Source organism: Streptococcus sanguinis (assembly GCF_003943655.1).
GTDB classification, from domain to species: domain Bacteria; phylum Bacillota; class Bacilli; order Lactobacillales; family Streptococcaceae; genus Streptococcus; species Streptococcus sanguinis_F.
This window is the reverse complement of sequence record NZ_RJMM01000020.1, coordinates 1-44,762: the sequence shown is the minus strand read 5'-3', so window position 1 is coordinate 44,762 and position 44,762 is coordinate 1. Positions and strand designations below refer to the sequence as shown.

Genomic DNA, 44,762 nt, shown 5'->3' with positions numbered 1-44,762 from the left:
CTTCATATACTTTTGTTGCTAACCATGTAGTTTTAGATAGAAAAACGCTTAGCACAGGATAATATATTAGGGATAATGTTTTAATATTGCCTAACTTAAATTTTTTTACAAAAATCCCCTAGAACTTACAATTCTAAGGGAGTATTCTTTATCCTGTTACTTCCAGAGTCTGTTCCAGTTTGGTTTTCTTATTAGGACTGGATAGGCGGCGCTTGCTGTCTCGGATGGTGTTGAGATCCTTGAGGAGTTTGGCAAAGTGGGCTTTCTCTGGGTAGGCTTCTGCGGAGGCTGCGGTATAGCGCATAAAGAGGTCATAAGTGCGGGAGATTTCCGTGCGCAGCTGCTTGGTCTTACCGACTTCTTTGCTGGACTTGGCTGCACGCGCTAAGGCTTCGGCCTTATCATAGTCTTCCTGAGCAGTCGTCACTGCGCTAATCACCGGTGAGAGTCCCAGCGTAGTTACTGCCGCACTGTAGGGCTCTTCCTTGAGGGTTTTGAGGAGGCTCTTGATCTCAGCAGTGGCGACATCGTTATTATGCTTGGTGATATCCTTGTACTTGGTTAGGACTGGAGCCAATGTCTCATGGGCTTCTTTGAACTTTGCTTCCTTTATCTTGGCAAATCCCCTATGCAGGGTAAAAAGTCCGACCAGAGCGCTGTCCCGCTCCTTATCTACTTCTGCTAGACTCGTGGTTTGTTTCTTTTCCACGCTGGCTAGCTGTTTCTGGAACTCTTCTAGCTTGCTCGCAAAGGGCTCCAAGTGCGTACCATACATATCTTCGTTCTTATTGGCCTTGACAAAGTCCATGATGATTTGACGAGAATCCGTCATCAAACTTTCAAACTCACGGTGAGTAAAGTTGCTATAGGTCAGGGGACGAATGGTGTAGTTAGTAGTCATAATAAAACTTCTCCAATAATTTGATGAACTAAGTATAGCACGTGGCAATAAATCTTTTGCAAGACTGCCCTGAAATGTCATTTTTTATCCCTGAAATAACACTTTTTCAAAATCAAAGACATAAAATATTCCCACCCGATGATTTCTTTAACTTCGGATGGGGATTATTTCTCTTTAAAAATGTATTATCAGAGCATTTCACGTTTAGAATACTTTGAAATTTTAACAAACGCTAGTATTCGAACCTTAGAAAACCTTTAAATTATACCAAAATACATCACTCGATAGATAGAAAGCACGGATTTTTTAGCAAACTGGACTATTCGAAACCTAGATTATCTAAATATTTTAGTAAATACTCGTATTCGGCCTTTAGATTGATTGGATATTTAGCCAGAGTTTACTCTTCGAAGTTTTGATAATTACCTTTCAGTTTTATCTTCCCACTCTCAAGGGCTCGATACTTTCTTCAATCAGTTTGGTGTAATTTCCAATTCTTGGGTCTTCTTCATCTAATTCCTCTATCTTAGTATTTCGTTGGATATTGGTCTCATTTTACACCTCTTATTATAGCAGAGCAGCACCTTGTTTTATAGTTTCTTCTGGTGGTAGAGATAAAAATCCCCAGCTCTTTTCAAACTGGGGATAGCTTTATATTTTTAATTCATATACTTCCTGCCAGCCAGCTGGTCCTAATATCCGCTGGGGCTGTTTGCTAAAACCAGTCTCTCGGTAGAGGTAGGAAGCGACTTGATTTCTCTCATTGACGCCTAGTATAATACTTTTATACATGGGCAAATGCTCTCTTATGAAATCAGGCAAGAGCTTCAGCGTCTGACTACCGTATCCTCGCATCCGAAAGCCTTCATCCGTTGAAAAGCTACGAAGGAGCAGGCTCTCTGGCTGACCGCCATAAGTAAACTTCTTTTCTCCAGCATCCAAGATCAGAAAGGTTACGATTTGATGTTCTACAAGGCCCAAGATAGCATAGCGATTTTCTAAGTCAGCAACAGCCTGACTAGGATGATTGGTAAATCTCAAGTCGGTTAAATGGTAAGACTGCAAGGCTTCTCTATCTGAACTTCGATAGAATCGGATTTTCATCTAAAAATCCATCCCATCCGGATTTGGTGCGCCACCGGCCAAACCGCTGACATTTTTGAGCACTTCCAAGTCAGCAGCATCTAGCTCAATGCCAAAGCAGTCCAAATTGCTGGCAATCCGTCTCGGAGTGACCGACTTAGGCAGGGGCAGGAAGCCTTCCTGCAAGCTCCAAGCTAGAGCGACTTGGGCAATAGTCTTGCTATACTTATCTGCCACAGCCTGTACGGCTGGATTTTGGAAGAGCTCACCTTGACCAAATGGTCCCCAAGCTTCCAGTAAAATCTCATGCTCACGACAGAAGTTCACCGCTTCTGTCTGATAGACACCTGGAGCCAGGCGGATTTGATTGACAGCAGGAGTCATGCGCGCTGTTTCAAGCAAAGCTTCTAAGTGATGAGGCAGGAAATTGCTGACGCCAATCGCTCGAATCTTACCGAGATTATAAAGATCTTCCATAGCCCGCCAGACTTCGGCATTGCGCTTTTTCCAAGCATCGTTTTCCCTCAGGGGTTTGGGATTCGGCCAGTGGATGAGGTAGAGGTCCAGATAGTCCAGTCCCAACCGCTCCATTGAGGCCGCAAAGGCCTCTTGAGCCTCCTCATAAGTATGAATGTCATTCCAAAGCTTGGTCGTGATGAAGAGCTCCTCCCGCGGAATTCCGCTGTCCTTGATTGCCCGTCCGACACTCTCTTCGTTCTTATAGATAGCTGCCGTATCAATATGCCGATAGCCTGCCTTGAGAGCGGCTAATGTTGCTTGATAGGCTTCTTCGCCATCCTGAGCCTTCCAAGTACCGAAGCCCAGCACCGGAATGCCTACACCATTGTTCAAAAGATATTCTCTCATCTCACGTCTCCTTTACAAATTCCTTCTACTGCCTTCAGCAAGGCAGCTACTACAGTGATTACAAGAGCAGAACTGCTCATTTCTTTTCCTTTTTCTTCAGTATTGGTTTGGGTTTGAAGATATTTTCCTTGGTCGGCTCCATACCTTTACTGAAAAAGCTATAGATAATGAAAGCAACTCCTGCGACAAGGATCAAGATTCGTCCAAAGATCAGTCCCGCCAGCAGCAATACAAGTCCCATTATCAAAAATTTCGCATCAATTCGTTTCATAGCCTACTCCTGTTTACATTATAGTCTCATTATATCACGCCTAAGAAAGCAATTCAAATCTAGGCGAAGACTATCAAGGCGTCTGCCAACCAAAAAGAACAGGTTTCCCTGCTCTTTCTGAAAAATATAAGGAGACTAATTTAAAATACCTGCGGTTCTCATACATGGAATCGTTCTTGACCATCAAGATAAGTAGCTACCAGCTCTAAATCTTTATCTAAAACGATAAAGTCAGCATCGTAGCCTTCCTTGATCTGTCCGCAGACATCATCAATATGGACGGATTTTGCCGGAATCAGGCTAGCCATCATAACCGCCTGATGAGGATTGGCAATGCCCCATTTGACCACATTTTTCAATCCGTCCTTGAGCTTGAGAATGGAGCCCGCTAGATTGCCCGTTGACTTAAGCCGAGCAGTTCCTTCCGCCACAACCACTGGAAATTCTCCCAGCATGTAGTCACCATCTTCAAGACCTCCTGCGGTCATACAGTCAGTAATGAGGGCAATATTTTCATGTCCCTTCTGCTTAAGCAAGATGTCACAGGCCTTAGGGTCAACATGGTGGCCGTCACAAATCAGTTCCGCATAGGTGTGGGGCAGCTCGTACATGGCACCAACCATGCCCAGCTCCCGGTGGGTCAAGCCCCGCATACCATTGTATGCATGCACCCAGACACTGGCACCTGCTTCGACCGCAGTTTTGGCTTCATCATAGGTTGCGTTAGAATGCCCCAGAGCAACGGTCACGCCTTCATCAGTCAGCGTACGGACAAATTCCTCCACACCATCACGCTCTGGCGCGAGAGCTATCTTATTGAGCAAGCCATTTGCGGCCTTTTGCCAAGCACGAAACTCATCCATGCTAGGATCTTTCATATAGGCAGGATTTTGAGCGCCTTTATACTTTTCGGTGAAATAAGGCCCTTCAAAATAGAGACCGCGAATCTTGGCTCCGCTAGCTTCTTGATAGCGAGCACCGATATTTTCAGTAACCGCTAAGAGCCGCTCATAGGATGAAGTCAGGGTTGTTGGTAAAAAGCTGGTCACACCGGTAGTCAAGAGACCCTCACTCATGGTATGAAGAGTTCCTTCAATGTTATTGTCCATCACATCAACACCGCCAAAGCCGTGAATATGAGTGTCCACTAGACCTGGTGCAATCGAGTAGCCACTGTAGTCTATTACTTCTGCATCCTGCGGAACAGACTGCACCAGCTTGCCAAACTTGCCGTCAATCAGCTCTAAATAACCGCCCTGACGAATTCCCTGAGGATAGAAAAATTGATCTGCTTTGATATATGTAGGCATAAGACTGCCTCCCTCTTTCTTGACTTCTGTATTCTCTGCCATTCAAAGCGGAATTCTGTGATAGAGCTAGCATCTTTCTATAGCTACTTTCTAACCCCCGCTTTTGAATCTCTGAGTTTTTTTGACTATATTATAACTCTTTCTTTTTTATTTGTAAATGGTATATACCCATTTTTGCGAAAAATTATTATATTAATCTCATGAAAAAGAAAACCCAGCCATGACAGCTGAGTTTCTGCTTTACTTTTTATCTAAATCGCGCAGCATCTGGTCGATTTTATTGCCATACTCGATGGATTCGTCCTTGACAAAGGTCAAATCTGGAATCTTGTACATCTTCAGATTGTGACCCAGCTCTCGCTTGATGGTACCGGTCGCTTTTTCCAGACCAGTCTGAGCTTTTTGATTATCAGAGGCTAGATTGCTCATAATCGTGTAGTAGACCTTGGCCATAGATAGGTCGCCCAGCATTTGGACATCGGTAATGGTTACTCCCTGCACCCGCGGGTCACGAACTTTCTTCTGCAAGATTTCATTGACTTCGCGCTTGATTTCCATGCCGACACGGTCTGTACGAAAATTGTTTGCCATGAGATTTCCTTTCTAATTTTTCTCTTCTGCAATATAAGCTAGGCCTAGCCTAGCTTATATTTTAGTTTTAGTGAATAAAATTTCATCTAAACTCTTTGTGAAAAAGATGTGGAATTAGAAGTATCAACTTCCACCAAAAATGATTTCACTGCGAGTTTTTAACGGACTTCTTATTTTATTTCTTAATTTCTTCCATGATGTAGGCTTCAATCGTGTCATCTACTTGGATGTCATTGTAGCCATCAATCATGAGTCCACCTTCGCGGCCGTTAGTAACTTCCTTAACATCATCCTTGAAGTGTTTGAGGCTGGCAAGCTCACCATCGTAAATCACGACGCCGTCACGGATAACACGAACCTTGGAATCACGGGTAACCTTACCGTTGATAACCATAAATCCACCGATAGTACCAACCTTGGAAACCTTGAAGGTCTCGCGGATAAGAGCTTCCCCGATGATTTTTTCTTCGTATTCTGGGTCCAGCATCCCCTTCATGGCATCTTCCATTTCCTCGATAACCTTGTAGATAATGCTGTGGAGACGGATTTCGACATCATCAGCTTCTGCCTGCTGGCGAGCTTGAGATGTAGGACGAACGTTAAATCCGATGATGAAGGCATTTGAAGCTTCCGCCAGTGTCACGTCAGATTCATTGATAGCGCCAACCGCTGAGTGAACAATGGTAATCTTAACGCCTTCCACTTCAATTTTTTGCAGGGAAGCAGACAGGGCTTCTACAGAACCTTGCACATCAGCCTTGATGATAACATTGACAGACTTAACTTCACCAGCTTTGAGGGTATCAAAGAGATTTTCCAGACTAACGCGATGAGTAGCTTGACGCTGCTTGAGAAGAGCACGTTTGGCACGTTCTTCACCAGCTGCACGCGCAGCTTTTTCATCTTCATAAACCGCAAAGTGGTCACCAGCCATCGGAGTTTCATTGAGACCAGTGATAGAAACCGGTGTAGATGGTCCTGCCACCTTAACACGACGGCCCAAGTCATTGGTCATAGCCCGAACCCGACCGAAGGTATTTCCAACAACGATTGGATCCTGCACATTCAGAGTTCCCTGCTGAACAAGCAAGGTTGCAACTGCACCTTTTCCTTTATCCAAACGGGCTTCGATAACTGTACCAATCGCTCGAACAGTCGGATCTGCCTTGAGTTCTTGGATTTCTGCCACCAAGAGGACTGTTTCCAACAAGCTGTCAATATTTTGATTGAATTTCGCTGAGATTTCAACAAATTCAGAATCTCCGCCCCAAGCTGTTGACATGACACCGTGCTCAGCCAATTCACCAATCACGCGCTCAGGATTCGCTCCTGGCTTATCGATCTTGTTGATGGCTACGATGATTGGGACATCAGCGGCTTTGGAATGGTTGATAGCTTCAATCGTTTGCGGCATAACACCGTCATCAGCCGCTACGACCAAGATAGTGATATCCGTAACAGAGGCACCACGGGCCCGCATAGAAGTAAAGGCCGCGTGTCCAGGCGTATCCAAGAAAGTAATCTTCTTGCCACTTTCCTCAATCTGGTAAGCACCGATGTGCTGAGTGATACCACCTGCTTCACCTGTTGCTACACGAGAGTTACGCAGGGTATCCAAGAGGGTTGTTTTACCATGGTCAACGTGTCCCATGATGGTGACAACTGGCGGACGCTCTACCAAGGCATCTTGGTTGATATAACCTTCTTCTACGAAGAAGCGCTCAATGTCAGCTGTGTCAACTTCCACCTTCTTCTTAGCTTCGATACCGTAGTCCACCATGAGGAGCTCGATAGTATCGCCGTCAAGAGATTGGTTTTGCGTGGCCATTACGCCCATCATAAAGAGTTTCTTGACAATTTCAGCTGGCTCGCGCTTGATCCGTTTTGCAATTTCTGCAACGGTCATTCCGTCTGTATATTCAAATTCAGTTGGCAACTCATGGAACTTACGTTCTGTAACAGGTTTTGGTGCCTGGTTATTGTTGCCCTTTCCTTTTTTATTTTTCTTGTTTTTATTCCAATTACTATTTCTTTGATTTCTCACTTGATTTTGACTGCTTCGATTCTTTTGTTGTTTTCTTGGACCTTCTTCTTCGCGATCAAAATCATCGCGCTTCTTATCTGGTCGAGCTTGCTTCTTACGACGCGTATCCACAGCGGCTGGCGCTGGGCTTGGATTCGCTGCTGGAGCAGACGGAGCTGGTGCAGGCTGAACTGTTGCACTTGCTTCTGCCTTAGGCTGCTCCTTGCGGCGGTTTTGCCGTTCCATAACTTCTTTTGCTTCCTGTGCTTGCTTAAAGCGTTCTTCGCTTGAGCGAGCGTATTCAGCATTCTGCTCTGCTTTCAAAGCTGCTGCCCGAGCCTTAAAGTCAATCTTCGGTCCTTGAGGCTGTTGGCGGTTTTGACCATTAAATCCTTGATGACTCTGACCATTGCGGCGGCCATCTTGACCACGATTATCGCGACGGTCATTTGGACGATTGCCCCTATCTCGGTCGTTGAGGTTTCCGCGATTCTTATTTCGATTATCGCGGTCCTCACGCTTGCCTTGCTCTTTGTTTTGTGGTTTGCGGTTGCCTTGCTGCTTACGACGTTCTGCCTCTTCTTTGGCTCTCGCTTCACGCTCTGCCTTAAAGTTCCGGCTTTGCGGGCGCTTGACTGGTGCTGCCGTTTCTGCTTTCGCTTCTAGCTTAGCAGCTGCTTTTGCTTCTGTCTGTTCTGCCTTGACTGGCGCAGCCTCTTTGGCAGGAGTTTTTTGCGATGAAGGCTGAGCTGCTGCAGGATTTTCTGCAGGAGCTTGAGGTGCGGCTGCTTTCTTGAAGCTGGATTTGATTCGCTCACCAGCGTCAGCTTCTACGCTGGATGAATGACTTTTGACATCCAATCCCAGCTCCTTAGCACGAGCCACTACCTCCTTGCTTTCTTTTCCCAGTTCTTTGGCGATTTCATACAATCTTATTTTAGACAAATCTTGTCCTCCTCTTCTATTACATAAGAGACCTCATTTTCTTTGTAAAACCAGCATCTGTCACGGCGAGCACTTTTCTGGCCTTGCCAATGGCAGAGCTTAATTCCAGTGTTGAAAACACGGTTGATACTTCTACTTGGTAGTAACGACTTTTATCAGTGATTTTCTTGCTGAGATTAGGAGCTGCATCCTGAGCTAAAAAGACCAGATCTGCTTTTCCCTCCTGTATAGCTTTGACGGTCAGCTCTTCACCAGAAATGATGCGGCCAGCCCGCTGAGCCAGTCCCAGCATATTTGCAAGTTTCTCTTTATTCAAGACCCAACTCTCTTCTTTTGACCTTATGATCGACATAAGCGATTAACTCATCATAGAAAGCCTCATCCACTTCCATATTAAAGCTGCGGTTAAAGACCCGCTTCTTCTTGGCTTGAAGAGCTTCCTGATTATCCAGCTTGATATAGGCTCCACGGCCGTTGGCCTTGCCTGTCGGATCGATAAAGACTTGACCTTCCTTGTTCTTGACAATCCGCAATAAATCGCGCTTGTCAATCACTTCGTTGGACACCACTGATTTTCTTAAAGGGATTTTTCTTGTTTTTGCCATTCCAGCCCCCTTAATCTAGTTCTTCAGCTTCGCTTTCTAAACCAGCTGTTTCCAGTACAGTTTCCTCTGCAGCTGCGTCAAATTCTGTTGCTTCTGTTGCTGAAAATTCTGTCTCTAGAACATCTGCATCCGCAAGAATTTCTTCTGCTTCCTGAGCAAATCCGCCCAGTTCATTGGCTGCTTCCATTTCTTCAAACTCAGTGGCAGACTTGATATCAATTCTAAAGCCTGTCAAATGAGCTGCTAAGCGTACATTCTGTCCGCGACGGCCGATAGCCAGAGAAAGCTTGCTGTCCGGTACGACAACCAAGGCCCGCTTGTTATCTTCTTCGTTAAAGATAACTTGGTCAACCTCTGCAGGAGCAATAGCGTTGTAGATAAATTCAGCTGGATCTGCTACCCACTCGATGACGTCGATATTTTCTTCAGTCGGCACCATACGGCCGCTCTTTGGATCGTATTTGGCAGGATGGAACTTGCTCGTAATTTTCTTGATATTGGCTCCACCGCGTCCGACGATTGTTCCAATGGCATCCACATTAGGGTTGTGGCTGCGAACCGCTACCTTGGTCCGATCGCCTGCTTCCCGTGACACGCTCATGATTTCCACAGTTCCGTCATAGACTTCAGGGATTTCCTGCTCCATCAAGCGCTTGATCATTTCTGGATGGCTGCGGCTGACAAAGACATTGACACCGCGAGGGTTATCTTCTACCTTGTAGACAAAGACTTCGATGCGGTCATGAGAGGCAAAGACCTCACCAGGAATCTGATCTTGCTTCGATAATTGTGCTTCAATGCTACCAAGATTGACATAGATAAAGCGATTGTCAAAGCGCTCCACCGTCCCGCTCATGATTTCATTTTCATGCTCTTTATAGGTGTTGTAGGTGATTGCTCGGGTCTGCTTGCGCATCTTTTCCATGATGGTTTGCTTGGCAGACTGAGCAGCGACCCGGCCAAATTCAGCTGGCGCTTCTTCAAACTTGATCTTATCTCCCAATTCATAGGCTGAACTGATAGCCAAGGCATCTTTAAGACTGATTTCCAAACGGCTGTCAAAGACCTCGTCCACGACTTCGCGAACAGTATAGACACGGAAATCTCCTGACTTTTCGTCAAACTCAATGGCTGCGCTGTCTGCCTGACCATAGCGACGACGATAGGCAGAGCGGAGTGACTCGGTCACTGCGTCAATGATATCTTCTTTCTTGATTCCTTTGTCTTCTTCCAAAATGCGGAAGGCCTCTAGCATTTCTTTACTCATTTTCATGTGACTTTTGCCGAAACAAAAGTGTTCCTTTCTTTTCTATATTGCTTCTGCGGCTAAAACTTAACGGCTAATCTGGCTTTGGAAACCAGACTGTAGGGAATTTCGACTTCTTTTCTGCGAGTCTTGTCCAGATATTCCATGTGCAGAACATCCTCTTCAAAACTCAGCAAGGTGCCTTCAAAGACTTTCTGCTTGTCAACAGCCTTATAGAGACTGACATGGATATAACTGCCGACTGCATCGGCTAGCTGTTCCTTGGTCTTGAGCGGACGCTCCAAGCCTGGACTGGTCACTTCCAGAAAATACTGTTCCGGGAAGGGATCTGGTTTGATTTGATCCAAGAGCGGACTGATAATATCCGTCAAATCCGCTGTATCATTGACTGTAATGCCCTCAGGCTTATCTACAAAGACACTGAGAACGTAGTCCCCGCCCATCTTTCCGTACTCAATATCGACTAATTCATAGGGGGCCAAAATGGCTGGTTCAATAACCTCCCTCACCAATTCAACAATCGTTGCGATATGACGACACCTCCTCACAGATAAGAGGCGAAGATACTTCCTCGCCTCTCTTTCCTTATTCATTACTAGTATTATAGCACGACAAGTCCCAGAATGCAAGGGAAATATGCTGTACAAGCTTTTAAAGACGGAATCCCACTTAAAACGATCTTATTTTTAAGCAAAATTCTTTCCTAATAATAAAGTCTTCAAGGAGTATTTCCTCGAAGACTCTTTCTTATTCAAACGCTGCTTCCACCCGGTAGATGACTTGTCCTTTGTTAGCAAATTTCTGCTCATACTCAGTCAGGACATTATCCTCGAAGTCGCTGGCATGCAAATCTAACCAGACGCCCTTTAACTTCATACCATACTGTGAAAAGCTTACTAGGCTATACTCAAAAAGACCACGATTGTCCGTTTTGAAGTGGATTTCTCCATTTTCTGGCAGAATCTGCTGATAGGTCGCCAGAAAGGACTGATAGGTCAGACGGCGCTTTTCATGGCGTTTCTTGGGCCAAGGATCCGAGAAGTTCAGATAGAGGCGGTCAATCTCGCCATCTTCAAAATAATCAGTCAGATCCGAACCGTCCACCCAGAGAAGCTTGATATTGGGCACATCCGTTGCCAGCACCTTGTCCAAGGCATAGCTGAGGACCGATTTTTGAATATCAATCCCAATGTAGTTGATATCCGGATTGGCCTTGGCCATACCGGACACAAAAGCTCCTTTGCCGCTGCCAACCTCTACATGAATGGGGTGATCATTGCCAAAAATCTCCTGCCATCTGCCCTTGGCGTCTGCCGGATTCAAAATAACATACTGGGGATGCGCCTCCAGCAGTTCCGTCGCTCCCTTACGATTCCTTACTCTCATTGTCCTCTTCCGTATTTAGAACGGAAGTTTCGTAATGCGTAAATCTCCCGGTTCACATTTTCTAAATCATTGTTTTCATAGTATTTGGCAATCTGCATCAGATAAGAATACTGACCAAACCAGTATAGCTTATTGAAAACAGTCTGATTATACTTATAGCCATAGGCGCTCAGCCACTCTTGCCAACCTGAATCAGGCACATAATGGCTCAAAATATGAGCCACATCCATCATCCTGTCTGTCAGGCGCACAGAATCCCAATCCACTAAGTAAATAAGCCCGCTGTCGGTCTCTACCCAGTTGCTGTGGCGCACATCTCCGTGAACAATAGTCGCATAATCCTCACGAAAGGCCGGCACTGTCTGGCGCAGGTCGCGGATAACTGATTGCAGATATTGATTATTCCTCAAAGCAAGCGGCACTTGATTGAGCCAAGCATTCAGCAAATCAGTTGGCGTTTCCAGTGTATAGCCCAACTTGGTCAGCTGAGTCATCAATGGGCGCGAGCGATGCAGCCGTGTCAAAATATTGATTACTTGCTTTTTGGACATATCATTTGGGGTCAGAATAGTGCCTGAAAGCCATTCCTGCCCGCTCATTACGTTTCCGTCCGGCATCCGGCGGCTCCACAAAAGCTGCGGTGCGATTTGTTCTCGAGCTAAGCCTGCTAAGATAGGGGTTGTATTCATCTTGACGAAAACTCGCTCCCCGTCCGGATAAGTCCCCATATAGGCCTTTCCGCTCTTACCAGCTATCGGTGTCAGGGTCAGCTCGTTATCAACCAAGTCCATATTTCCCCTCCGTAAAAAGTTTCTTTATCATTTTACTAATTTTACCTCTTTTAGTCAACCAATCTCCGTAACTTAAACGGCAGATAGAACAGATAGAGTAGGGCAGTCGCTCCCAGCATGGCCAGCACTGCTGTCTTGTCTTGAAGAAATAGCAAAGCAGTCATCACTTCACCCAAAAGGACACTGCTGCCAATAGATGCGATAATTTGTCTTGCTCCCTTCAGCTTTTCCCCTCTTTCTATCGGAAAAAGCTGGGTCAAAAATTGATAGTCAAAAGCTTCATACAAAGCCGTCAGCTGGAAGAGCAAGAGGTAATTGAACAAGACCGCAAAAGCTGCAGCAATCCAAGCTTGACTGACAAAAACCAAGGCCAAAAGAGCCAAAAAGAGCAGTCTTAAGGTCAGAGCAAAGAAGTCTCCATTTCGCAAGTAAGAGCGCAAAAAGAGATTCTGCCAGGTCTTGCTATGCTGCTTGCCCACAAGTCTGGTCAAACCATCCAGATAGGCCCGGCGCTTGACACTGTTTGAAATGCCTTTAACATTGGTAAAGAGAGCAAAGAAGCGCAGAATCGTCTGTTTTCGGGCTGCTTCATAAGCCACCAGAGCCTGCCAATCTAGGCCATTTTCAGTAAAGAACTTCTTGGCCTTAGCCTGAAACAAAAACCATTTCAAGGCTAGCATAAGGAGGCAGTAGAACCCGAAACCCCAAACAGGCAATCCCAGAGCCAGAAAAAGCGGAGCTAACAGTAGCAATAGCCCAGTCTGTAAGACTGCGTACAAGAGATAGGAACTCAGAATCTGAACCTTGATAAAAGCCCTGACTTCTGCTTCTCTGACCAAGAGAAAGAGTGCATCCGGCTTTTCCAGATAGGTCGCAATCCGTCCAAAAGGCAAGATAAAGACCGATAGAATAACCAGACTAGCAATAATAGGTAGGTGATTGGTCGGAAAATGCCGCAAAAGCTGACTGTACTGAACACCTAAAAATCCCATAAAAATCAGCAGAAAGAGCACGAAATGATCATTAAAAACATAACGCAGGTATTTCAAACATTGCTGACGAAAATCCTGCTTTCGTTTGGCAAATAATTCTTTCATAGCGCCGCCTCTTCTGTCAGGGCTAGATAGATGTCATTCAGACTAGCATCCGGCATTTGAAATTGAGCACGCAACTCAGTCAAGCTGCCCTTGGCCCGTACTTGGCCCTTGTGCAAGATTACAAAACTATCACACATCTTCTCGGCAGAGTCCAGGACATGGGTGCTCATCAGTATCGACTTGCCCTTCTTCTTTTCCTCATCTAAGAGTTGGATAAGGTCTGCAATAGCTACCGGATCCAAACCCAGAAAAGGCTCATCTACGATAAAAAGGCTGGGATCAACTACAAAAGCGCAGATAATCATCACTTTTTGCTTCATCCCTTTTGAAAAGTGAACAGGGAACCAATCCAGTTTTTCCTTAAGTCGGAACATTTCCAATAGCTTATCCACGCGCTTAAAAGCTGTTTCCTGCTCAATATCGTAAGCCATAGCTACCGTCTCAATGTGCTCGCGCAGGGTTAATTCTTCGTAGAGACTGGGAGTTTCTGGAATAAAACCGATCTTCTTGCGGTAACCGCTGGGGTTGGTCCGCAGCTCCAGTCCATCAATTTGAATCTGCCCCTTATAAGGCGTCAGAAGACCAATAATCTCATTGATAGTCGTGGACTTACCCGCGCCGTTGAGACCAATCAGACCAACCAGCTGGCCATTGCCCACTTCAAAGCTGACATCCTTTAAAACCGGGATATTAACATAGCCGCCCGTAAGCTCTTTGATTTCTAACATATTTTCTCCGAATTCTGGTATAATGGTTCTTATATTATAACAAAATCTAGTGAATAGAGGTACCATTTATGGCTGATTGTATTTTTTGTAAAATTATTGCCGGAGAAATCCCTTCTTCTAAAGTCTATGAAGACGAGAAAGTCCTTGCTTTTCTGGATATTTCCCAGGTAACACCAGGTCATACCCTGGTTGTCCCTAAAGAGCATTTCCGAAATGTGCTGGATATGGATGCAGACAGCACCAGTCAGCTCTTCGCTCGCGTACCTGGCATTGCTCGAAAGGTGATGAAAGCCACAGGTGCAGCTGGTATGAATATCATCAACAACAACGAAGAAATTGCTGGACAGACTGTCTTTCATACCCACGTGCATTTGGCACCGCGCTACAGTGATGCAGATGACCTTAAGATTACTTTCGCAGCCCACGAACCAGACTTTCTAGCTCTGGCCGAATTAGCTGAGAAGATTGCGCAAGCTTAAGGAGGGAATATGAAACTGTCAAATATTTTCCTATTTATTGGTGCTGCAGTAGCCAGCTACAAGCTAGTTGAAAACCGTCAAAAAATCCAAGAAGAAATCATTGAAACAACAGATAGCCTAGACAAAGTAAAGGACAGTCTAGCCAGTATTCAACGAAATATTGCCATCATTCAAGAGCAAAAAGAGCAAGTCAAAGACATGGCTCAAGATCTTACTTATAAATATAAAGTCCTTGAAAACCAAGCTCAGGTGCAGATCCAGCAAATCAAAGACATCTGGGAAAAGTACGAGTCTTGATAGAGAAAAGGTGTATGATAGGGGAACAATAATTCCAATCAGCCACTGCGTCAAGAGCTTTCCGTCATAACCAAAAGAGACCAAGACATTTTGTCCCGGCCTCTTTTTATATTTAACTTTTTACTCTGTAGTCGCATTGACCACTGGCTGACTTTGTGGGGCGCTGACACTGACATCTGCCGCTGGGGCGGAGGAAGCTGCTGGAGCAACTGGAGTCGTATTCGTAGTTCCAACTGTTGTATCTGTCGACGGATAAGAGTAATTCTCATAACCATTATTATAAGTAGGCTGACTATAAGAATTCTGGTAATTGCTATAGCTTTCTGTGCTACTAGCTGTACTACTGCTATTGCTGCTTCTTAGACTGTTGCCACCCATAATATCTTCATAGAGAACAGCATTGGTCTTCAGACTCTTAACTGTGTCCAAGCCCAGAGACTTGCGGATTAGATTCTGCATGCTCAGCAGATGCTCTGACGTCACCAGCTGATAGCTTCCACCATCAGGCAAGGTCGCATCTTCTCCACGCAGCTGCTCAGACTTAATGTTCTTAAAGGCATCCTGATAGCCTAGCAGTTGGGGAATGCTTTTTGAATCAAGCGCGATATTGGTCTGCATATTGCTGCTGACAGCTTTTAAAATAGCCTGATAATGGCTGACACTGTTGAGACTGAGAACTTTTTCAACCACTTTCTTAATTACTTCACGTTGACGCTTCTGGCGGCCATAGTCACCCTCTGGATCCTGATAGCGCATGCGAGCATAGACCAACGCCTGATCACCATTGATGGTTTGCTTGCCTGGCTCAACCTTAGCAGTATACTCAGGCTCATTATCCTCAATAGAAATTGGGAAGTCAAAGGTATTATTGACCTCAATACCACCTACTGCGTCTACTAGCTGAACCAAGCCCTGCATATTGATCATCACATAGCGGTCAATGTGGATATTCATCAAGCCCTCAATAGTCGAAATGGCTAACTCTGCTCCGCCAGTCGCATAGGCTGCATTCAGCTTTGCTTCAACTGTCTGACCGTTCTCATCAATCTGAGTCAGAATATCACGTTCCAAACTCATCATGACCGTTTTCTTAGTCTTTGGATTGACACTCAGGAGAATCATGGTATCGCTGTTCCCGACCCAAGTATCCTCGCGGGAGCCACTCCCTGTATCCACTCCCATCAGCAAGATAGTCATAGGCTTAGTCGCAGAAATGACATCTGTCTCATTTCCCAAGCCCTTATAAGTCTTGGACAGTTCATCTGTTGACTGACCATAGATTGTCCATGCATAAGTACCAATACCAGCTGTCGTTACGACAAGGAGGCTGAGAAACATCATTATAATCTTTTTAAACATATCTTTTTTAGTCTATCAGTTTACCCATCAGGTAAACATCAAGAAATATCCCTTCTTTTAAATAGGCTCCTCTTTTTTGTAAGCCTTCAATTTCAAATCCTAAATCTTTATAGAGGTGAACCGCTCGTTCATTTCTAACCTGAACGCTCAATTCTAAACGTCTAATATCCTGAGAATCTTCTGCCCAAGCCAGTGCCTCTTCTAGCAATATGCGTCCCAGTCCTTGGTTCCAGAAAGCTTTCTTCACCACGACAAAGACTTGACCAATATGGCGAATTCGCTCATGGAAATCAGCTGTGATGCTGACAAGACCGGCAATCTCACCATTTAAAAGAGCCAACAAGTAAAGCTGATTACTGGAAGCAGCCTGATGCTCAACGAATGAAGACATCTCCTCTTGATTCATCAAAATTCCAGCTTCATCCAGCGTCATATAATCTGACTCAGACCCGACCTGATTGAGGAAGGCAATCAGCTCAGCAGCATCTGTTTTTTCCGCTTCACGCAAGCATAATTCATATTCAGTCATTCTGCAGTCCCTCAAGCAGCTCTTGGGCTCGTGTTCCTTGGGCTTCAAAAACCAATTCACGCCCGTCTTCCTTTTTCAAGAGGCTTAATTTGAGATAGTCTTCAGGTAGATTTTCTCCCAGCAGCTCCCCCCATTCAATGACCGTCACACCCTCCCCGAAGAGAAAGTCATCCAAATCAATGGAATCTGGATCGTCTCCGATGCGGTAGACATCCAGATGATAGAGCGGCAAACGCCCCTCGTATTCCCGAACAATGGTATAGGTTGGGCTTTTAATCATCTGACTGATGCCCAAACCTAGAGCCAGACCCTTAGTAAAGGTTGTCTTCCCTGCTCCCAAATCCCCCGTTAAAACCAGTACGTCCCCTGCCTGAAGCAATTTGCCCAGACGCTGACCCCACTGGATTAATTCTTCCTCATTATGACTAAACATTCTCTTATTATACCAGAAAAAAATTTTTTCTGCTTAATTTTGCAAAAGAAAAATCAGCCGCAAAAAGCCGATTTTTTATACTGAAAATATAAGCTATCCAAACTTCACTAGACACAAGGAAATCCAGCAATGTTTAGACCTAATTTAAAGCCAGATTTACGAAATTTAAAATAAAGAGAAGATCCAAAATCCAAATCATAGAATGTACATCCTTGGCTTGACCTTTGAAGATTTTGACCAAAGTGTAGGTGATAAACCCAGCTGCTATCCCGTGAGTGATAGAATAGGCAAATCCCATAAAAATAGAAGTAAAGAAAGCTGGAATGGCCTCCGCCATATCATCCCAATGGATATTTTTCAGACTAGCCAGCATCATAATCCCCACGATAATGAGAATCGGTGCTGTTGCAGCATTAGGAACAATAGCCAAGAGTGGGCTAAAGAAGCTTGATACTGCAAAGCAGATGGCTACGACCAAGGCGGTCAGACCTGTTCGGCCTCCAGCTCCGATACCAGCTGCAGACTCCACATAAGTCGTCACATTAGAAGTTCCAGCAATGGCGCCAATAGAGGTTCCAATGAGGTCCGAGTAAAGCGCCTTATCCAAACCTTCTGATTCATGGTTTTCCCCAGAAGTCGCCACAATCCCGACCTTTTCACCTGTACCAATCAAGGTACCAATGGTATCAAAAATATCTGTCAAGGAGAAAGCCAGAATAGCCATACATGTCTGGGGCCAGCGAGCTGAATCTGCTAAAAGGGCACCCAGACCTTTCGGACCTACTGCCACCCCAAAAATCTGCCCCAGTTCATTAACAGCAGTACCAATGTTATTCTGCCCAAAATCAATAGATGACAAATCAACCAAGCCAACCAGAATAGCTACCACTGTCGTTACTAGGATGGATAGGATAACACCACCCTTGATATTTTTCACGATAAAGAAGATTGTGATGGCCAAACCAACCAGGGCTACTAGGACCGCTGGATTGTTAAAGTCTACCAGACCTGGAGTTGCTGCTGAATTAGCCGTAATAGCCGCTGCAGCTTTATCTGCTCCCTTGCCAGCTACTGTATAGTTTCCCGGATCGATTGAAAACTTGAGCAAGCCAGCATTTTTAATACCTACATAAGCCAGAAAGACTCCGATTCCTGCCGAGATAGCTGCTCGCAAGGAGCCTGGAATTGACTCAATGATCATCTTACGCACCTTGGTCAAAGTGATAATGAGCGAAATAATCCCGCAGATAAAGACCATAGCCAAGGCTTCCTGCCATGTGTAGCCCAAGGCAAAGACGACCGTAAAAGTGAAAAAGGCATTCAGACCCATACCCGGTGCCTGCGCATAAGGCAAGTTGGCAAAGAAGGCCATCATCAAGGTGCCGGCAACAGCTCCGATAATCGTAGCTAGGAAAACACCTTGCTTAGGCATACCTGTCTGAGCCAGCATAGCCGGATTGACAAATAAAATGTAGGACATGGCAAAGAAAGTCGTCAGACCAGCCAAAACTTCTGTCCGGACATCTGTCCCTTTTTCGGTCAGTTTGAAAAATTTATCCATTTTTCAATAAATCTCCTTTTGAGTAAAATTTCTAATATCTAGTTCAAAAACAAAGAAAAACAGATTTAAATCTGTTTATTTGCGAACGATATTTTAAATTATAATAAAAAACATTCACTTTTTCAAGATGAATGTCTCGCTATTCTTATTTTTTATTATCTTTCATCAGAAATACCAAACTCATAAACTGTAAAAAAGTAAAACCAAGAATGAAAGGCAGTCGATCAGGCTGCAAAGTTTGCAAAAGCTTCTGTATAACCAGCTGTGGATGAAGTAATAAATCCCAGCTATTGAGGCGATCATAACGTCCTATGTAGATAGCCAGACTGGACACAGCCGACAGAACTGCCGTCAGCAATAGATCCAAATTCCAGTTNAGCTTCCAACGCTCCTTGATGACATACCAGCTCTCCATACCACAGAAAATCCCGAATAAAATACTGGAAACAAAAGCTAAAAAGAGCAGAAAAACACTTGGCTTACTCAGAACATCTGCCACCCAAGTCATATGAATCAAATCAGTAATCATATAGAAAGTGTTGGGGAAGAAAAGCAACCACAACAGGAAAAGAAGAGGATAAGCCCACTTCTGCTTCTTGAATAAAAGCGTCAAGACAGCTGCATCATAGCTGATTAAGGCCAAGGTCATATTCCAGATGAGATAGGTTGGACCCCCATTTAGAGATTGGATATGGATAAAAAAGGCAATCATTAGAAAAAGAGCATGAATCATGAACGGTTTACGCATACGAAAAGCTCCTCCTTGCTGTGTCATAATTGTGACTGATTAGAGCACCATTATAACATAAGTCGTGTTATTTACACTGAATTCTGTTATAATAGTCTGTATTATCACTGAAAAGAGACTCACATGACAAAAAAAGTAATCGCTGTGGATTTGGACGGAACCTTGCTGGATTCTAACAGCAATCTGTCTGACTTCACCAAAGAAACCATCAAAAAAATTTCCCAAAAGGGCCACAAGGTCATCATCACAACAGGACGGCCCTACCGCATGGCTTTGAAATATTATAAAGAATTAGAGCTCAATACGCCCATGATTAACTTCAATGGCTCTCTGACTCACATTCCAGAAAAGAAATGGGACTTTGAAAAATCGCTGACGCTGGATAAGTCCTTTCTGCTGGATATGGTTAAGCGCAGGGATGAGATTGAAGCGGATTTCATTGCCGGCGAATACCGCAATAAATTTTATATCACCAATCCTAATGAAGAAATTGCTGATCCCAAGCTCTTTGGCATCGATGCTTTTAAGCCTGAAAATCAGTTTCAAGCCAATCTAGTAACGGAGAATCCTAACGCCATTCTCCTGCAGACACGAGCAGCTGACAAATATGCTCTGGCAGAGGAAATGAATGCTTTTTACCAGCATGAACTTGCCATCAACTCTTGGGGCGGACCGCTCAACATTCTCGAGTGTGCTCCCAAAGGGGTCAACAAAGCCTTCGCCCTTCAGTACCTGCTTAATGTTCTCAATGTGGATCGTAAAAATCTGATTGCCTTTGGCGATGAGCAAAATGATACTGAGATGCTGTCCTTTGCTGGCACTGGCTATGCCATGAAAAATGCCAATACTGACCTTCTTCCATACGCAGACCAGCAGTTGTCTTTGACTAACGACCAAGATGGCGTCGCCCACGAGCTAAACAAACTCTTTTTATAAAAGTAGACAATTAGGCAAACTCTGTTCGAGAGTTTGTCTTTTATTTTTTGTCTTCTCTCGACCTCAATCATGCTTAAAAGCTTTAAAAATCAGAGCTTATTAGCTGCGCTATGATATTATGGTAAATCCACACTTGGTTTTGTAAGCGTTTGCCGTTTGTTCGAGTTTGTGATATAATTAACATAATCAAAAACTAAATAACAGGAGGAAACTACTTATGAAAGCAGTTGTTGTAAATCCAGAGGGAACCAATGTCCAACTCATCGAAAATAAGGAACTTCGTCCTCTTGAAACAGGGGAAGCTCTCGTTGACATCGAATACTGCGGTGTCTGCCATACGGATTTGCACGTCGCGCATGGTGACTTTGGTAAGGTACCGGGCCGCGTTCTCGGACATGAAGGTATTGGTATTGTCAAAGAAATCGCTCCAGATGTAAAAAGTCTCAAAATCGGAGACCGCGTCAGTGTTGCATGGTTCTTTGAAGGCTGCGGCGCTTGTGAATACTGTACAACTGGCCGCGAAACCCTTTGCCGTACAGTAAAAAATGCTGGCTATTCTGTTGATGGTGGGATGGCAGAGCAATGTATCGTAACAGCTGACTACGCTGTCAAAGTCCCTGAAGGACTGGATCCTGCACAAGCTTCTTCTATCACTTGTGCCGGTGTAACGACCTACAAGGCTATCAAAGAAGCTCAGCTGCAACCAGGCCAATGGACAGTTATCTTTGGAGCAGGTGGATTGGGTAACCTAGCGGTTCAATATGCCAAGAAAGTCTTTAATGCCCATGTAGTCGCTGTTGATATCAACAATGACAAGCTCGCTCTGGCCAAAGAAGTTGGTGCTGACATCGTCATCAACGGTCATGAAGTTGATGATGTCGCTGCTCTTATCCAAGAAAAAACTGGCGGTGCGCATTCTGCCGTAGTAACAGCCGTTTCTAAAGTTGCCTTCAACCAAGCTGTTGACTCTGTTCGTGCTGGCGGTCGGGTAGTTGCCGTTGGATTGCCATCTGAAATGATGGACCTCAGCATTGTCAAAACCGTTTTAGATGGTATCCAAGTCATCGGTTCCCTCGTTGGTACTCGCAAGGACTTGGAAGAAGCCTTCCAGTTTGGTGCTGAAGGATTAGTGGCTCCCGTCATTCAAAAACGTCCTGTTTCAGATGCAGTGGATGTCTTTGACGAAATGGAAGCGGGTACCATTCAGGGACGTATGGTACTTGACTTCACACACTAATGTTTTAAAGCATGTCAGTCCCAACATTTACCTAACTCTTGGAAACGTATGATGGGCAGACTTGATATTATTTAGAAACTTTTGCCATTATAGAGGGAGACTAAAGACATAAGATGCGATTTTTTGTCTTTGGTCCTCCTCTTTCTTTTTTGATAAACAAACACTTTCTCAAACAAGATTCTTTTCTTTCATTTCAAAAGTCTCTTTCATATTATTTCAATATTTTTTCATATATTGACCTATTGTATTTTCTGTTTTCCTAATTTATTAAAACATTTCTATAGCTATGGTTTGCTTATACCTATATTTATCAGGTTTTCAGCAAATACTGACATTTTTGAAAGAAAAAGTTGTTTTTAGGAACAAACGCTTGCATTTTTCATGAAAACGTTTTATAATAAACTTGCCTTAAAGTTTTCTTAAAACTTAAGTCAAACATTTTATAAGGAGGAATGTCAATAATGAGTATCGGAATCATTATTGCTAGCCACGGTGAATTTGCTGCTGGTATTCATCAATCAGGTTCTATGATTTTCGGTGAGCAGGAAAANGTACAAGTTGTAACTTTCATGCCCAATGAAGGACCAGATGATCTCTATGCAAAGTTCAATGACGCTGTGGCTTCGTTTGATGCGGACGATGAAGTGTTGGTCTTGGCTGACCTTTGGAGTGGCTCTCCATTCAACCAAGCTAGCCGTGTCATGGGTGAAAATCCAGACCGCAAGTTCGCTATCATTACAGGCTTGAACCTGCCTATGCTGATTCAAGCTTATACAGAAAGGATGATGGATGCCAACGCTGGCGTTGAAGCTGTTGTTGCTAACATCATCAAAGAAGCCAAGGAAGGAGTCAAAGCTCTGCCTGAAGAGCTGAACCCTGCTGCTGAAGAAGCAAATGCTCCTGCTGCAGCTGCTCCAGTTGCCCAAGCAGCAATCCCTGAAGGGACTGTAATCGGTGATGGCAAGCTCAAAATCAACCTTGCCCGGATCGACACACGTTTGCTGCACGGTCAGGTAGCAACAGCTTGGACGCCAGATTCAAAAGCAGATCGTATTATTGTTGCTTCTGACTCAGTAGCTCAAGATGAACTTCGTAAAGAATTGATTAAGCAAGCTGCACCAGGTAATGTCAAAGCCAATGTAGTCCCAATTGACAAATTGATTGCTGTTTCAAAAGACCCTCGCTTTGGCAACACACATGCCTTGATTCTGTTTGAAACTCCTCAAGACGCCCTTCGTGCTGTTGAAGGCGGTGTGCCAATCAAGACCCTTAATGTTGGTTCCATGGCCCACTCAACTGGTAAAACGATGGTCAACAACGTACTGTCAATGGACAAGGAAGACGTTGCTACTTATGAAAAGCTGCGTGACCTTGGCGTTGAATTCGACGTACGTAAAGTACCAAATGACTCTAAAAAAGATTTGTTTGATTTGATTAAGAAAGCCAACGTGCAGTAGAATCAAACGTTTTGCTTTTATTAATTTACGAAAGGATTTAGAACATGTCTATTATTTCTATGGTTTTAGTAGTCTTTGTTGCCTTCTTAGCTGGTCTAGAAGGTATCTTAGACCAATTCCAATTCCACCAACCGCTGGTTGCTTGTACCTTGATTGGACTGGTAACTGGTAATTTGGCTGCCGGTGTTATGCTGGGTGGCTCTCTCCAGCTGATCGCTCTTGGCTGGGCTAATATCGGAGCTGCTGTAGCACCTGATGCCGCCCTCGCTTCTGTTGCCGCTGCCATCATTATGGTACTGGGTGGAGACTTCTCAAGCAAAGGAATCGCTGTAGCACAAGGTGTTGCAATTCCACTTGCTGTTGCTGGTCTCTTCTTGACTATGATTGTCCGTACTTTGTCAGTTGGTTTGGTTCACGGTGCAGATGCTGCTGCGAAAAAAGGAGACATTAAAGGAGTTGAACGCGCTCACTTTATCGCTCTTTTCATGCAAGGAGCACGTATTGCTATCCCGGCAGCACTTCTTTTGATGATTCCAGCTGAGTCTGTTAAATCTGCTCTTGAAGCTATGCCAGCTTGGCTATCAGAAGGTATGCAAATCGGTGGTGGTATGGTCGTAGCCGTTGGTTATGCCATGGTTATCAACATGATGGCAACTCGTGAAGTATGGCCATTCTTCGCTATTGGTTTCGCTTTGGCTGCTGTAAGCGAACTCACTCTGATTGCCCTCGGTGCAATTGGTGTCGCTATTGCTCTCATCTACCTTGCCCTGTCTAAAAAAGGCGGAAATGGTGGCGGTGGAGCAACAGCTTCATCTAACGATCCAATCGGCGATATCCTAGAAGACTACTAAGAAAGGAGACACACTATCATGACAGAATTAAATACTGTAAAACCTGATGAGTCAGGAAAATTGACTCTTTCAAAGGCTGACCGTCAAAAAGTTTGGTGGCGTTCTACTTTCTTGCAAGGTTCTTGGAACTACGAACGTATGCAAAACTTGGGCTGGGCTTATTCACTGATTCCAGCTATTAAGAAACTTTATACTAAAAAAGAAGATCAAGCTGCTGCTCTTGAGCGTCACTTGGAATTCTTCAACACTCACCCATATGTAGCAGCTCCAATCATCGGAGTTACACTTGCGCTTGAAGAAGAAAAAGCAAATGGTGCAGCAATTGACGATGCGGCTATCCAAGGGGTTAAAATCGGTATGATGGGACCTCTGGCTGGTATCGGAGACCCTGTCTTCTGGTTCACAGTTCGTCCTATCCTTGGAGCACTTGGTGCATCTCTTGCTTTGACTGGAAATATCATTGGTCCACTTATCTTCTTCTTAGCTTGGAATGCTATCCGGATGGCTTTCCTCTGGTACACACAAGAATTGGGCTACAAGGCTGGTTCTGAAATCACTAAGGACATGTCTGGTGGTATCCTCCAAGACATTACCAAAGGTGCTTCAATCCTAGGTATGTTTATCTTGGCTGTTCTGGTTGAGCGCTGGGTATCTATTAAGTTTGTCTTTAATGTTTCATCTGTTAAGCTAGATGATAAAGCATATATCCATTGGGACAAATTATCTAGTGGCTATAAGGGTATCCAAGAAGCCTTTGCTCAAGTAGGTCAAGGACTATCTCAAACCCCTGAAAAAGTTACAACTTTCCAACAAAACTTGGATTCCTTGATTCCTGGTTTGATGGGACTGCTTCTAACTTTCGCTTGTATGTGGTTGCTTAAGAAGAAAGTGTCCCCTATCACGATCATCATCGCCCTCTTCGTAGTTGGTGTACTAGCTCACGTTGCTGGTTTGATGTAATCAAAAAGAAGGTTTCGACCTTCTTTTTATTGTGGTATAATAGCTATATTATTTAAAAGGGAGTTACTCTATGGCACAGTCACAAAACAAAACAGTTAAGTTTAATACCACTGGCGTATCCTATCTTGGATTAGGCGGAAAGGTTGGGAAATTTCTAATCGGCGAGACAGCTCTGGAGTTTTATGCTGATGCCAATGTAGAAGATTATATTCAGCTGCCTTGGACTAGCATCACTACTATCGGTGCTAATGTTTCTGGCAAAAAAGTCAGCCGCCATTTTGAAATCTGGACTGACAAAGGAAAGTTTCTCTTTGCCTCCAAAGACTCTGGTAAGATTCTCAAAATTGCGCGAGAACATATCGGCAATGATAAGGTCGTTAGATTGCCGACTCTGTTACAAAAAATTGCTGGAATCTTTAAGAAGAAAAAATAGGGTTGAAAAAGTTTCTGCCCTATTTTTTATATTTCCGACTAAGACAAAACCAGCTTGTACCACCAAAATGGAGCTAGCACAAAAAATTGGAAAGTGAATCAGTCTGAGAATGCACTATTTCAGCCCCCTTGAAATAATGGGATGAAGTAAGCTGATATTATCAATGCAAGACCGCATCATTAGATTTTCAAAAAGGATAAACATCAGCTAAATTTTTCTCGAAAGTCCATGTCTTGACACCTTCAACATCACGGACATCTAGTTGTTTAAATCCGTTCTTTTTGTAAAAACGACAGTTGCTTTCTGTATGAGTAATCAAAGTAAGCCGCTGGCATTTCTCTTCTTTGGCAAGCAACTCAAGTCCTTTTGAGATAAAAAGACCACCAACTCCCTGCCCTTGATAATCAGGCAGCACACCCAGTAGTTCAAGATAAAGAGTTGAAACACTCCTTTTCTTAGCTTCTTTACTGCCCTCCCCAAAGACTTTTTGAAAGGCTAAAAGCTGGGGAATATATTGCCACATCCTCCATGCTCCTGCCCGCAAAAAGGAAAGTATACCGACAGGATGGTTACCGATCTTATGAATAGTAGCGACTGCCATAAGACGTCCGTCCACTTCAGCAAGTAGGCAAATATGATGACGCATCGCTGCCTTAACCATAACTGCATGCAATCTATTTAGAAAATCAATATAAGACTGACTGCTGCCAAAGAGAGGACGGAATTTTTCTCTGTAGATTTCATGCTCAGCAAAAGCAGCAGTTAAAACCGAGACTGCTGCAGCAAGATCCCTTTCATCTGCTCTTCTAAAACGAATCATGATAACTACCTCTTCAAATCTTTTCTGATAGTTTTTCTAAAAAAGCTTGACGTTTTTCAGCTGTAGACTGAGAAATATTCCCGAAATTCAACCAACGGCGCTGTCTAGCACCGATAGACTTAAAGGTATGTCCCAACATAGCTTTCTTGACGACGTCACCACAGAAATACTTAAGATAGAAGGTCGGTGCTGCAGAGGTAGTAATAGCCAATACCTCTTTAATATTGGTCAGACGACCAACTAACTGGCGAGTTTTGCTCTCCTCGTAAATCTTATTTTTCAAAAAGACCTTATCTTCAAATCCCTTGACAATAGCTGGCATATCCGCCCACCAGATAGGAAAAATCATGATAAGGCGGTCACAGGACGCAAGAGCTTCCTGATATTTTAAAACTAGTGGGTCTAGTGCCTGCCCCTTATTAAAAAGCGCTAGCTCTTCCTTGGTATAGACAGGATTAAAACCATCCTCATAGAGATCGACCAGTTCATAGGTCTGACCTTTCTTCTCCAACAAGTCCTGAACCTGCTCTAAAATAGCATGGTTAAAGCTTTTATCATAGGGATGTGCATAAACAATGAGATTTTTACTCATATTTGTAACCTCCTAGTAAATCATTGAACATTGAGCGATAAACTTCCTCATCAAAAGGCTCCAAGCCTTTAGCAATAAAATGCCCATAGCCTGTGATGAAGGTGTCCAGCTTGAGCAAAAGAATCTTTTTCTCTTTTTGACTCTCAATAGGCAGCCGATCCAGATAAACCACTGTCTTATTCCCGATTTCCAGAAGCTCACCTTTCCGGTAAGCCTCTGTCGCTACAGGGCTGAAAAAGAGAAAATCCATCATCTGACTGTTAGTTTCATATTCCGATAAAAGAAAGAGTCCTATCTGCCAAATGCAACCCAGAGGATCAGAGACTCCATCTAGATACTGCTCCTCTAAACGCTTAAGCTGCTTCTGGTTTTCCAAAAGACAGACCTGATAGTAAAGTTCCTCCTTATTCTCAAAAGCCTTGTAAAAAGCGCCAGTCGTAACCCCCAGCAGAGATGCCAGTTTCCTCAAGGGGATATTCTGATAGCCATACTCTCTGATAAGCTGGCTTGCCTTCTCAATCATACGGTCGCGCGTTGTTTGTTTTACCATAAGAACTCCTTTAGATAACTTCGTTACCTTTATTTAAAGATAACATAGTTATCTTTTTCTGTCAAGATTTTTCCTATCCTGGGATTTACATTTTCCATAAAATCCTGTATAATAGTCGAAACGGATAAGTACTATTGGGCACTTTTCAGAAAGTCTGCGGTGGCTGTGAGCAGATAAGGAGAAAATAGGAAATTCTACCGTTAGTTTAAAAATGAATAATTAAGCAAGTGCACTTTTGTGAAGTTGGATGGAACCGCGGCTATGCCGCTCCAACAGTTTCATAAAGTGCTTTTTATTTTTGGAGGTACCTATGTTAGATTTAAAACGCATCCGTACAGATTTTGATTCTGTCGCTGAAAAATTAGCTACACGAGGTGTTGACGCTGCTACCCTTAACCAAATGAAAAGCATTGACAAAGAACGTCGGGATTTGTTAGTCAAGGTCGAAGAACTCAAGGCTGAGCGCAATACTGTTTCTGCTGAAATTGCTCAAGCTAAACGCAACAAAGAAAATGCAGATGATAAGATTGCTGCCATGCAAAAACTCTCTGCTGAAGTCAAGAACTTAGACGCAACCTTGGCTGAGCTGGACGCTAAGTTGACTGAATTCACTACTACCCTGCCTAATATCCCGCATGAAAGTGTTCCTGTCGGAGCGGATGAAGACGAAAACGTCGAAGTTCGTCGCTGGGGTACACCGCGACAATTTGACTTTGAAGCTAAAGCTCACTGGGATTTGGGTGAAGAACTGGATATCTTAGACTGGGAGCGTGGAGCAAAAGTTACTGGTGCTCGTTTCCTCTTCTATAAGGGGCTGGGAGCTCGATTAGAGCGTGCTATCTACAACTTCATGCTGGACGAGCATGGCAAAGAAGGCTACACCGAAGTCATCACTCCTTACATGGTCAACCACGATTCTATGTTTGGGACTGGGCAATATCCTAAGTTCAAAGAAGATACCTTTGAGCTAAGCGATACCAACTTCGTTCTGATTCCGACTGCTGAAGTTCCACTGACCAACTATTATCGAGATGAAATTTTGGACGGAAAAGAATTGCCAATCTACTTCACAGCTATGAGCCCATCATTCCGCTCTGAAGCGGGCTCTGCTGGCCGTGACACGCGCGGTCTCATCCGTCTGCACCAATTCCACAAGGTTGAAATGGTTAAATTTGCCAAACCAGAAGAATCATATGAAGAGCTAGAAAAGATGACTGCCAACGCTGAAAACATCCTGCAAAAGCTTAATCTGCCTTACCGAGTTGTAGCACTCTGTACTGGAGATATGGGCTTCTCAGCAGCTAAGACTTACGACTTGGAAGTTTGGATTCCGGCTCAGAACACCTACCGTGAAATCTCTAGTTGCTCTAACACAGAAGATTTCCAAGCTCGTCGAGCTCAAATCCGCTACCGTGACGAAGCAGATGGTAAGGTCAAACTCCTTCATACTCTCAACGGTTCTGGACTGGCTGTCGGACGTACGGTGGCAGCTATCTTAGAGAATTACCAAAACGAAGATGGTTCTGTAACTATCCCAGAGGTTCTGCGTCCTTACATGGGTGGATTAGAAGTTATAGCGCCAAAATAAAAAGCAGATTATCCTGATACTTTGCCTGTATCACTAGGTCTGAATGCAGACTTATTTTGCTAAAATTAAAAAAATCCGAGTTCAACTCAGAGAAAATCAAAAACAGATTTTCAAAGAGTATCATCTCGGATTTTTTGTTATCTTTCTGGCTCGCAATGAGACTGTATAGTAAAAACAAACATAGAGGACGATTACGAAAGCTAGCAGAGCTTCTGCATGACTTAGCCAAACAAGCCATGTCCAACCTAGATAATCAAGTCCCAGTTTCAGAGCAAAAGCTGTATTGACAAGAGGAAAGGTCAAGGCTGACCAGCTAAGCTGAGGTCCCAGTCGGAAAATGCGAGGTAAAAGGCATAGGACCAAGAGATAAAAGGCCTGCGATAAGAGGAGCAGCAAGGCAACAAACCAGCCTTCTGCAGCAGAACTAGCCAGACGGATATAACTTCCCAGCAGGAGCGAGAAAGGTGCACAATAAATGGCCCACTGCGGCTTTAAAGTATCAGGCAGCCTTTGTGACCGCCTAGCTCTGTAAAATAAGGGATAGAGAATCAAACTCAGTAGCAGAGCAAAAAACCAAGCTACATAGCCTAAAAGCGGCTGATGAACCAAACCCTGAGTCAAGCTTGCCATGGCCAATCCAACATATAGGACCGTCCAGCTCGGGCTCAAAGATAATCCCTCGGCCTTAAACACATACTTCCAAGTAAAGATAGCTATTAGAAAAACATGCAGCAGCAAGGCTATATACCAAAGAAACTGGCTCACCAAAAATAAGCCAAGCTTGCTTAGGTAAGCAGCTAAGAGCATACTAGCCATAGGATAAGTCGCAAAGCTCGATAAGAAAGGGGCCTTTTGCAAATCTTGCCGATAGTCCGAAAATGACAGCACTAAAGCCAGTGTCAGATAAAGCCAAAGTATCAAAGCTAGACCATTCAAGAAGTGGAAAAAGATAGAATGGTAGTTCAGTAACAGATTACCTAGGCCAAATAGGCCAAGAATCAACCCAGATAAAAGAATGGGCGGTCGTTTGCTGTTCACGAAGCAACTCCTTTATAGTAATGTTTTGAAGTTCCTTTTCAATGACAGTCAAACATTTATTTGCCATCATTTCTATGAAACTTCTAAAATATGCCGCAGCTGGACTGCACTCGGTGAGACAATGGGAAGAAATGCTCCTTCGTTCCAACGACGGATAAAGCCAGAAGTCGAATTACTCAAATATCCTCTGCCTCCACTAGCCTGCAGCTCCAAGAGCAGACTTTGAGCTACCACATCAACTATATCAATTCGCAGCTGGAAGAGCTCCTTAGGACGTTCAACAAAATAACCAGGCTGGAGAAGACCTCTATAGAGCTGTTCCTGGATCGCAGTCAGAGCAGCCACTTGCTCCTCCCACTCCTCTCTCAAAATAGAGCGGACTGACAGATTAGCTTCAACCTCCTCCAAAGACTTCTCTGCTAGGCCAAGAGCCAGACCAAACTGATAACCTAGAAAAGCTGGGCGATTTTCTGCCAAAAAGGCCTGTGCATCTTGAGCGAGAATCCATTCCTTTTGCAAAGGCACATGATTAAAGGTCAGGGCAGCTGTATTTCCCCCTTGCAAGGATACAAACTCTAAATCCGCTGAACGGGAAAAATTCTTTGCGTCAGATGGCACAGCCAGAACCAGCGGCTGGTGGCTCCCATCTTCGAAACCAGCAACAAATATGCTGAGGAAGCGATCCGCACGAGCATTGGTTACCCAAGGCAGACGCCCCTTGAGATAAAGCTGCCCATCTTCTTCCACAATAGAGACATTTAACTCTTCTAAGTCCGACAGGAATTTGACAGCATTGGACAGGGCTGTCGCACCTGCATATTCCCCTGACAGGAGCCCTTCCAAATAGTGGTCTCTAAAGTAGGGATTAGGAGATTTTAAAATGTTATCAATAAAGGTCCTTTGCCCCCAAGAGATAAAGGAAGCGGTCAAAGAATGGTGAGCCAGCTCCTTGAGCACTTCAATCACATCCGTATCATTGCCACCTCGGCCTCCCAGCTCTTCTGGAACGCCAACCCGAAAGGACCCTTCAGCGGCGATACGCTCAATCAGTTGGTTACCCGCTGCACAGGATTCTTTGTCAATTTGGTCAGCATGGTCATCCAACCAGTTGATAAACTCTTCTGAAAAAAATGTCATTTGCCACCTCCTCAAAGACTAGGCATAAGGCTGCAATTCCGGATTAATTGGTGTGTTGGCCAGATTATTGGCATAATTGCAAAGGGTCGCAAGGCTGACACCTAGAACTACATCCAGAGCATTCTCATGTGTATAGCCCGCTTCTAAGAAATCTGCCAAAGCCTCATCTCCGACCCGTCCCTTAGTATTAATGACAGCAATGGTAAATTTAGCAAGCGTATCTAGCTTCGGATCTGTATCAATCGGAGTACGATTGCGCAGAGCCTCCAAAAGATCATCATTCATTTGAATCTGCTTGATTGAAAAGGCTGTATGGCCCGCTACACAGAAAGCACAGCCATTGGTAACTGCAGCCGTAATCTGCACTACTTCACGCTCAGTTGGTGTTAGGCTGTTACGGCGATTGATAGCTCCAACCGTCCGATATGTTTCCAAAGCCGTTGGCGCATTGGCTAAAAGACCTATAAGATTGGGAATGTAGCCACCGTTATCTTTTTGAACAGTTTCCAGGACTTCTTTTACCTCAGCTGGTGCGGACTCAATCGTGTGGATAGTAAATTCTGACATATGAAACCTCATTTCTTTTAATTAGAAACTATCTTAACATAGGACCAATAGCTTGTATAATATATATTTTATATAAGTCCTATAAAGAGAATATAATGCGATTTTTCAAACTAAAATATATTTCCCTCGTGAGGTAGCTCCACATCAATTCCAAACAAGAATCCGAAACGAGAAAAAGAAGCCTTTTGGCTTCGATTTTTTAATATTTCCTGAATCTCTGATAGCGATTTTCCAGTAATTGCTCCAAGGGTAGCTGAGACAGACTATTCAACTCAGCAACAATTTCTTCTTTCACTGCAGCCAGTAATTCATGGTTGTTAAAGCCTCTTTCAGGAATGACCTTATCCACCACTTCCATCTGCAAGAGCTCGTGTGAAGTAATTTTCATAAGCTCTGCTGCTTCCATAGCGCGGCTGCCGTCTTTCCAGAGGATAGAAGCAAAGCCTTCTGGACTTAGAACTGCATACATAGAGTTTTCCAGCATCCAGACCTTGTCTGCTACAGCCAAAGCCAAGGCACCACCTGAGCCACCTTCACCAATGATGATGGCAATAATCGGTACTTTGAGATTGCTCATTTCCATCAAGTTACGGGCAATAGCTTCCCCTTGGCCACGTTCCTCAGCACCGACACCAGGATAAGCACCTGCCGTATTAATAAAAGTTACCACAGGACGGCCAAATTTTTCCGCCTGCTTCATGAGGCGCAGAGCCTTGCGGTAGCCTTCTGGATGCGGCTGACCAAAGTTTCGGCGCAAATTATCCTGCAAATTGCGTCCCTTTTGAATACCGACCACCGTTACAGGCTGACCGTTTAGCGTCCCAATACCGCCAATCACCGCACCGTCATCTCGAAAAGAGCGATCCCCATGCAACTCGACGAAGTTATCAAAAATTCCTTGTGCAAAATCCAGCGCAGTCAAACGAGCCTGATCACGCGCTTCTTTAATAATCCGAGTGATTTTTGTCATGCTTGACCTCCATGGAATGCTAATAAGGTAGCAAGTGTATCTCTCATGTCACCACGCTTGACGATGGCATCTACAAAACCATGCTCCATGAGAAATTCAGCCTTTTGAAAATCATCTGGTAGCTTCTCACGGACTGTGGATTCAATGACCCGACGCCCCGCAAATCCAACTAGAGCCTGTGTTTCAGCCAGAATAATATCGCCTTCCATAGCGAAAGAGGCTGTAACACCACCAGTTGTCGGATCTGTCAAGACAGTCAGATAGAAGAGTCCTGCTGCAGAGTGACGCTGAACAGCCGCAGAGACCTTAGCCATCTGCATCAAGCTCATAATTCCCTCCTGCATGCGGGCACCGCCAGAAGCCGTAAACAGCACTACTGGCAATTTATGCTCTGTCGCATACTCAAAGAGACGGGTAATCTTTTCACCCACAACTGTCCCCATAGAAGCCATGATAAAGTTTGAATCCATGATTCCAAGAGCCGTTTTATGCCCCTTGATGCTAGCTGTTCCAGTCAGAACCGCCTCATCAAGTCCCGTCTTCTCACGGGTAAGAGCCAATTTTTCTTGATAATTAGGGAAGTTCAGAGGATCCTTGGTTTCAATTCCAGTGAACATCTCCTCAAAACTATTCTCATCTACGGTTAGGTTTAAGCGCTCATGAGCAGAAATACGGAAATTATAGCCACAGTTAGGACACACACTGTCATTTCCAAGATCTTTTTGGTAAATGGTATGCTTACAACCTGGGCATTTCGAAAAGAGTTCGTCTGGTACCTCAGGCTTTGCTTGAGGCTTTTCCCGACTCGCTCGATTAGGATTGATACGGATATATTTATCCTTCTTTGAAAACAAAGCCATCGTTTACGTCTTCTCCTTTTCAAGATTTTATACTCAGGCACATCAAACTGCAATAGCCACTGTCTTTCGAGTTTACAGAGCAGCTCTTACATGTCGTATCTATTGTTTCTCTTGATAAGCCGGAAGGAACTTCTCCATGAGAAAGGCTGTGTCATAATCACCAGCAATTACATTAGAATCTGAGATTAAGTCCAGTTGGAAGCCACTATTGGTCACAACACCGTCAATTTCTAGTTCATAGAGTGCACGTTGCATCTTCATCAGAGCATCAAATCGGTTTTCCCCGTGAACAATTATCTTCGCAATCATGCTATCGTAGTAAGGCGGGATGGTATAGCCAGGATAGACGGCTGAATCCACGCGCAGACCCACTCCACCGCTTGGCAGATAAACATTTGAAATCTTACCTGGACTCGGTGCAAAGTTAAAGGCTGGATTTTCAGCATTGATCCGACACTCAATCGCATGCCCTCGGATTTCAACATCATCCTGACTGAAGGACAGCTCTTGACCGTTTGCAATCTTAATCTGCTCTTTTACAATATCCACACCGGTAACAAACTCGGTGACTGGATGCTCAACCTGCACCCGAGTGTTCATCTCCATAAAGTAGAATTCACCCTTGGCTTCATCAAGCAGAAACTCAATCGTTCCGGCATTTTCATAGCCGACAGACTGAGCAGCCCGAACAGCTGCTTCACCAATCTGCTGACGCAGGGTTTTCCCAATCGCCACAGATGGACTTTCTTCCAGCACCTTCTGATTATTACGCTGCAAAGAGCAATCCCGCTCGCCCAAGTGGACCACATGCCCCTGCTGATCTGCCAAAATCTGCACTTCAATATGGCGCGCTGGATAGATGACTCGCTCCATATACATGGCACCATTACCAAAGGCTGCTTTTGCTTCGCTAGAAGCAGACTCAAAGGCCGCTACTAAATCCTCAGCCTTTTCAACCTTACGAATGCCCTTGCCGCCGCCACCAGCAGAAGCTTTAAGCATGACTGGATAACCAATCTTTTCGGCAACTTCCAAAGCTTCTTCAGAGGTATGAACTTCTCCATCAGAACCTGGGATAACCGGCACTTTCGCCTTAATCATCTGAGCCCGAGCATTAATCTTGTCCCCCATCAAGTCCATGACAGCACCTGAAGGCCCAATAAACTTAATGCCGACTTCTTCGCACATGGTCGCAAATTTAGAGTTTTCGCTCAAAAAACCAAAACCAGGATGTATGGCTTCCGCACCTGTCAGAACAGCAGCAGACAGGACAGCGTTCATATTCAGATAAGAATCAGTGGATTTGGCTGGACCGATACAGACAGCCTCATCCGCCAGTAAGGTATGGAGTGCTTCCTTGTCAGCCGTTGAATGGACGGCTACCGTATCAATTCCCAACTCGCGGGCTGCACGAATAATTCTGACCGCAATTTCCCCACGGTTAGCAATTAAAATTTTACGAAACATGGTGAAAGCTCCTTTTATCTACTGGCCAATCGCAAAGGTCAAGGTACCGCTGGCTGCAAGTTTTCCATCAACTTCTGCTTTCGCCTCTACAACCGCAATCGTTCCGCGGCGCTTGACAAACTTAGCTGTCATAATCAGTTGATCACCTGGTACAACTTGCTTCTTGAACTTAACCTTGTCCATGCCAGCATAGAAGACCAGTTTGCCCTTATTTTCTTCTTTGGACAATTCCAGCACACCGGCAGTTTGAGCCAGAGCTTCCATAATCAAAACACCTGGCATAACAGGATATTGAGGAAAATGGCCGTTAAAGAAAGGCTCATTGACTGTCACATTTTTCAGAGCGACAATCTCATCTTCACTAACTTCCAAAACGCGGTCTACCAAAAGCATCGGATAGCGGTGCGGAAGTGCTTCTTTTATTGCATTGATATCAATCATTTGATGCGTACCAGCCCTTTCCCAAATTCAACCATTTCTTCATTCTGAACCAGAATTTCTGTAACCAGACCATCTTTAGGTGCTGGAACTTCATTCATGACCTTCATCGCTTCAATAATCATCAGGGTTTGACCTTTTTTAACTTGGTCTCCAACAGATACAAACGGCGGCTTGTCTGGACCAGCTGCTAAGTAAGCCACACCAACCAAAGGACTTTCCACAACATCACCTTCAGCAGCAGGTGCCGGAGCTTCTGAAACTGCTTCTGGCTCTGCAGGCGGAGCTGCTTGAGGAGTTGGCTCAATCACAGGCACACTCGCAGCCTGCAAAGGTGCAGCAATTGGAGCTGCACTGGCTGTTGGAACTGGAGCCTGACCTTCATTCTTACTAAAAGTCAGTTCATCGCTCTGATTTTTGTAAGAAAACTCACGCAGACTAGACTGGTCAAACTGCGCCATTAAATCTTTAATTTCGTTGATATTCATAGGTTTTTAAGCCTCCCAGCGTTTAAAGGCAAGAACGGCATTGTGCCCGCCAAAGCCAAATGTATTGGAAATCGCATAAGGGATTTCCTGTTCCTTACCTTGACCGTAAATAACGTTGGCTTCAATATAGTCTGGCAACTCTGTTGTACCAGCTGTTTTCGGCACATAGCTATGACGCATTGCTTCAATCGTTGCAATAGCCTCAACTGCGCCCGCCGCTCCGAGCAGGTGTCCTGTAAAGGATTTGGTTGAAGACACCGCTACATCTTTACCAAAGACAGAAACAATGGCTCCGCTTTCACCTTTTTCGTTAGCAGGGGTCGATGTACCGTGAGCATTGACATAAGCCACATCTTTTGGCTCAATTTCAGCTTCTTCAACCGCTTGTTTGATCGCCTTGATAGCTCCCAAACCTTCTGGATGCGGAGAAGTCATATGGTAAGCGTCACAAGTATGACCGTATCCTACCACCTCAGCCAAGATAGTAGCTCCGCGTTTCTCAGCATGTTCCAAACTTTCCAGAACCAGCATACCAGAACCTTCACCCATGACAAAGCCATTGCGGTCCTTATCAAAAGGAATAGAAGCGCGCTTAGGATCTTCTGTGGTAGAAAGAGCAGTCAGGGCTTGGAAACCAGCAATCGCAAATGGTGTAATAGAAGCTTCTGAACCACCGACCAGCATTACATCTTGATAGCCAAATTTAATTGAGCGGAAAGCTTCACCAATCGCATCGTTTGCTGAGGCACAGGCTGTATTGACCGACTTACAGATACCATTGGCTCCAAAGCGCATAGCCACATTTCCTGCCCCCATATTTGGCAGGGCTTTTGGCAAGGTCAAAGGTTTGATACGTTTAGGACCTTTTTCATGCAAGCGAACAACCTGCTCTTCAATTTCCTGAATCCCGCCGATACCTGAGGCCACAATGACACCAAAGCGATCCTTATCCAGCGTATCTACATCTAAGTGAGCATTATTCACCGCTTCTTGAGAGGCATAAAGCGCATAAAGAGTGTAATTATCATAACGGTTGGTATCCTTTTTGACAAAATATTTATCAAATGGAAAATCCTGAATTTCCGCCGCATTGTGAACACTGTATTCACTATGATCAAATTTAGTAATTGGACCGATTCCAATATTGCCTTCTTTTAAATTATTCCAGAATTCTTCTGGAGTATTCCCGATAGGTGAAGTTAAACCGTATCCTGTTACAACAACTCGATTAAGTTTCATATTGAGCTCCTTTATTTAGATGAATCAACTGATTTTCTACTCGTTAATATTCAAAAACTGTGACTTACTGCATAGTAAAGCCGCCATCAATCGTGATGACTTGACCCGTCAGATATTCTTGACCCGCCAAGAAGAGAGCAACATCTGCTACTTCTTCTGGAGTACCAAAACGCTTCATTGGAATGAGTGCCAGAGACGCTTCCTTAATTTTTTCTGGGAGCACATCTGTCATATCAGATGCGATAAAGCCAGGGGCAATGCAGTTGACACGGATATTACGCGCTTCCACTTCACGGGCTACTGACTTAGAAAAACCAATCAGACCGGCCTTGGAAGCTGCATAGTTTGCCTGACCGATATTTCCAGCCAAACCAACGACACTCGATAGGTTGATAATAGCACCCTGACGAGCTTTTGTCATCGGTTTCAGGACTGATTGTGTCATATTGAATGTTCCAGTCAAGTTCACTTTCAGCACCTGCTCAAAATCTTCTTCCGTCATTTTCAGCATCAGCTTATCACGTGTAATACCAGCGTTATTGACCAATACATCCACAGACCCCAGAGCCACAACAGCTTCTTCCACTATCCGCTGGGCATCTTCAGCTTTAGACACATCCCCAATAACAGCTACGACTTTACCAGAATATCCTGCAAATTCAGCCAAAATATCATCAGAAATCCCACTTAGTCCGTTTAAGATAACATTGGCTCCAACACTGGCAAATTTATGCGCAATTGCCAGCCCAATCCCACGAGCAGACCCTGTAATTAACACATTCTTGTTTTGTAATTCCATGATGATTCCTCATTATTTTTCTAGAAGAGAATTCAAACTTTCTACATCTTCAACTTGGCGTACATCCGCAGATTTATCAATTTTCTTAATAAAACCAGATAGAACTTTGCCAGGACCAATTTCGACAAACTCAGTCACACCAGCTTCCTGCATTTTAGCAATGCTGTCATAGAAACGCACTGGCTCCATTACCTGACGAGTCAAAAGCTCTTTGACTCTCTCTTTTTCCATCACAGTTGCTTCTGTATTTCCGACTAATGGCCGTACAAAATCTGAAAACTCAACTGTTTCCAAGACTTCTGCCAATCGTTGGCTGGCTGGCTTTAAAAGCGCTGTATGGAAAGGTCCGGATACATTGAGCGGGATTAAGCGCTTGACACCGGCATCTTTCAAAAGCTCCACCGCCTTATCTACTGCCGCCACTTCTCCACCGATAACGATTTGACTAGGCGTATTATAGTTAGCTGGTGAGACTACACCAATAGCGCTTGCTTCCTGACAGACCTCTTCGATGAGAGAAACTTCTGAATTTAAAACTGCGACCATTTTCCCAGAACCTGCTGGAGCTGCCTCTTCCATGAAGCTACCCCGCTTAGCGACCAAGGCCACTGCTGTCTTAAAATCAAGAGCACCAGCAGCTACCAAGGCAGAATATTCTCCAAGTGAGAGACCTGCTACCATATCAGGCTCGATTCCCTTATCAGCCAAGAGGCGATAAATAGCTACTGAAGTCGTTAAAATAGCCGGTTGCGTGTAGCGAGTTTGATTGAGCTTTTCCTCATCCTGATCGATCAAAGCTCGGACATCATAGCCTAGAACTTGGCTAGCCTCATCAAAAGTTGACCGAACAAGCTCATACTGATCATAAAGCTCGCGCCCCATTCCAAGGTACTGCGCTCCTTGACCGGCAAAGAGAAAGGCTCTTTTAGTCATTTCTAGTTACTCCTGCCCAACGTTTTGCTTCCTGCTGAATCTTCTCAGCAGCACCATAGTAGATATCTTTGAGGATTTCTTCGACTGTCTCTTCCTTACTGATTAAACCAGCAATTTGACCAGACATGACGGAACCATTTTCCACATCTCCGCGAACAACCGCATTAGCCAAAGCACCAGCTCCAAGATTTTCAAAAACAGTCAAATCTGGATTTTCTTGCTTGAAGGCTTCTTTTTCTGCCTTTTCGAAATCACGCGTCAGCTTATTCTTAATAGCACGAACCGCATGGCCGAAATGCTGGGCAGAGATAGTTGTATCAATATCGCGAGCCTTCAAAATCATGTTCTTATAGTTTTGATGGGCATTGGATTCCTTAGCAACGACAAAGCGTGTTCCGACCTGAACGGCCTCCGCTCCTAGCATAAATCCAGCCGCAGCCCCAGAACCATCCGCAATACCACCTGCAGCGATAACCGGAATGCTAACTGCTTCTGCAACCTGACGAACCAAGGACATGGTTGTCAATTTCCCGATGTGCCCACCGGCTTCCATTCCTTCTGCAATGACTGCATCCGCACCGATTTTTTCCATCCGCTTAGCCAAGGCTACACTTGGCACTACAGGGATAACTGTAATCCCTGCTTCATGGAAACGAGCCATGTGCTTGCTTGGATTACCCGCACCAGTCGTTACTACTTTTACTCCCTCTTCAATGACGAGATCCACAATATCGTCTGCAAAAGGAGAAAGAAGCATGATATTAACCCCGAAAGGACGGTCTGTTAAAGACTTAATCTTATCAATATTAGCCTTTACCACTTCTTTAGGTGCATTTCCGCCACCGATGATACCAAGACCGCCAGCTTTTGAAACCGCGCCAGCCAAGTCACCATCAGCAACCCAGGCCATCCCGCCTTGGAAAATAGGATAATCAATATTCAATAATTCTGTAATACGTGTTTGCATAATACCTTCCTTTTATCATTGCTTAAGTAATAGCTTGATCTCAAACTATCACATACTCGATGTATTTTCTTTACTTTGACAGTCAAACTATTACCTAAACAAGAGAGAATATCTTTCGATACTCTCAGTTACTTGCTTATTTAGTTTTTTCTTCTACATAAGCAACCAAATCACCAACCGTGTTCAAACCTTCTTCAGTTTCGATTTGGATGTCAAATGCATCTTCAATTTCTGAAATCACTTGGAATAAGTCCAATGAATCTGCTTCAAGATCATCGAAAGTTGACTCAAGAGTAACTTCTGATGGCTCTTTGCCAAGTTCTTCAACGATAATTTCTTGTACTTTTTCAAATACTGCCATGGATAGACTCCTTTAAAAATAAAATATTTTTTATCATGTGTTTCCACTTGATTAACTAAATTGTAACAATAAGCGTGCCCCATGTCAAACCTCCACCGAAACCTGACATCAAAATTGTCTGATTTCCGTTCAGTTTGATCAGCCCTTGCTCGACACACTCAGATAATAAAATCGGGATGCTAGCTGCACTAGTATTGCCATATTCCATCATGTTAGCCGGAAGTTTCTCCCGAGCAACACCAAGCTTCTTAGCCATTTTATCCAAAATACGGATATTGGCCTGATGCAGCAACAGAAAATCCAAATCTTCCACTGAAAGCTGACTGCTTTCGATGGTTTCTTTGATAGAACGAGCAACATCACGAATAGCAAAGTCGAAAATAGCTCTACCGTCCATTGTCAGATAAGGCTGATTCTCACCTTTTTCAGAAAAAGGTGAAGACAAACCGATTTTTCCGCAGGTCAGACTATCTCCGCGTGATCCGTCCGTAAACTGACTTTCTGCCAAAAAATGCTGTTCTGAAGCACTTTCCAACAGGACACCGCCAGCACCATCTCCGAAGAGAACAGCCGTTGAACGATCCGACCAATCTACCGTCTTAGAAAGGGTCTCACTACCTATGATCAGACCTTTTTGATAACGGCCAGAAGAAATTAATTTTTCCCCAGTTGATAAGGCGAAGATAAAGCCACTGCAGGCCGCCGTCAGATCAAAGGCAAATGCATTCTTGGCCCCAATATTGGCCTGTACTCTCGCAGCAGTTGAAGGCATTAAAGAATCCGGCGTAATGGTGGCAACAATGATAAAGTCCAGGTCTTGAGCAGAAGTCCCTGACTTTTGCAGCAAATTCTCTGCAACTTTTGTCGCTAAATCACTGGTCGTTTCATCTGACGATAAATGGCGGTTTTTAATCCCAGTTCGACTTGAAATCCACTCATCACTGGTATCCATAATCTCGGCCAGATCATCATTGCTGACAACCTGACGGGGAGCATAATGAGCCACCTGGCTAATCTTAGCATAGTTCATTATTTCAAATCCTCTAGGAAACTATATAAATTTTGCAGGCCCTTTTGCATCACTTGTCTCTCTTCTGGACTCATCCCATCAACTACCTGCATGACCATGCGGTTGTGGAATCGCTTGTGAAGACGATACAAAAGCCGTCCATTCTTTGTCAAATTCAGATGCACCACGCGACGGTCAACTTCCGACCGACGCCGCTCAATATAACCCTTACGCTCCAGATTATTCAAACTGGTCGTAACAGTTCCCAAGGTAACCATCAATTCTCGTGATATATCACTTGGAGTAGCATTTGGGGTTGTACCGATGACATCTATCGTATGCATTTCCTTAATAGAGACGTCGTTGAAGCGACTGCTTCTTAGGCTCGATTCTTCAATAACCAAGACATTATTGAAAATAGACGTTAAGTAATCATTTACTAACTGAAAATTCAAAACCAACCCTCCTTAAGAAAATACTTTGACAATCAAATTTTATCAGATGGAAAAACAATTTGCAAGCTTTTTTGAAAATTAATTTGATTTTCAAATATTTTTGTAAACAACTTGCAAAATAAGCAACCTTGAACCAATACATTATTTACCTGTGAAGTTTGGACGACGCTTCTCAGAGTATGCCCGAACTCCCTCTTTGAAATCTTCTGTGAAAGCCAGCGATTTCTGAAGCTCCAATTCTAGCTCAGCATACTCAGACCAGCCGCCAAACAAACTCTTCCAGACCATTTCTTTCATGGCTCTGTAAGAATTAAGAGAACCGCGTTTCAGCTTCTTCAGCAACTGTTCCGTTGTTTTTTCCAACTTTTCTGCTTCACAGACTTTATAAAGCAAGCCGTAATCCAGAGCTTTCTCTGCAGTCAGAGCTTCCCCAGTCATAACCAGATGGGTCGCCCGAGTCACCCCGATAGCACGAGTCAGTAAGTAAAGACCGCCAGCATCTGGCGCCAGACCAACACCGACAAAGGCCTGAATGAAACGGGATTTTTCAGTGGCAATACAGAAATCTGCTGCAACGACCATATTAGCAGCCGCACCAGCAACTGGGCCATCAACACTCATTATGACAGGCTTAGGAAGACGTTTCATAGCAAAAGAAATATCGTTCACCAGTTCTGCGATTTTCACCAAGGATTGGACATCATCATCACTGACAGCTCTCTGCATCTCAGCCAAATCCCCGCCCACTGAAAAAACCTTACCATTTGCATTGATAACTAAAAATTTGACGGACTCATCCTTAGCAGCAAGTTCAATAGCCTCTAAAATTTCCTCACACATAGGAATATTAAAGCCATTTGAAACTTCAGGACGATTGAAAGTAATCGTTGCCACCTCATCTGCTACATGATAGAGAATTCCATTAAATGTCATTTCAGCTCCATTCCCGACCCGATCTCAAATCAGCCGTTTTGTTTTATTCTTAAATAATTTGATATTCAAATTATAAACAACTTATATTTTATCATAAAATATAAAAGAAAGGAAATAAAAAATGGGAAAAATTAGATGGTCTTCAAATTTGAAGTGTAAAAGTAGTAATTTGGATAAAAATAGTATAAAAACCGCGTTTGAATAATTTTCAGAATTTTGTTATAATTTTTAAAATAAGATAGGAGAACCTATGAAAGTTGTAAAATTTGGCGGAAGTTCACTGGCTTCTGCGACTCAATTAGAAAAAGTTTTGAATATCGTCAAATCTGATCCTGAACGTCGATTTGTTGTAGTATCAGCGCCAGGAAAACGCCATGATGACGATATCAAAGTAACCGATGCTCTGATTAAATATTACCGAGAGTACATAGCAGGAAATGATGTCACACCAAACCAACAGTGGATTATCAATCGCTATGCAGATATGGTGGCAGAACTAGGTTTGAAACCAAAAGTTCTGGAGAAAATTTCCAAAAGCATCACAAGCCTTGCAACTTTGCCAATTGAAGATAATGCATTTCTTTATGATACTTTCCTTGCAGCAGGAGAAAACAACAACGCTAAATTAATTGCAGCATATTTCAGTCAAAATGGCGTTCCAGCTAGCTACGTGCATCCGAGAGAAGCAGGACTCGTCGTTTCCAGTGAGCCTGGCAATGCAAGAATTCTTCCTTCCAGCTATGATAAGATTGAAGAACTCAACAATTCTGATGAAGTTCTAGTTATTCCTGGTTTCTTTGGTGTAACTCAAGATGGACAAATCTGTACTTTCTCTCGCGGAGGTTCTGATATTACGGGCTCTATCATTGCTGCGGGAGTCAAAGCAGATGTCTATGAAAACTTTACTGATGTTGACGGAATCTTTGCTGCCCATCCCGGCATCGTTCACAAACCACATTCCATTCCTGAGCTAACCTATCGGGAAATGCGTGAATTGGCCTACGCTGGCTTTACAGTTCTCCATGATGAAGCTCTGCTTCCAGCTTACCGCGGCAAAATCCCGCTGGTTATTAAAAATACCAACAATCCAGAACATCCTGGAACACAAATTGTTCATAAACATAGCAAGGATCACCTCCCGGTCGTTGGGATTGCTGGAGATGCAGGCTTTGTCAGCATTAACATGTCCAAGTACCTGATGAACAGAGAAATCGGCTTTGGTAGACGTGTCCTTCAAATTCTAGAAGATTTGAATATTGGTTGGGAGCACATGCCTACAGGAATTGATGACCTTTCCATTATCTTGCGCGAGCGCGAATTAACTCCTATCAAAGAGGAAGAAATCCTTCGCCAGCTTGTTCAAAAAGCAGAGGTTGATCATGCAGAAATCGAACACAACCTTTCCATTATCATGATTGTCGGCGAAAAAATGAAAAGCCATATCGGGGTTACTGCCACTGCAACTAAAGCTCTTTCAGAAAATAACATCAACATTCAAATGATGTCCCAAGGCTCAAGCGAAGTATCCATCATGTTTGTTGTTGAAAAAAATCAAGAAAAAGCTGCTATTCGTGCACTTTACCGAGCTTTCTTTGAACCCCAAACTCTAAAGTAAGTCCAGATTTAGAAACCATTTTTATCAAACAAACTCTGATCAAAAAAGCAGAAACTAGTCACTGACTAACTTCTGCTTTTTTCATTCAACTATAAAGAATACAAAGTCAAACTTTAGAATACACTAAGAACTAATAGAAGTTTCATAGCTCATCAATAAGACTATAGAATACCTTGTCTCCAGTATATTCTATCACTAAAAATAAAAAGAGGTAAAAACCTCTTTGAAACTCCGCCAGTAGGACTCGAACCTACGACATCATGATTAACAGTCATGCGCTACTACCAACTGAGCTATGGCGGATAAGTGCCAAGCGACTTCCATATCTCACAGGGGGCAACCCCCAACTACTTCCGGCGTTCTAGGGCTTAACTGCTGTGTTCGGCATGGGTACAGGTGTATCTCCTAGGCTATCGTCACTTAACTATTGAATTAACTTCCCTGTCCTCTCAGACAAGACTTGTCAACTCAAAATTGAATACAATATCAAATCTCACATTTCTCTAAACCATTCGCTGCACTCTGATGAATCTCTTATTCTAGGATAAGTCCTCGAGCGATTAGTATTAGTCCGCTCCATGTGTCACCACACTTCCACTTCTAACCTATCAACCTGATCTTCTCTCAGGGCTCTTACTAACTTGCGTTATGGGAAATCTCATCTTGAGGTGGGTTTCACACTTAGATGCTTTCAGCGTTTATCCCTTCCCTACATAGCTACCCAGCGATGCTCTTGGCAGAACAACTGGTACACCAGCGGTAAGTCCACTCTGGTCCTCTTCTGGTCCTCT

Annotated in this window: 49 protein-coding genes, 1 tRNA gene and 2 rRNA genes; 10 read left to right on the top strand and 42 right to left on the bottom strand. The window is 44.0% G+C overall.

Translation table 11 applies throughout. The features are described from left to right. Positions 1 to 148 precede the first annotated feature (148 nt). The 15 genes from D8886_RS08780 to D8886_RS08710 form a co-directional block, all read right to left on the bottom strand. Positions 149 to 901: a DUF6261 family protein gene (locus D8886_RS08780; RefSeq protein ID WP_185761285.1), complete on the bottom strand. Its 753-nt coding sequence runs from the start codon at positions 899 to 901 to the stop codon at positions 149 to 151. A gap of 651 nt (positions 902 to 1,552) precedes the next feature. Next, positions 1,553 to 2,005, bottom strand: a complete 453-nt coding sequence (locus D8886_RS08775; protein ID WP_125435161.1) for a GNAT family N-acetyltransferase — start codon at positions 2,003 to 2,005, stop codon at positions 1,553 to 1,555. Further along, positions 2,006 to 2,851, bottom strand: a complete 846-nt coding sequence (locus tag D8886_RS08770; RefSeq protein WP_125435159.1) for an aldo/keto reductase — start codon at positions 2,849 to 2,851, stop codon at positions 2,006 to 2,008. 76 nt (positions 2,852 to 2,927) lie between these two features. Further along, complete coding sequence (locus tag D8886_RS08765) at positions 2,928 to 3,122, bottom strand: hypothetical protein (RefSeq protein WP_002903311.1); 195 nt, start codon at positions 3,120 to 3,122, stop codon at positions 2,928 to 2,930. Between the two features lie 158 nt (positions 3,123 to 3,280). Further along, on the bottom strand, positions 3,281 to 4,432 hold the full coding sequence (nagA, locus tag D8886_RS08760; protein WP_032909878.1) for an N-acetylglucosamine-6-phosphate deacetylase: 1,152 nt from the start codon (positions 4,430 to 4,432) through the stop codon (positions 3,281 to 3,283). Positions 4,433 to 4,672: 240 nt separating this feature from the next. Beyond that, on the bottom strand, positions 4,673 to 5,023 hold the full coding sequence (gene rbfA, locus D8886_RS08755) for a 30S ribosome-binding factor RbfA (RefSeq protein WP_002908941.1): 351 nt from the start codon (positions 5,021 to 5,023) through the stop codon (positions 4,673 to 4,675). A 175-nt stretch (positions 5,024 to 5,198) separates the two neighbouring features. Next, entirely contained in the window at positions 5,199 to 7,991 is a 2,793-nt protein-coding gene (gene infB / locus D8886_RS08750; protein ID WP_125435157.1) for a translation initiation factor IF-2, read from the bottom strand. 19 nt (positions 7,992 to 8,010) lie between these two features. After that, the gene (locus D8886_RS08745; RefSeq protein ID WP_002918063.1) at positions 8,011 to 8,307 is read right to left on the bottom strand and encodes a YlxQ-related RNA-binding protein; all 297 of its coding nucleotides are present in this window, start codon (positions 8,305 to 8,307) and stop codon (positions 8,011 to 8,013) included. Continuing rightward, entirely contained in the window at positions 8,300 to 8,596 is a 297-nt protein-coding gene (rnpM, locus tag D8886_RS08740) for an RNase P modulator RnpM (protein WP_002923338.1), read from the bottom strand. Before rnpM ends, D8886_RS08745 begins: the two co-directional genes overlap by 8 nt. Positions 8,597 to 8,606: 10 nt before the next feature. Next, on the bottom strand, positions 8,607 to 9,863 hold the full coding sequence (gene nusA, locus D8886_RS08735; protein ID WP_260469511.1) for a transcription termination factor NusA: 1,257 nt from the start codon (positions 9,861 to 9,863) through the stop codon (positions 8,607 to 8,609). 59 nt (positions 9,864 to 9,922) lie between these two features. Next, a complete protein-coding gene (rimP, locus tag D8886_RS08730; protein ID WP_032908080.1) occupies positions 9,923 to 10,411 on the bottom strand; it encodes a ribosome maturation factor RimP in 489 nt (162 codons plus the stop codon). 199 nt (positions 10,412 to 10,610) lie between these two features. Continuing rightward, positions 10,611 to 11,249, bottom strand: a complete 639-nt coding sequence (gene trmB / locus D8886_RS08725; RefSeq protein ID WP_002911262.1) for a tRNA (guanosine(46)-N7)-methyltransferase TrmB — start codon at positions 11,247 to 11,249, stop codon at positions 10,611 to 10,613. Further along, positions 11,246 to 12,040: a cell cycle regulator CcrZ gene (gene ccrZ, locus D8886_RS08720; protein WP_002911261.1), complete on the bottom strand. Its 795-nt coding sequence runs from the start codon at positions 12,038 to 12,040 to the stop codon at positions 11,246 to 11,248. Before ccrZ ends, trmB begins: the two co-directional genes overlap by 4 nt. 50 nt (positions 12,041 to 12,090) lie before the next feature. Then, positions 12,091 to 13,137, bottom strand: coding sequence for an ABC transporter permease (locus tag D8886_RS08715; RefSeq protein ID WP_002911260.1), 1,047 nt, complete (start codon positions 13,135 to 13,137; stop codon positions 12,091 to 12,093). Continuing rightward, positions 13,134 to 13,865 carry an ABC transporter ATP-binding protein gene (locus tag D8886_RS08710; RefSeq protein ID WP_032913334.1) on the bottom strand — a complete coding sequence of 244 codons (732 nt, stop codon included), beginning with the start codon at positions 13,863 to 13,865 and terminating at the stop codon, positions 13,134 to 13,136. Before D8886_RS08710 ends, D8886_RS08715 begins: the two co-directional genes overlap by 4 nt. A 68-nt stretch (positions 13,866 to 13,933) precedes the next feature. Between D8886_RS08710 and D8886_RS08705 the strand changes: the two genes are divergently transcribed. After that, complete coding sequence (locus D8886_RS08705) at positions 13,934 to 14,344, top strand: HIT family protein (protein ID WP_002911257.1); 411 nt, start codon at positions 13,934 to 13,936, stop codon at positions 14,342 to 14,344. 9 nt (positions 14,345 to 14,353) lie between these two features. Continuing rightward, the gene (locus D8886_RS08700) at positions 14,354 to 14,641 is read left to right on the top strand and encodes a hypothetical protein (RefSeq protein WP_125341586.1); all 288 of its coding nucleotides are present in this window, start codon (positions 14,354 to 14,356) and stop codon (positions 14,639 to 14,641) included. 120 nt (positions 14,642 to 14,761) lie between these two features. Here the strand turns inward: D8886_RS08700 and lytR are convergent, their stop codons facing one another. The 5 genes from lytR to D8886_RS08675 all read right to left on the bottom strand — a co-directional run bounded on the left by lytR (position 14,762) and on the right by D8886_RS08675 (position 19,298). Then, a complete protein-coding gene (gene lytR / locus D8886_RS08695; protein ID WP_125435153.1) occupies positions 14,762 to 16,000 on the bottom strand; it encodes a glycopolymer--peptidoglycan transferase LytR in 1,239 nt (412 codons plus the stop codon). A gap of 7 nt (positions 16,001 to 16,007) precedes the next feature. Then, positions 16,008 to 16,529: a GNAT family N-acetyltransferase gene (locus tag D8886_RS08690; protein ID WP_125435151.1), complete on the bottom strand. Its 522-nt coding sequence runs from the start codon at positions 16,527 to 16,529 to the stop codon at positions 16,008 to 16,010. Then, on the bottom strand, positions 16,522 to 16,962 hold the full coding sequence (gene tsaE / locus D8886_RS08685) for a tRNA (adenosine(37)-N6)-threonylcarbamoyltransferase complex ATPase subunit type 1 TsaE (RefSeq protein ID WP_002896905.1): 441 nt from the start codon (positions 16,960 to 16,962) through the stop codon (positions 16,522 to 16,524). Before tsaE ends, D8886_RS08690 begins: the two co-directional genes overlap by 8 nt. 139 nt (positions 16,963 to 17,101) lie before the next feature. Beyond that, complete coding sequence (locus D8886_RS08680; protein ID WP_002911250.1) at positions 17,102 to 18,523, bottom strand: NCS2 family permease; 1,422 nt, start codon at positions 18,521 to 18,523, stop codon at positions 17,102 to 17,104. A gap of 145 nt (positions 18,524 to 18,668) precedes the next feature. Then, entirely contained in the window at positions 18,669 to 19,298 is a 630-nt protein-coding gene (locus D8886_RS08675) for a DUF1361 domain-containing protein (protein ID WP_125435149.1), read from the bottom strand. A gap of 96 nt (positions 19,299 to 19,394) precedes the next feature. Here D8886_RS08675 and D8886_RS08670 point away from each other — a divergent pair, with 96 nt between their 5' ends. The 6 genes from D8886_RS08670 (at position 19,395) to D8886_RS08645 (ending at position 25,145) form a co-directional block, all read left to right on the top strand. Further along, positions 19,395 to 20,207 carry a Cof-type HAD-IIB family hydrolase gene (locus tag D8886_RS08670; protein ID WP_002908111.1) on the top strand — a complete coding sequence of 271 codons (813 nt, stop codon included), beginning with the start codon at positions 19,395 to 19,397 and terminating at the stop codon, positions 20,205 to 20,207. A 217-nt stretch (positions 20,208 to 20,424) separates the two neighbouring features. Beyond that, positions 20,425 to 21,444 carry an alcohol dehydrogenase AdhP gene (adhP, locus tag D8886_RS08665; protein ID WP_125435147.1) on the top strand — a complete coding sequence of 340 codons (1,020 nt, stop codon included), beginning with the start codon at positions 20,425 to 20,427 and terminating at the stop codon, positions 21,442 to 21,444. 461 nt (positions 21,445 to 21,905) lie between these two features. Then, positions 21,906 to 22,901 carry a PTS sugar transporter subunit IIB gene (locus D8886_RS08660; protein ID WP_185761284.1) on the top strand — a complete coding sequence of 332 codons (996 nt, stop codon included), beginning with the start codon at positions 21,906 to 21,908 and terminating at the stop codon, positions 22,899 to 22,901. A gap of 44 nt (positions 22,902 to 22,945) precedes the next feature. Further along, a complete protein-coding gene (locus tag D8886_RS08655) occupies positions 22,946 to 23,752 on the top strand; it encodes a PTS mannose/fructose/sorbose transporter subunit IIC (RefSeq protein ID WP_002893578.1) in 807 nt (268 codons plus the stop codon). 18 nt (positions 23,753 to 23,770) lie between these two features. Continuing rightward, positions 23,771 to 24,712, top strand: coding sequence for a PTS system mannose/fructose/sorbose family transporter subunit IID (locus tag D8886_RS08650; RefSeq protein ID WP_002893579.1), 942 nt, complete (start codon positions 23,771 to 23,773; stop codon positions 24,710 to 24,712). 70 nt (positions 24,713 to 24,782) lie between these two features. Continuing rightward, positions 24,783 to 25,145: a DUF956 family protein gene (locus D8886_RS08645; RefSeq protein ID WP_002901358.1), complete on the top strand. Its 363-nt coding sequence runs from the start codon at positions 24,783 to 24,785 to the stop codon at positions 25,143 to 25,145. A gap of 187 nt (positions 25,146 to 25,332) precedes the next feature. Here D8886_RS08645 and D8886_RS08635 read toward each other — a convergent pair whose 3' ends face one another. From D8886_RS08635 to D8886_RS08625, 3 genes are read right to left on the bottom strand one after another with little or no spacing between them, the layout of a single operon-like run. Then, positions 25,333 to 25,965, bottom strand: coding sequence for a GNAT family N-acetyltransferase (locus D8886_RS08635; protein WP_002901360.1), 633 nt, complete (start codon positions 25,963 to 25,965; stop codon positions 25,333 to 25,335). Positions 25,966 to 25,978: 13 nt separating this feature from the next. Beyond that, on the bottom strand, positions 25,979 to 26,557 hold the full coding sequence (locus D8886_RS08630; protein WP_002901362.1) for an NAD(P)H-dependent oxidoreductase: 579 nt from the start codon (positions 26,555 to 26,557) through the stop codon (positions 25,979 to 25,981). Continuing rightward, positions 26,550 to 27,107, bottom strand: a complete 558-nt coding sequence (locus tag D8886_RS08625; protein ID WP_002901364.1) for a TetR/AcrR family transcriptional regulator — start codon at positions 27,105 to 27,107, stop codon at positions 26,550 to 26,552. Before D8886_RS08625 ends, D8886_RS08630 begins: the two co-directional genes overlap by 8 nt. 310 nt (positions 27,108 to 27,417) lie before the next feature. On the opposite strand from D8886_RS08625, the gene serS reads away from it, so the two are divergent. After that, positions 27,418 to 28,695, top strand: a complete 1,278-nt coding sequence (serS, locus tag D8886_RS08620; protein WP_125435142.1) for a serine--tRNA ligase — start codon at positions 27,418 to 27,420, stop codon at positions 28,693 to 28,695. A gap of 120 nt (positions 28,696 to 28,815) precedes the next feature. Here serS and D8886_RS08610 read toward each other — a convergent pair whose 3' ends face one another. From D8886_RS08610 to D8886_RS08535, 16 genes are all read right to left on the bottom strand, one after another. After that, positions 28,816 to 29,733: a TDT family transporter gene (locus D8886_RS08610; RefSeq protein ID WP_125435140.1), complete on the bottom strand. Its 918-nt coding sequence runs from the start codon at positions 29,731 to 29,733 to the stop codon at positions 28,816 to 28,818. 72 nt (positions 29,734 to 29,805) lie between these two features. Beyond that, positions 29,806 to 30,870: an acyl-CoA dehydrogenase family protein gene (locus D8886_RS08605; protein WP_002925828.1), complete on the bottom strand. Its 1,065-nt coding sequence runs from the start codon at positions 30,868 to 30,870 to the stop codon at positions 29,806 to 29,808. Positions 30,871 to 30,888: 18 nt separating this feature from the next. Next, complete coding sequence (locus D8886_RS08600) at positions 30,889 to 31,437, bottom strand: carboxymuconolactone decarboxylase family protein (RefSeq protein ID WP_009659051.1); 549 nt, start codon at positions 31,435 to 31,437, stop codon at positions 30,889 to 30,891. 199 nt (positions 31,438 to 31,636) lie between these two features. Then, positions 31,637 to 32,407, bottom strand: a complete 771-nt coding sequence (locus D8886_RS08595; RefSeq protein WP_125435138.1) for an acetyl-CoA carboxylase carboxyl transferase subunit alpha — start codon at positions 32,405 to 32,407, stop codon at positions 31,637 to 31,639. After that, on the bottom strand, positions 32,404 to 33,267 hold the full coding sequence (gene accD, locus D8886_RS08590; protein WP_002901174.1) for an acetyl-CoA carboxylase, carboxyltransferase subunit beta: 864 nt from the start codon (positions 33,265 to 33,267) through the stop codon (positions 32,404 to 32,406). Before accD ends, D8886_RS08595 begins: the two co-directional genes overlap by 4 nt. Positions 33,268 to 33,366: 99 nt before the next feature. Beyond that, complete coding sequence (locus D8886_RS08585; protein WP_125435136.1) at positions 33,367 to 34,734, bottom strand: acetyl-CoA carboxylase biotin carboxylase subunit; 1,368 nt, start codon at positions 34,732 to 34,734, stop codon at positions 33,367 to 33,369. A gap of 18 nt (positions 34,735 to 34,752) precedes the next feature. After that, on the bottom strand, positions 34,753 to 35,175 hold the full coding sequence (fabZ, locus tag D8886_RS08580; protein ID WP_002896886.1) for a 3-hydroxyacyl-ACP dehydratase FabZ: 423 nt from the start codon (positions 35,173 to 35,175) through the stop codon (positions 34,753 to 34,755). Next, on the bottom strand, positions 35,172 to 35,660 hold the full coding sequence (accB, locus tag D8886_RS08575) for an acetyl-CoA carboxylase biotin carboxyl carrier protein (RefSeq protein ID WP_125435134.1): 489 nt from the start codon (positions 35,658 to 35,660) through the stop codon (positions 35,172 to 35,174). The genes fabZ and accB overlap by 4 nt, the downstream gene beginning before the upstream one ends. Before the next feature lie 6 nt (positions 35,661 to 35,666). Next, on the bottom strand, positions 35,667 to 36,899 hold the full coding sequence (gene fabF / locus D8886_RS08570; protein ID WP_002901177.1) for a beta-ketoacyl-ACP synthase II: 1,233 nt from the start codon (positions 36,897 to 36,899) through the stop codon (positions 35,667 to 35,669). Between the two features lie 64 nt (positions 36,900 to 36,963). Continuing rightward, positions 36,964 to 37,698: a 3-oxoacyl-[acyl-carrier-protein] reductase gene (gene fabG, locus D8886_RS08565; protein ID WP_125435132.1), complete on the bottom strand. Its 735-nt coding sequence runs from the start codon at positions 37,696 to 37,698 to the stop codon at positions 36,964 to 36,966. A 12-nt stretch (positions 37,699 to 37,710) separates the two neighbouring features. Next, positions 37,711 to 38,631 (bottom strand): ACP S-malonyltransferase, encoded by a 921-nt coding sequence (fabD, locus tag D8886_RS08560; protein WP_125435130.1) that lies wholly within the window; start codon positions 38,629 to 38,631, stop codon positions 37,711 to 37,713. After that, positions 38,624 to 39,598 carry an enoyl-[acyl-carrier-protein] reductase FabK gene (fabK, locus tag D8886_RS08555; protein ID WP_002893610.1) on the bottom strand — a complete coding sequence of 325 codons (975 nt, stop codon included), beginning with the start codon at positions 39,596 to 39,598 and terminating at the stop codon, positions 38,624 to 38,626. The genes fabD and fabK overlap by 8 nt, the downstream gene beginning before the upstream one ends. A gap of 136 nt (positions 39,599 to 39,734) precedes the next feature. Further along, the gene (locus tag D8886_RS08550) at positions 39,735 to 39,959 is read right to left on the bottom strand and encodes an acyl carrier protein (protein WP_002893611.1); all 225 of its coding nucleotides are present in this window, start codon (positions 39,957 to 39,959) and stop codon (positions 39,735 to 39,737) included. Between the two features lie 55 nt (positions 39,960 to 40,014). Beyond that, positions 40,015 to 40,989, bottom strand: coding sequence for a beta-ketoacyl-ACP synthase III (locus D8886_RS08545; RefSeq protein WP_125435128.1), 975 nt, complete (start codon positions 40,987 to 40,989; stop codon positions 40,015 to 40,017). Then, entirely contained in the window at positions 40,989 to 41,423 is a 435-nt protein-coding gene (gene fabT, locus D8886_RS08540; RefSeq protein WP_002901186.1) for a fatty acid biosynthesis transcriptional regulator FabT, read from the bottom strand. The genes D8886_RS08545 and fabT overlap by 1 nt, the downstream gene beginning before the upstream one ends. Before the next feature lie 141 nt (positions 41,424 to 41,564). Beyond that, a complete protein-coding gene (locus D8886_RS08535) occupies positions 41,565 to 42,356 on the bottom strand; it encodes an enoyl-CoA hydratase (protein WP_125435126.1) in 792 nt (263 codons plus the stop codon). 250 nt (positions 42,357 to 42,606) lie between these two features. Here D8886_RS08535 and D8886_RS08530 point away from each other — a divergent pair, with 250 nt between their 5' ends. Continuing rightward, the gene (locus D8886_RS08530; protein WP_125435124.1) at positions 42,607 to 43,971 is read left to right on the top strand and encodes an aspartate kinase; all 1,365 of its coding nucleotides are present in this window, start codon (positions 42,607 to 42,609) and stop codon (positions 43,969 to 43,971) included. Positions 43,972 to 44,200: 229 nt separating this feature from the next. Here D8886_RS08530 and D8886_RS08525 read toward each other — a convergent pair. From D8886_RS08525 to D8886_RS11735, 3 genes are all read right to left on the bottom strand, one after another. Beyond that, positions 44,201 to 44,274: transfer RNA gene (locus D8886_RS08525), tRNA-Asn, on the bottom strand. Between the two features lie 5 nt (positions 44,275 to 44,279). Then, positions 44,280 to 44,395 (bottom strand): 5S ribosomal RNA (rrf, locus tag D8886_RS08520). A gap of 116 nt (positions 44,396 to 44,511) precedes the next feature. Then, positions 44,512 to 44,762, bottom strand: a 23S ribosomal RNA gene (locus D8886_RS11735); the annotation flags it as partial.

Coding starts and splice junctions, on each gene's coding strand:
- D8886_RS08530 (WP_125435124.1), top strand. CDS start 42,607: ATGAAAGTTGTAAAATTTGGCGGAAGTTCACTGGCTTCTGCGACTCAA.
- trmB (WP_002911262.1), bottom strand. CDS start 11,249: ATGAGAGTAAGGAATCGTAAGGGAGCGACGGAACTGCTGGAGGCGCAT.
- fabZ (WP_002896886.1), bottom strand. CDS start 35,175: ATGATTGATATCAATGCAATAAAAGAAGCACTTCCGCACCGCTATCCG.
- D8886_RS08605 (WP_002925828.1), bottom strand. CDS start 30,870: ATGACATTTTTTTCAGAAGAGTTTATCAACTGGTTGGATGACCATGCT.
- D8886_RS08595 (WP_125435138.1), bottom strand. CDS start 32,407: ATGACAAAAATCACTCGGATTATTAAAGAAGCGCGTGATCAGGCTCGT.
- D8886_RS08600 (WP_009659051.1), bottom strand. CDS start 31,437: ATGTCAGAATTTACTATCCACACGATTGAGTCCGCACCAGCTGAGGTA.
- D8886_RS08700 (WP_125341586.1), top strand. CDS start 14,354: ATGAAACTGTCAAATATTTTCCTATTTATTGGTGCTGCAGTAGCCAGC.
- lytR (WP_125435153.1), bottom strand. CDS start 16,000: ATGTTTAAAAAGATTATAATGATGTTTCTCAGCCTCCTTGTCGTAACG.
- D8886_RS08545 (WP_125435128.1), bottom strand. CDS start 40,989: ATGAACTATGCTAAGATTAGCCAGGTGGCTCATTATGCTCCCCGTCAG.
- nusA (WP_260469511.1), bottom strand. CDS start 9,863: ATGAGTAAAGAAATGCTAGAGGCCTTCCGCATTTTGGAAGAAGACAAA.
- D8886_RS08710 (WP_032913334.1), bottom strand. CDS start 13,865: ATGTTAGAAATCAAAGAGCTTACGGGCGGCTATGTTAATATCCCGGTT.
- serS (WP_125435142.1), top strand. CDS start 27,418: ATGTTAGATTTAAAACGCATCCGTACAGATTTTGATTCTGTCGCTGAA.
- accD (WP_002901174.1), bottom strand. CDS start 33,267: ATGGCTTTGTTTTCAAAGAAGGATAAATATATCCGTATCAATCCTAAT.
- nagA (WP_032909878.1), bottom strand. CDS start 4,432: ATGCCTACATATATCAAAGCAGATCAATTTTTCTATCCTCAGGGAATT.
- D8886_RS08550 (WP_002893611.1), bottom strand. CDS start 39,959: ATGGCAGTATTTGAAAAAGTACAAGAAATTATCGTTGAAGAACTTGGC.
- D8886_RS08770 (WP_125435159.1), bottom strand. CDS start 2,851: ATGAGAGAATATCTTTTGAACAATGGTGTAGGCATTCCGGTGCTGGGC.
- D8886_RS08715 (WP_002911260.1), bottom strand. CDS start 13,137: ATGAAAGAATTATTTGCCAAACGAAAGCAGGATTTTCGTCAGCAATGT.
- D8886_RS08635 (WP_002901360.1), bottom strand. CDS start 25,965: ATGATTCGTTTTAGAAGAGCAGATGAAAGGGATCTTGCTGCAGCAGTC.
- D8886_RS08690 (WP_125435151.1), bottom strand. CDS start 16,529: ATGACTGAATATGAATTATGCTTGCGTGAAGCGGAAAAAACAGATGCT.
- accB (WP_125435134.1), bottom strand. CDS start 35,660: ATGAATATCAACGAAATTAAAGATTTAATGGCGCAGTTTGACCAGTCT.
- ccrZ (WP_002911261.1), bottom strand. CDS start 12,040: ATGGACTTGGTTGATAACGAGCTGACCCTGACACCGATAGCTGGTAAG.
- D8886_RS08645 (WP_002901358.1), top strand. CDS start 24,783: ATGGCACAGTCACAAAACAAAACAGTTAAGTTTAATACCACTGGCGTA.
- D8886_RS08585 (WP_125435136.1), bottom strand. CDS start 34,734: ATGTTTCGTAAAATTTTAATTGCTAACCGTGGGGAAATTGCGGTCAGA.
- D8886_RS08630 (WP_002901362.1), bottom strand. CDS start 26,557: ATGAGTAAAAATCTCATTGTTTATGCACATCCCTATGATAAAAGCTTT.
- fabF (WP_002901177.1), bottom strand. CDS start 36,899: ATGAAACTTAATCGAGTTGTTGTAACAGGATACGGTTTAACTTCACCT.
- D8886_RS08775 (WP_125435161.1), bottom strand. CDS start 2,005: ATGAAAATCCGATTCTATCGAAGTTCAGATAGAGAAGCCTTGCAGTCT.
- adhP (WP_125435147.1), top strand. CDS start 20,425: ATGAAAGCAGTTGTTGTAAATCCAGAGGGAACCAATGTCCAACTCATC.
- D8886_RS08650 (WP_002893579.1), top strand. CDS start 23,771: ATGACAGAATTAAATACTGTAAAACCTGATGAGTCAGGAAAATTGACT.
- fabD (WP_125435130.1), bottom strand. CDS start 38,631: ATGACTAAAAGAGCCTTTCTCTTTGCCGGTCAAGGAGCGCAGTACCTT.
- tsaE (WP_002896905.1), bottom strand. CDS start 16,962: ATGTTTAGTCATAATGAGGAAGAATTAATCCAGTGGGGTCAGCGTCTG.
- D8886_RS08535 (WP_125435126.1), bottom strand. CDS start 42,356: ATGACATTTAATGGAATTCTCTATCATGTAGCAGATGAGGTGGCAACG.
- D8886_RS08625 (WP_002901364.1), bottom strand. CDS start 27,107: ATGGTAAAACAAACAACGCGCGACCGTATGATTGAGAAGGCAAGCCAG.
- D8886_RS08680 (WP_002911250.1), bottom strand. CDS start 18,523: ATGGATAAATTTTTCAAACTGACCGAAAAAGGGACAGATGTCCGGACA.
- D8886_RS08705 (WP_002911257.1), top strand. CDS start 13,934: ATGGCTGATTGTATTTTTTGTAAAATTATTGCCGGAGAAATCCCTTCT.
- rbfA (WP_002908941.1), bottom strand. CDS start 5,023: ATGGCAAACAATTTTCGTACAGACCGTGTCGGCATGGAAATCAAGCGC.
- D8886_RS08780 (WP_185761285.1), bottom strand. CDS start 901: ATGACTACTAACTACACCATTCGTCCCCTGACCTATAGCAACTTTACT.
- rnpM (WP_002923338.1), bottom strand. CDS start 8,596: ATGGCAAAAACAAGAAAAATCCCTTTAAGAAAATCAGTGGTGTCCAAC.
- fabK (WP_002893610.1), bottom strand. CDS start 39,598: ATGCAAACACGTATTACAGAATTATTGAATATTGATTATCCTATTTTC.
- fabG (WP_125435132.1), bottom strand. CDS start 37,698: ATGGAATTACAAAACAAGAATGTGTTAATTACAGGGTCTGCTCGTGGG.
- D8886_RS08655 (WP_002893578.1), top strand. CDS start 22,946: ATGTCTATTATTTCTATGGTTTTAGTAGTCTTTGTTGCCTTCTTAGCT.
- D8886_RS08765 (WP_002903311.1), bottom strand. CDS start 3,122: ATGAAACGAATTGATGCGAAATTTTTGATAATGGGACTTGTATTGCTG.
- D8886_RS08670 (WP_002908111.1), top strand. CDS start 19,395: ATGACAAAAAAAGTAATCGCTGTGGATTTGGACGGAACCTTGCTGGAT.